This window comes from Leclercia sp., assembly GCF_036780805.1.
In the GTDB taxonomy this organism is placed as follows: domain Bacteria; phylum Pseudomonadota; class Gammaproteobacteria; order Enterobacterales; family Enterobacteriaceae; genus Enterobacter.
This window is the reverse complement of the sequence record NZ_DAIQCE010000004.1, coordinates 1-57460: the sequence shown is the minus strand read 5'-3', so window position 1 is coordinate 57460 and position 57460 is coordinate 1. Positions and strand designations below refer to the sequence as shown.

The 57460-nt window shown below is 55.3% G+C and carries 54 protein-coding genes and 1 pseudogene (1 of these 55 cut by a window edge); 24 read left to right on the top strand and 31 right to left on the bottom strand.

Annotation, left to right across the window (positions count from 1 at the left end; translation table 11 throughout):
* The 4 genes in view from gyrB to dnaA are tightly spaced (at most 28 nt apart) and all read right to left on the bottom strand, a layout consistent with a single transcriptional unit that may run on beyond the window.
* On the bottom strand, window positions 1-17 hold the start of the coding sequence (gene gyrB, locus V7Q49_RS13085; RefSeq protein WP_333852535.1) for a DNA topoisomerase (ATP-hydrolyzing) subunit B. It extends 2398 nt beyond the left edge of the window; 17 of the gene's 2415 nt are visible here — the first part of the coding sequence; it begins with the start codon at window positions 15-17; its stop codon lies beyond the left edge, outside the window.
* Between the two features lie 28 nt (window positions 18-45).
* Window positions 46-1119, bottom strand: a complete 1074-nt coding sequence (gene recF, locus V7Q49_RS13080; RefSeq protein WP_333852533.1) for a DNA replication/repair protein RecF — start codon at window positions 1117-1119, stop codon at window positions 46-48.
* A complete protein-coding gene (dnaN, locus tag V7Q49_RS13075) occupies window positions 1119-2222 on the bottom strand; it encodes a DNA polymerase III subunit beta (protein WP_032615539.1) in 1104 nt (367 codons plus the stop codon). The genes recF and dnaN overlap by 1 nt, the downstream gene beginning before the upstream one ends.
* A 4-nt stretch (window positions 2223-2226) precedes the next feature.
* Window positions 2227-3627 carry a chromosomal replication initiator protein DnaA gene (dnaA, locus tag V7Q49_RS13070; protein WP_333852531.1) on the bottom strand — a complete coding sequence of 467 codons (1401 nt, stop codon included), beginning with the start codon at window positions 3625-3627 and terminating at the stop codon, window positions 2227-2229.
* Between the two features lie 320 nt (window positions 3628-3947).
* Here dnaA and V7Q49_RS23550 point away from each other — a divergent pair.
* From V7Q49_RS23550 to V7Q49_RS13015, 13 genes and pseudogenes are all read left to right on the top strand, one after another.
* A pseudogene (locus V7Q49_RS23550) lies at window positions 3948-3998 on the top strand (hypothetical protein); the annotation flags it as partial.
* Window positions 3999-4228: 230 nt separating this feature from the next.
* Window positions 4229-4369, top strand: a complete 141-nt coding sequence (rpmH, locus tag V7Q49_RS13065; protein ID WP_003849659.1) for a 50S ribosomal protein L34 — start codon at window positions 4229-4231, stop codon at window positions 4367-4369.
* 16 nt (window positions 4370-4385) lie between these two features.
* A complete protein-coding gene (rnpA, locus tag V7Q49_RS13060; protein ID WP_014072458.1) occupies window positions 4386-4745 on the top strand; it encodes a ribonuclease P protein component in 360 nt (119 codons plus the stop codon).
* A complete protein-coding gene (gene yidD, locus V7Q49_RS13055; RefSeq protein ID WP_072036746.1) occupies window positions 4709-4966 on the top strand; it encodes a membrane protein insertion efficiency factor YidD in 258 nt (85 codons plus the stop codon). Before rnpA ends, yidD begins: the two co-directional genes overlap by 37 nt.
* A 2-nt stretch (window positions 4967-4968) precedes the next feature.
* Entirely contained in the window at window positions 4969-6609 is a 1641-nt protein-coding gene (yidC, locus tag V7Q49_RS13050; protein ID WP_333852491.1) for a membrane protein insertase YidC, read from the top strand.
* 103 nt (window positions 6610-6712) lie between these two features.
* Window positions 6713-8077, top strand: coding sequence for a tRNA uridine-5-carboxymethylaminomethyl(34) synthesis GTPase MnmE (gene mnmE, locus V7Q49_RS13045; protein WP_333852489.1), 1365 nt, complete (start codon window positions 6713-6715; stop codon window positions 8075-8077).
* Window positions 8078-8270: 193 nt separating this feature from the next.
* Window positions 8271-8348, top strand: coding sequence for a tryptophanase leader peptide (gene tnaC / locus V7Q49_RS23545; RefSeq protein ID WP_106995624.1), 78 nt, complete (start codon window positions 8271-8273; stop codon window positions 8346-8348).
* A gap of 229 nt (window positions 8349-8577) precedes the next feature.
* Window positions 8578-9993: a tryptophanase gene (gene tnaA, locus V7Q49_RS13040; RefSeq protein ID WP_333852487.1), complete on the top strand. Its 1416-nt coding sequence runs from the start codon at window positions 8578-8580 to the stop codon at window positions 9991-9993.
* An 89-nt stretch (window positions 9994-10082) separates the two neighbouring features.
* On the top strand, window positions 10083-11339 hold the full coding sequence (gene tnaB, locus V7Q49_RS13035) for a low affinity tryptophan permease TnaB (RefSeq protein ID WP_333852485.1): 1257 nt from the start codon (window positions 10083-10085) through the stop codon (window positions 11337-11339).
* 111 nt (window positions 11340-11450) lie between these two features.
* Complete coding sequence (locus V7Q49_RS13030; protein ID WP_333852484.1) at window positions 11451-12626, top strand: MFS transporter; 1176 nt, start codon at window positions 11451-11453, stop codon at window positions 12624-12626.
* A complete protein-coding gene (gene yidZ, locus V7Q49_RS13025; RefSeq protein WP_333852482.1) occupies window positions 12595-13557 on the top strand; it encodes an HTH-type transcriptional regulator YidZ in 963 nt (320 codons plus the stop codon). The genes V7Q49_RS13030 and yidZ overlap by 32 nt, the downstream gene beginning before the upstream one ends.
* Before the next feature lie 143 nt (window positions 13558-13700).
* Window positions 13701-14447: a 4'-phosphopantetheinyl transferase family protein gene (locus tag V7Q49_RS13020; protein WP_333852480.1), complete on the top strand. Its 747-nt coding sequence runs from the start codon at window positions 13701-13703 to the stop codon at window positions 14445-14447.
* A gap of 20 nt (window positions 14448-14467) precedes the next feature.
* Window positions 14468-15034, top strand: a complete 567-nt coding sequence (locus V7Q49_RS13015; protein WP_333852478.1) for an NADPH-dependent FMN reductase — start codon at window positions 14468-14470, stop codon at window positions 15032-15034.
* A 117-nt stretch (window positions 15035-15151) separates the two neighbouring features.
* Here V7Q49_RS13015 and V7Q49_RS13010 read toward each other — a convergent pair whose 3' ends face one another.
* Window positions 15152-16486: an NCS2 family permease gene (locus tag V7Q49_RS13010; RefSeq protein WP_333852477.1), complete on the bottom strand. Its 1335-nt coding sequence runs from the start codon at window positions 16484-16486 to the stop codon at window positions 15152-15154.
* A 168-nt stretch (window positions 16487-16654) separates the two neighbouring features.
* Here V7Q49_RS13010 and yieH point away from each other — a divergent pair, with 168 nt between their 5' ends.
* Window positions 16655-17320 carry a 6-phosphogluconate phosphatase gene (gene yieH / locus V7Q49_RS13005; RefSeq protein WP_333852476.1) on the top strand — a complete coding sequence of 222 codons (666 nt, stop codon included), beginning with the start codon at window positions 16655-16657 and terminating at the stop codon, window positions 17318-17320.
* Between the two features lie 40 nt (window positions 17321-17360).
* On the opposite strand, the gene V7Q49_RS13000 is transcribed toward yieH, so the two are convergent.
* From V7Q49_RS13000 to glmU, 9 genes are all read right to left on the bottom strand, one after another.
* A complete protein-coding gene (locus V7Q49_RS13000; RefSeq protein ID WP_442913066.1) occupies window positions 17361-18530 on the bottom strand; it encodes an alpha/beta hydrolase-fold protein in 1170 nt (389 codons plus the stop codon).
* Window positions 18531-18555: 25 nt separating this feature from the next.
* Entirely contained in the window at window positions 18556-20094 is a 1539-nt protein-coding gene (locus V7Q49_RS12995; protein WP_333852474.1) for a carbohydrate porin, read from the bottom strand.
* A 329-nt stretch (window positions 20095-20423) separates the two neighbouring features.
* Window positions 20424-21149 (bottom strand): phosphate signaling complex protein PhoU, encoded by a 726-nt coding sequence (phoU, locus tag V7Q49_RS12990; protein WP_333852472.1) that lies wholly within the window; start codon window positions 21147-21149, stop codon window positions 20424-20426.
* 14 nt (window positions 21150-21163) lie between these two features.
* Window positions 21164-21937, bottom strand: a complete 774-nt coding sequence (gene pstB / locus V7Q49_RS12985; protein WP_333852470.1) for a phosphate ABC transporter ATP-binding protein PstB — start codon at window positions 21935-21937, stop codon at window positions 21164-21166.
* Window positions 21938-21984: 47 nt separating this feature from the next.
* On the bottom strand, window positions 21985-22875 hold the full coding sequence (gene pstA, locus V7Q49_RS12980) for a phosphate ABC transporter permease PstA (protein ID WP_106995547.1): 891 nt from the start codon (window positions 22873-22875) through the stop codon (window positions 21985-21987).
* Complete coding sequence (gene pstC, locus V7Q49_RS12975) at window positions 22875-23834, bottom strand: phosphate ABC transporter permease PstC (protein WP_333852467.1); 960 nt, start codon at window positions 23832-23834, stop codon at window positions 22875-22877. The genes pstA and pstC overlap by 1 nt, the downstream gene beginning before the upstream one ends.
* 112 nt (window positions 23835-23946) lie before the next feature.
* On the bottom strand, window positions 23947-24987 hold the full coding sequence (pstS, locus tag V7Q49_RS12970) for a phosphate ABC transporter substrate-binding protein PstS (protein WP_333852465.1): 1041 nt from the start codon (window positions 24985-24987) through the stop codon (window positions 23947-23949).
* A 290-nt stretch (window positions 24988-25277) separates the two neighbouring features.
* A complete protein-coding gene (gene glmS / locus V7Q49_RS12965; protein WP_333852463.1) occupies window positions 25278-27107 on the bottom strand; it encodes a glutamine--fructose-6-phosphate transaminase (isomerizing) in 1830 nt (609 codons plus the stop codon).
* Window positions 27108-27261: 154 nt separating this feature from the next.
* Window positions 27262-28629: a bifunctional UDP-N-acetylglucosamine diphosphorylase/glucosamine-1-phosphate N-acetyltransferase GlmU gene (gene glmU, locus V7Q49_RS12960; RefSeq protein ID WP_333852462.1), complete on the bottom strand. Its 1368-nt coding sequence runs from the start codon at window positions 28627-28629 to the stop codon at window positions 27262-27264.
* Between the two features lie 343 nt (window positions 28630-28972).
* Here glmU and V7Q49_RS12955 point away from each other — a divergent pair, with 343 nt between their 5' ends.
* Together V7Q49_RS12955 and V7Q49_RS12950 are read left to right on the top strand one after the other, a co-directional pair.
* Window positions 28973-31066, top strand: coding sequence for a right-handed parallel beta-helix repeat-containing protein (locus V7Q49_RS12955; RefSeq protein ID WP_333852460.1), 2094 nt, complete (start codon window positions 28973-28975; stop codon window positions 31064-31066).
* A gap of 64 nt (window positions 31067-31130) precedes the next feature.
* Window positions 31131-31298 (top strand): hypothetical protein, encoded by a 168-nt coding sequence (locus V7Q49_RS12950; protein WP_333852458.1) that lies wholly within the window; start codon window positions 31131-31133, stop codon window positions 31296-31298.
* A 105-nt stretch (window positions 31299-31403) separates the two neighbouring features.
* Here V7Q49_RS12950 and V7Q49_RS12945 read toward each other — a convergent pair whose 3' ends face one another.
* From V7Q49_RS12945 to asnC, 13 genes are all read right to left on the bottom strand, one after another.
* The gene (locus V7Q49_RS12945; RefSeq protein WP_039032217.1) at window positions 31404-31823 is read right to left on the bottom strand and encodes a F0F1 ATP synthase subunit epsilon; all 420 of its coding nucleotides are present in this window, start codon (window positions 31821-31823) and stop codon (window positions 31404-31406) included.
* 20 nt (window positions 31824-31843) lie between these two features.
* The gene (gene atpD, locus V7Q49_RS12940; RefSeq protein WP_032615506.1) at window positions 31844-33226 is read right to left on the bottom strand and encodes a F0F1 ATP synthase subunit beta; all 1383 of its coding nucleotides are present in this window, start codon (window positions 33224-33226) and stop codon (window positions 31844-31846) included.
* 26 nt (window positions 33227-33252) lie between these two features.
* Entirely contained in the window at window positions 33253-34116 is an 864-nt protein-coding gene (atpG, locus tag V7Q49_RS12935) for a F0F1 ATP synthase subunit gamma (protein WP_307763944.1), read from the bottom strand.
* A gap of 50 nt (window positions 34117-34166) precedes the next feature.
* Window positions 34167-35708, bottom strand: coding sequence for a F0F1 ATP synthase subunit alpha (gene atpA, locus V7Q49_RS12930; RefSeq protein WP_106995538.1), 1542 nt, complete (start codon window positions 35706-35708; stop codon window positions 34167-34169).
* Between the two features lie 12 nt (window positions 35709-35720).
* Window positions 35721-36254 carry a F0F1 ATP synthase subunit delta gene (gene atpH / locus V7Q49_RS12925; protein ID WP_032615500.1) on the bottom strand — a complete coding sequence of 178 codons (534 nt, stop codon included), beginning with the start codon at window positions 36252-36254 and terminating at the stop codon, window positions 35721-35723.
* 14 nt (window positions 36255-36268) lie between these two features.
* Complete coding sequence (atpF, locus tag V7Q49_RS12920) at window positions 36269-36739, bottom strand: F0F1 ATP synthase subunit B (protein WP_032615498.1); 471 nt, start codon at window positions 36737-36739, stop codon at window positions 36269-36271.
* Window positions 36740-36792: 53 nt separating this feature from the next.
* On the bottom strand, window positions 36793-37032 hold the full coding sequence (gene atpE / locus V7Q49_RS12915) for a F0F1 ATP synthase subunit C (RefSeq protein ID WP_000429386.1): 240 nt from the start codon (window positions 37030-37032) through the stop codon (window positions 36793-36795).
* A 49-nt stretch (window positions 37033-37081) separates the two neighbouring features.
* Window positions 37082-37897 carry a F0F1 ATP synthase subunit A gene (atpB, locus tag V7Q49_RS12910; protein WP_333852450.1) on the bottom strand — a complete coding sequence of 272 codons (816 nt, stop codon included), beginning with the start codon at window positions 37895-37897 and terminating at the stop codon, window positions 37082-37084.
* Window positions 37898-37905: 8 nt separating this feature from the next.
* Window positions 37906-38286, bottom strand: coding sequence for a F0F1 ATP synthase subunit I (gene atpI / locus V7Q49_RS12905; protein WP_333852448.1), 381 nt, complete (start codon window positions 38284-38286; stop codon window positions 37906-37908).
* Window positions 38287-38901: 615 nt separating this feature from the next.
* Window positions 38902-39525: a 16S rRNA (guanine(527)-N(7))-methyltransferase RsmG gene (gene rsmG / locus V7Q49_RS12900; protein ID WP_142487637.1), complete on the bottom strand. Its 624-nt coding sequence runs from the start codon at window positions 39523-39525 to the stop codon at window positions 38902-38904.
* A 105-nt stretch (window positions 39526-39630) separates the two neighbouring features.
* Window positions 39631-41520, bottom strand: a complete 1890-nt coding sequence (gene mnmG, locus V7Q49_RS12895) for a tRNA uridine-5-carboxymethylaminomethyl(34) synthesis enzyme MnmG (protein WP_333852446.1) — start codon at window positions 41518-41520, stop codon at window positions 39631-39633.
* 373 nt (window positions 41521-41893) lie between these two features.
* On the bottom strand, window positions 41894-42343 hold the full coding sequence (gene mioC, locus V7Q49_RS12890) for an FMN-binding protein MioC (protein WP_333852444.1): 450 nt from the start codon (window positions 42341-42343) through the stop codon (window positions 41894-41896).
* A gap of 89 nt (window positions 42344-42432) precedes the next feature.
* On the bottom strand, window positions 42433-42891 hold the full coding sequence (gene asnC, locus V7Q49_RS12885) for a transcriptional regulator AsnC (protein WP_023331653.1): 459 nt from the start codon (window positions 42889-42891) through the stop codon (window positions 42433-42435).
* Window positions 42892-43041: 150 nt separating this feature from the next.
* On the opposite strand from asnC, the gene asnA reads away from it, so the two are divergent.
* Entirely contained in the window at window positions 43042-44034 is a 993-nt protein-coding gene (asnA, locus tag V7Q49_RS12880; RefSeq protein ID WP_333852441.1) for an aspartate--ammonia ligase, read from the top strand.
* Here the strand turns inward: asnA and viaA are convergent, their stop codons facing one another.
* Together viaA and ravA are read right to left on the bottom strand one after the other, a co-directional pair.
* Complete coding sequence (viaA, locus tag V7Q49_RS12875) at window positions 44035-45486, bottom strand: ATPase RavA stimulator ViaA (RefSeq protein ID WP_333852440.1); 1452 nt, start codon at window positions 45484-45486, stop codon at window positions 44035-44037.
* Window positions 45480-46976, bottom strand: coding sequence for an ATPase RavA (gene ravA, locus V7Q49_RS12870; protein ID WP_333852438.1), 1497 nt, complete (start codon window positions 46974-46976; stop codon window positions 45480-45482). The genes viaA and ravA overlap by 7 nt, the downstream gene beginning before the upstream one ends.
* Window positions 46977-47198: 222 nt before the next feature.
* On the opposite strand from ravA, the gene kup reads away from it, so the two are divergent.
* The 7 genes from kup (at window position 47199) to rbsR (ending at window position 55136) form a co-directional block, all read left to right on the top strand.
* Window positions 47199-49067, top strand: coding sequence for a low affinity potassium transporter Kup (gene kup / locus V7Q49_RS12865; RefSeq protein ID WP_333852436.1), 1869 nt, complete (start codon window positions 47199-47201; stop codon window positions 49065-49067).
* Window positions 49068-49282: 215 nt separating this feature from the next.
* Window positions 49283-49702: a D-ribose pyranase gene (rbsD, locus tag V7Q49_RS12860; protein ID WP_333852434.1), complete on the top strand. Its 420-nt coding sequence runs from the start codon at window positions 49283-49285 to the stop codon at window positions 49700-49702.
* Window positions 49703-49709: 7 nt separating this feature from the next.
* The gene (gene rbsA, locus V7Q49_RS12855; protein WP_333852432.1) at window positions 49710-51215 is read left to right on the top strand and encodes a ribose ABC transporter ATP-binding protein RbsA; all 1506 of its coding nucleotides are present in this window, start codon (window positions 49710-49712) and stop codon (window positions 51213-51215) included.
* Between the two features lie 4 nt (window positions 51216-51219).
* Window positions 51220-52185: a ribose ABC transporter permease gene (rbsC, locus tag V7Q49_RS12850; protein WP_333852431.1), complete on the top strand. Its 966-nt coding sequence runs from the start codon at window positions 51220-51222 to the stop codon at window positions 52183-52185.
* A 27-nt stretch (window positions 52186-52212) separates the two neighbouring features.
* Entirely contained in the window at window positions 52213-53103 is an 891-nt protein-coding gene (rbsB, locus tag V7Q49_RS12845) for a ribose ABC transporter substrate-binding protein RbsB (RefSeq protein WP_032615470.1), read from the top strand.
* A 107-nt stretch (window positions 53104-53210) separates the two neighbouring features.
* A complete protein-coding gene (gene rbsK / locus V7Q49_RS12840; protein WP_333852860.1) occupies window positions 53211-54140 on the top strand; it encodes a ribokinase in 930 nt (309 codons plus the stop codon).
* A gap of 3 nt (window positions 54141-54143) precedes the next feature.
* Window positions 54144-55136, top strand: a complete 993-nt coding sequence (gene rbsR, locus V7Q49_RS12835) for a ribose operon transcriptional repressor RbsR (RefSeq protein ID WP_333852427.1) — start codon at window positions 54144-54146, stop codon at window positions 55134-55136.
* On the opposite strand, the gene mdtD is transcribed toward rbsR, so the two are convergent.
* On the bottom strand, window positions 55102-56529 hold the full coding sequence (gene mdtD / locus V7Q49_RS12830) for a multidrug transporter subunit MdtD (RefSeq protein WP_333852425.1): 1428 nt from the start codon (window positions 56527-56529) through the stop codon (window positions 55102-55104). The two genes, rbsR and mdtD, sit on opposite strands and share 35 nt — an antisense overlap.
* Before the next feature lie 21 nt (window positions 56530-56550).
* Window positions 56551-57243, bottom strand: coding sequence for a FadR/GntR family transcriptional regulator (locus V7Q49_RS12825; RefSeq protein WP_333852423.1), 693 nt, complete (start codon window positions 57241-57243; stop codon window positions 56551-56553).
* Window positions 57244-57460: the final 217 nt, after the last annotated feature.

Below are 57460 nucleotides of genomic sequence, written 5' to 3'. Positions count from 1 at the left end.
TCATAAGAATTCGACATCAACGTTTCTCGCTCATTTATTCTTGGGTTAATCCGTTATTTTACCCTTTTCCACGGTGAACATCTTCGAATTTTTGTCCGACATGTCCATTACGTGTTCAGCGCTGATGGCGCTGACGAAAACCTGCGACTGCGTGGCTTTTAAGCGGCTGGCAAGCAGCCCGCGCCGCGCGTCGTCAAGTTCCGAGGCAAAATCATCAATCAGGTACAGGCAGCGTCGCCCGCTTTCACGGGTTAAGAACTCGCCCTGCGCCAGGCGCAGGGCGCACATCAGGAGTTTGAGCTGCCCGCGTGACAAAGTATCTTCCACCGGCGCACCGTCGGCACGAATGCGGAAATCCGCCTTGTGCGGGCCGTGCGCGGTGTAGGTCAGCATGCGATCGCGCTCGAAGCTTCGCTCCAGCACCTCGGCATAGTCGGTCTCTTTCTCCCAGCCGCGCTGGAAGGAGAAGCTTAACGAAAACTCGGGTAAAAACTGTTGGCAGGTATCCGCCATGTCCTGGGCGATACCGGCGCTGTACTCGGCGCGCCAGCGGCTGATCTGCTCCGCCAGCGGGATCAGCTCTTTGTCCCACGCCCGCAGTTGGGCGTAGCGGGTCACCTGGCGCAGCGCGGCATTGCGCTGCTTGAGCAGCCGTTTAAGGTTGCTCCAGGCGGTAAAGAAGCCCGCTTCGTTATGGAAGCATCCCCAGTCGAGGAAGGCTCTTCTGTATTTGGGGCCGCCGTTGAGTAAAGTAAACCCCTCGGGGGTGATCAGCTGCATCGGCATCAGCAGCGCCAGCTCGGCGACTTTGTGCCCGTCGGTGCCGTCGATGCGCACCTTGCTGTCGCCCTGCTTGTCTTTGGTCAGGCCGATGGCGGTTTCATGATCCGCACCTTGCAAACGCCCATGCAGGATAAACGACTCCTGCTCGTGGCGAATAACACGGCCAATCTGCAAACTGCGAAACGCCCGGCCATGACCGAGCGTATAGATGGCTTCCAGCACGCTGGTTTTGCCACTGCCGTTGGCGCCAACCAGGAAATTAAAGCCGGGGGATAAAGCAAGATCCGCGCTTTCGATATTGCGAAAGTCGCGGATCAACAGGCGGGTGAGCGACATTACAGTCTCATTGGCATGACAACATAGGCTGCCGACTGTGATGCGGCATCTTCAATCTGTACGCTCGACACGGAGTCCGTCAGCAGAATACGCACGTTTTCGCACTTCAGCGCATTCAGCACATCCAGCACGTAACTGACGTTAAAGCCGATCTCCATTTCGGTGCCCGCCGCATAGGTGACATCGAGGATCTCTTCGGCCTCTTCCTGCTCCGGGTTGTTCGCCGTAATTTTCAGCTGGTTTTCGCTGACATACAGACGCACGCCGCGGAACTTCTCGTTAGAGAGGATCGCCGCACGGGCAAAAGCCTGCTTGAGGATATCGCAGCCCGCTTCCAGCGTTTTGTCTGGGTTCTTCGGCAATACGCGGCGATAGTCCGGGAAACGACCATCCACCAGCTTGGAGGTGAAGATGAAGTCACCCACGTGGGCGCGGATGTTGTTGCTGCCAATCTGCACGCGCAGCGGGGTTTCGCCGCCGTCGAGCATACGCATCAGCTCAATGACGCCTTTACGCGGTACGATCACCGAATGGTTCGGCAGGCTCACGCCAATCGGCATGGAGCAGACCGCCAGGCGGTGGCCGTCGGTGGCCACGGTACGCAGCTCTTCACCTTCGGTTTCGAACAGCATGCCGTTCAGGTAGTAACGAACGTCCTGATGCGCCATCGAGAACTGGGTGGCTTCAATCAGGCGCTTCATGGTTGCCTGCGGCAGGGTGAATTCAACTTCGCTCTGCCAGTCATCGAGGTTCGGGAAGTCGATAGCCGGGAGCGTGGAGAGCGAGAAACGGCTGCGGCCGGAGCGCACCAGCATGCGGTCGCCCTCCAGCTGCACGGCAATCTCCGCCCCTTCAGGCAGGCCACGGCAGATATCAAAGAACTTACGCGCCGGAACGGTGGTTGCGCCCGCTTCGTGAGGCTGAGAAAGCGTCACGCGTGCGACCATTTCCATCTCGAGATCGGTGCCGGTCAAAGACAGCGTGCCGTCTGCGACCTGCAGCAGCAGGTTACCGAGAATAGGCAGCGTCGGGCGGCCGCCTAAGGGGCCACTCACCTGTTGCAGCGGTTTTAATAAGTGTTCACGTTCAACGGTAAATTTCATAGCGTCACGAAGATAATGTTCTGATTAAATTGGAGAAGTCTTCTTTTATGTCGTGGCTTTCTTCACGCAGCTGCTCAATCTTACGACAGGCGTGCAGCACGGTAGTATGGTCACGGCCACCAAATGCATCGCCGATCTCCGGCAGGCTGTGGTTGGTCAGTTCCTTTGCCAGCGCCATCGCCATCTGACGCGGTCTCGCTACCGAGCGGGAACGACGTTTGGACAGCAGGTCCGCCACTTTAATTTTGTAGTACTCCGCCACCGTCTTCTGAATATTGTCGATGGTGACCAGTTTTTCCTGCAGCGCCAGCAGATCGCGCAGCGCTTCACGCACGAAATCGATGGTGATCGCCCGTCCGGTGAAGTTGGCGTTAGCGATCACGCGGTTCAGTGCGCCTTCCAGCTCACGAACGTTGGAACGCAGGCGTTTGGCAATAAAGAACGCCACCTCGCCCGGCAGACGAATGTCGTTCTCGTCGGCCTTTTTCATCAGGATCGCCACGCGGGTTTCCAGCTCTGGCGGTTCGATCGCCACGGTCAGGCCCCAGCCGAAGCGGGATTTCAGACGATCCTCGACCCCGTTGATCTCTTTCGGATAGCGATCCGACGTCAAAATGATCTGCTGATTGCCTTCCAGCAGGGCATTAAAGGTGTGGAAAAACTCTTCCTGGGATCGTTCTTTATTGGCAAAGAATTGAATGTCATCGATCAGCAGCGCATCAACGGAGCGGTAGTAGCGTTTAAACTCTTCGATCGCGTTGTTTTGCAGGGCTTTAACCATGTCCTGAACGAAGCGCTCGGAGTGCATATACACGACTTTGGCATTCGGCTTGCGTGCCATGATGCCATTGCCGACCGCATGCAGCAGGTGCGTTTTACCCAGACCGGTGCCGCCATAAAGGAACAGCGGGTTATAGGCGCCACCCGGGTTATCCGCGACCTGACGGGCCGCCGCGCGCGCCAGCTGGTTCGATTTACCTTCGACGAAGTTATCAAAGGTGTGTTTGACGTTAACGTTAGAGCGGTAGGTCGGCTCTGCCGGAGCCGGGACGTTATCCCAGCCTGAGCGCGGCGCAGGGGCGACGCGCGGCATATGAACCTGCGCGGTTTGCGCGGGTGCAGCGGCGACGTTAACGGTCTCTTTAAGGGTTTGGGTGACCGGCTTTGTGCCCACTTCGAAACGCAGCTGTGGCGCATCGGCACCGCAAAATTCGTTTAGCAGTCCATTGATGTTATTGAGGTATTTGTCCCTGACCCAATCGAGCACAAAACGGTTTGGCGCATACAAAGCCAGCGTGTTATCGCTCAGTTCCGCCTGCAACGGGCGGATCCACATACTGAATTCTGTGGCTGGTAACTCATCCTGCAATCGGGCAAGACACTGCTGCCAAAGCGAAAGTGACACGGCGGACTCCACTCGAACATAAAAAGAAAGCTATTGAATAGTCATGATTGTAGACACACGTCGAAAAGACCCGGCGTTTAAGGGGGACGTGCGAACCGCTCTTTGCGGTTTTTGTCCGACCAGGATCCTGGGATCCGATCGGGACCGCGGATCATAGCCTAAACTGAGCCAGAGATCTTCTGTTTCTCACAGTTTCTTCCCGTTTTATCCACAGGAGGATCGAAACGGGGTAAGTGTAAACGATCCTGACGGCGCGCCCCCACGATTTAGGCCGCATATTGGAAAAATTAATGAGTAAAGACGTTTTTTTGCTGAAATGATCTAACGAAGATCCTGGACGATCCTTGCGATTTGCCCTAGAGCCCGTATAATTCCCCACCCGTCGCGTGGGACTTGAACACCTGCGTCTGACGCTGCTCAATTTGCACGCTAAAAACGTGCGGAAAGACGCGGGAAATAAGGAAAGAGAATTGACTCTGGAGTGTACAATTATTACAATCCGGCCTCTTTAATCACCCATGGCTTCGGCGTCCATTGTTCGTTATTCGTTCGGACACCATAAAAAGTCATTGAATTTATTCAAGTTTAGGTAGAAATCGCCATGAAACGCACTTTTCAACCGTCTGTACTGAAGCGCAACCGTTCTCACGGCTTCCGTGCTCGTATGGCTACTAAAAATGGTCGTCAGGTTCTGGCACGTCGTCGTGCTAAAGGCCGTTCACGTCTGACCGTTTCCAAGTAATTAAGCTAACCCCTGCGTGGTTAAGCTAGCATTTCCCAGGGAGTTACGTTTGTTAACTCCCACTCATTTCACTTTCGTCTTCCAGCAGCCACAACGGGCTGGCACGCCGCAAATCACCATCCTCGGCCGCCAAAATTCGCTGGGGCATCCCCGTATCGGTCTCACTGTCGCCAAGAAAAATGTTAAGCGTGCGCATGAACGCAATCGGATTAAACGTCTGACGCGTGAAAGCTTCCGTTTACGTCAACATGAACTGCCTTCAATGGATTTCGTGGTGGTGGCTAAAAAAGGGGTTGCCGACCTCGATAACCGTGCTCTCTCGGAAGCGTTGGAAAAATTATGGCGCCGCCACTGTCGCCTGGCTCACGGGTCCTGATCGGCCTTATCCGGGTCTATCAACGCCTGATTAGTCCGCTACTCGGGCCACACTGCCGTTTCAGACCGACCTGTTCGCAATACGGAATTGAGGCATTGCGCAGGTTTGGTGTGATAAAAGGCAGTTGGTTGACGGTGAAACGCGTATTAAAATGCCACCCTTTACACCCAGGTGGAGACGATCCCGTCCCCCCAGGACCTTTTGATACCAGAGAACACTAACGATGGATTCGCAACGCAATCTTCTTATCATCGCTTTGTTGTTCGTGTCTTTCATGATCTTCCAGGCTTGGGAGCAGGATAAAAATCCTCAACCTCAGCAGCAGGTCACGCAGACAACGACCACCGCAGCGGGTAGCGCCGCCGACCAGGGCGTACCGGCCAGTGGCCAGGGTAAACTGATTACGGTTAAGACCGATGTGCTTGAGCTGACTATCAACACCCGTGGTGGTGATGTTGAGCAGGCGCAACTGGTAACTTACCCGAAAGAGCTCGGTTCTAACGAGCCGTTCCAGTTACTGGAAACCACGCCGCAGTTTATCTATCAGGCACAGAGCGGCCTGACCGGTCGTGATGGCCCGGATAACCCGGCTAATGGCGCACGTCCACTGTATAACGTCGATAAAGATGCGTTTGTACTGGCTGATGGCCAGAACGAAATCGCGATCCCGATGACTTACACCGATGCAGCGGGCAACACCTTCACCAAAACCTTCACCCTGAAACGCGGTGAATTTGCGGTGAACGTGGGCTATAACGTGCAGAACACCGGCGCGAAACCGCTGGAGCTCTCCACCTTTGGCCAGCTGAAGCAAACTATCAATCTGCCGACGCACCGTGACACCGGAAGCAACAACTTCGCGTTGCATACCTTCCGTGGCGCAGCGTACTCCACGCCAGATACCAAGTACGAGAAATACAAATTCGACACCATCGCCGACAACGAAAACCTGAACGTCAGCTCGAAAGGCGGTTGGGTGGCGATGCTGCAACAGTATTTCGCGACCGCATGGGTGCCTAATAACGCCGGTTCCAATAACTTCTACACGGCAAACCTGAACGGCGTTGCCGCTATCGGCTATAAGTCTGAGCCGGTTCTGGTTCAACCGGGTCAAACCGGTACGCTGGGCAGCACCCTGTGGGTTGGCCCGGAAATCCAGGACAAAATGGCTGCCGTCGCACCGCACCTGGATCTGACCGTAGACTACGGTTGGTTGTGGTTCATCTCTCAGCCGCTGTTCAAACTGCTGAAGTTCATCCACAGCTTCCTGGGTAACTGGGGCTTCTCCATCATCGTTATCACCTTTATCGTTCGTGGCATCATGTACCCGCTGACCAAAGCGCAGTACACCTCCATGGCGAAGATGCGTATGCTGCAGCCGAAGATTGCGGCGATGCGTGAGCGTCTGGGCGATGACAAACAGCGTCAGAGCCAGGAGATGATGGCCCTGTATAAAGCCGAGAAAGTGAACCCACTGGGTGGCTGCTTCCCGCTGCTGATCCAGATGCCAATCTTCCTTGCGCTGTACTACATGCTGATGGGCTCCGTTGAGCTGCGCCATGCGCCGTTCGCTCTGTGGATCCATGACCTGTCCGCACAGGACCCGTACTACATCCTGCCGATCCTGATGGGCGTGACGATGTTCTTCATCCAGAAGATGTCGCCAACCACCGTGACCGACCCGATGCAGCAGAAGATCATGACCTTTATGCCGGTCATCTTCACCGTGTTCTTCCTGTGGTTCCCGTCAGGTCTGGTGCTGTACTATATCGTCAGCAACCTCGTAACCATCCTTCAGCAGCAGCTGATCTACCGTGGTCTGGAAAAACGTGGCCTGCATAGCCGCGAGAAGAAAAATTCCTGATTCTGAGTAGGCCGGGTAAGCGAAGCGCCACCCGGCAAATGGAACATAAATTAAAGGGCGGTCTATGGACCGCCTTTTTTATTGTATTAAGAAGAGACAAACCATGAGCCAGAACGACACTATCGTCGCCCAGGCAACCCCACCGGGACGCGGTGGTGTGGGCATTCTGCGTATCTCCGGCCTGAAGGCGCGCGAGGTAGCTGAAGCGGTGCTGGGTAAACTGCCAAAGCCGCGCTACGCCGACTATCTGCCGTTTAAAGATAAAGACGGCACGGCGCTGGACCAGGGCATCGCGCTGTGGTTCCCGGGCCCGAACTCCTTTACCGGTGAAGACGTGCTCGAACTGCAGGGCCACGGCGGGCCGGTGATCCTCGACCTGCTGCTGAAACGCATTCTGACCCTGCCGGGCCTGCGCATTGCCAGGCCGGGTGAGTTCTCCGAACGTGCCTTCCTCAACGATAAGCTGGATCTGGCCCAGGCCGAGGCGATTGCCGATCTGATCGATGCCAGCTCCGAACAGGCCGCACGCTCGGCCCTCAACTCGCTGCAGGGGGCCTTCTCTGCCCGCGTAAACCACCTCGTGGAAGCACTTACTCACCTGCGGATCTACGTGGAAGCGGCCATTGATTTCCCGGATGAGGAGATTGATTTCCTCTCCGATGGCAAAATCGAAGCCCAGCTTAACGGCGTGATGGCCGATCTCGACGCGGTGCGCGCCGAAGCGCGTCAGGGTAGCCTGCTGCGCGAAGGGATGAAGGTGGTGATTGCCGGACGTCCGAACGCCGGGAAATCGAGCCTGCTGAACGCCCTGGCGGGCCGTGAAGCGGCGATTGTCACCGACATAGCCGGTACCACCCGCGACGTGCTGCGGGAGCATATTCATATCGACGGTATGCCGCTGCATATCATCGACACCGCCGGCCTGCGCGACGCCAGCGACGAAGTGGAGCGCATCGGTATCGAGCGCGCCTGGCAGGAGATCGAGCAGGCTGACCGGGTGCTGTTTATGGTCGATGGTACCACCACCGCAGCGATCGACCCGGCGGAGATCTGGCCGGACTTTATCGCCCGTCTGCCGGCGAAACTGCCGATCACCGTGGTGCGTAACAAAGCCGACGTCACCGGTGAAAGCCTGGGGTTGAGCGATGTGAATGGTCACTCACTGATCCGCCTGTCGGCGCGTACCGGCGAGGGCGTGGATGCGCTGCGCAACCATCTGAAGCAGAGCATGGGCTTTGATACGAGTATGGAGGGAGGCTTCCTTGCCCGTCGTCGCCATCTGCAGGCGCTGGAACAGGCGGCCATGCATCTGGATCAGGGCAAAGCGCAGCTGCTGGGTGCCTGGGCCGGAGAACTGCTGGCGGAAGAGCTGCGTCTGGCGCAGCAGGCGTTAAGCGAGATCACCGGGGAGTTTACCTCTGATGACCTGCTGGGGCGCATCTTCTCGAGCTTCTGCATCGGAAAATAAACCCGTTTCAGCCCTGTGCTAAAAGCCGCATAACATCCCTGTTATTGCGGCTTTTTCGTTTTCTATATTCCGTAAATAAATACCAAATATGCGTGTTATATTCTCTGTGATTACAATCACAATTAATATCTCTGCACATAGACAAATATTCTCATTCGAATAGTGTAGTAGCGTGGCTAATGAGGATAAATCAATGACGATTATCTTAAATACATATCTCACTTCTAAGTGGTTCAATATTGACAATCAAATTGTCAATCACCATCCGTAACCTCCCTTCGTCTCTCTTTCTCTATGCAACCTGAATAGATTAACACTCTATTTATCCGGTATGCCTGAAATCATTGCGCCCATAAAGCGGCAATCGTGCCTCTGCACGCCTCTGTCGGTGGAATATATTATCCCGACTGCGTAGCAATATGGCGGAATCAGGTATGCCTGAATTAATGGTTATTAAAAATAGCCAACCGCACCGCTGCGATAAAAACAGGAATTATATAATGGAAAACTTCAAACATTTACCAGAGCCATTTCGCATCAGAGTTATTGAGCCGGTTAAGCGCACCACAAGGGAGCATCGCGACAACGCGATCGTTAAATCGGGGATGAACCCTTTCCTGCTGGATAGCGAAGACGTATTTATTGATTTACTGACCGACAGCGGCACCGGCGCGGTTACGCAAAACATGCAGGCCGCCATGCTGCGCGGTGACGAAGCCTATAGCGGAAGCCGCAGTTATTACGCGCTGTCCGATGCCGTTAAGAGCATTTTCGGTTACCAGTACACTATCCCAACCCATCAGGGGCGCGGCGCTGAGCAGATTTATATCCCGGTGCTTATTAAAAAGCGCGAGCAGGAGAAAGGCTTAGATCGCACGAAAATGGTCGCCTTTTCTAACTACTTTTTTGATACCACCCAGGGGCATAGCCAGATCAATGGCTGTACCGTGCGCAACGTCTATATCAAGGAAGCTTTTGATACCGGCATCCGCTACGATTTTAAAGGCAACTTTGACCTGCAGGGACTGGAAAACGGCATCGAGGAAGTGGGGCCGAACAACGTCCCTTATATCGTTGCCACCATCACCAGCAACTCCGCCGGTGGACAGCCGGTGTCGCTGGCGAACCTGAAGGCGATGTACGCGATTGCCAGAAAATACGACATCCCGGTGGTCATGGACTCCGCGCGCTTCGCAGAAAACGCTTACTTTATTCAAAAACGTGAAGCGGAATATAAAGACTGGACGATCGCGGAAATTACCCGCGAAACGTACAAGTACGCGGATATGCTGGCCATGTCGGCTAAAAAAGATGCCATGGTGCCCATGGGCGGCCTGCTGTGCATTAAGAATGACGACTATTTCGACGTCTATACCGAGTGCAGAACGTTGTGCGTCGTTCAGGAAGGCTTCCCGACCTACGGCGGCCTGGAAGGCGGTGCCATGGAGCGTCTGGCTGTTGGCCTGCATGACGGTATGGGCCAGGACTGGCTGGCATACCGTATTAATCAGGTGCAGTACCTGGTCGACGGTCTGGAAGCCATCGGCGTGGTGTGCCAGCAGGCGGGCGGCCATGCTGCCTTTGTGGATGCCGGTAAGCTCTTACCGCATATTCCCGCAGAACAGTTCCCGGCGCAGGCGCTGGCCTGTGAACTCTATAAAGTGGCAGGTATTCGCGCAGTGGAAATTGGTTCGTTCTTATTGGGCCGCGATCCGAAAACCGGTAAGCAGTTACCCTGCCCGGCAGAGCTGCTGCGTTTAACCATTCCGCGTGCCACCTATACGCAATCGCATATGGATTTCATCGTCGAAGCCTTTAAGCACGTTAAAGAAAATGCGATGAACATTAAAGGGTTAACTTTCACCTACGAACCTAAAGTATTACGTCACTTCACCGCCAAACTGAAAGAAGTTTAACCTTCTGTCCCCGGGTGGCTAAATAACGTTAGCCACCCGCAAAATAAATAATTCAACAACGTCAGGCTTGCCACATTGATGGGGGCACCATGGATAACGCATTAGAATTAGAGACTAAACACTCCTCGGTCTGGGGTGTCATGGTTATAGCAGGTACCGTTATTGGCGGGGGGATGTTTGCTTTACCCGTGGATCTGGCAGGGGCATGGTTTTTTTGGGGCGCGTTTATATTAATTATTGCCTGGTTCTCAATGCTTCACTCCGGGCTGTTATTGTTAGAAGCAAATTTAAATTATCCCGTCGGCTCAAGTTTTAATACGATTACAAAAGATCTGATTGGCAATAAGTGGAATATCGTTAGCGGCTTCACGGTTGCCTTTGTGCTTTATATCCTGACGTATGCCTATATCTCCGCTAACGGCGCCATCATCAGTGAAACCATCGCCATGAATCAGGGGACGCATGTTAATCCCCGGATAGTGGGTGTCTGTACGGCGCTCTTCGTGGCGGGCGTTTTGTGGTTTAGTTCGCTGGCGGCCAGCCGCATTACCTCGTTGTTTTTAGGTATTAAGATCATCGCCTTTATCGTGGTGTTTGGCTCTTTCTTCTTTCAGGTCGATTATTCAATCTTAAGAGACATCAACGTTACATCGACCAGCAATACCACCTACTTCCCCTATATCTTTATGGCCCTGCCCGTCTGCCTGGCGTCGTTCGGTTTTCATGGCAACATTCCCAGCCTGATCATCTGCTACGGTAAGCGCAAAGATAAACTGATCAAAAGCATTGTCTATGGCTCGCTGCTGGCCCTTTTTATCTATCTGTTCTGGCTCTATTGCACCATGGGAAACATTACCCGCGACAGTTTCAGTGAGATCATCTCGTCCGGGGGTAATGTCGATTCGCTGGTGAAATCCTTCCTCGGCACCCGGCAGCATGGGGTCATCGAATTTTGCTTACTGGTTTTCTCCAATTTAGCGGTGGCCAGCTCGTTCTTTGGGGTGACATTAGGTCTGTTCGATTATCTTGCCGACCTCTTTAAGCTCGACAATTCACCGTCCGGTCGTCTGAAAACGATTATGCTGACCTTCCTGCCGCCCACCCTGCTCTACCTGATCTTCCCGAACGGGTTTATCTACGGCATTGGCGGGGCGGGATTGTGCGCAACCATATGGGCGGTGATTGTCCCGGCAATCCTCGCGCTGAAAGCGAGACAGAAATTCCCGAATAAAACCTTCACCGTCTGGGGCGGTAGGGTGGTCCCCTCGCTGGTGATCCTGTTTGGGGTCGTGGTCATCGTTTGCTGGTTCGGGAATACCTTCCATTTCTTACCGCGCTTTGGCTAAATCCGCTCATTAAAAGGTGATTTCCTCTGAGGAAATCACCTTTGTCCAAATGGCAACTCGCCACGCTCTCTTTCTCCCCCTATGCTTCTTGCCTGACTTTATGGGGGTGTTATGGCTCGTTTTCTGTTTTGTAGTTTTGCGCTGGTGCTGCTTTATCCATCGGGCATTGATATGTATCTGGTGGGGTTGCCGCACATCGCCCGCGATCTGGGTGCCAGCGAAGCGCAGCTGCATATCGCGTTTTCGGCCTACCTCGCGGGAATGGCATCGTCAATGGTGTTTGCCGGGAAGATTGCCGATAAAGCCGGGCGGCAACCGGTCGCCATTACCGGGGCGGTGATTTTTGCCCTGGCCTCCGTGCTGTGTTCACTGGCCCAGGAGAGTTCGCTGTTCCTGACCGGACGCTTTATCCAGGGCGTCGGCGCAGGCGGCTGCTACGTGGTGGCCTTTGCCATTTTGCGCGATACCTTAAGCACCCAGCGTCGTGCCAAAGTGCTCTCCATGATGAACGGCATCACCTGTATTATCCCGGTGCTGGCGCCGGTGGTGGGTTATCTGATTATGCTGCATTTCCCGTGGCAGAGCCTGTTCTGGACGATGGCAGCGATGGGGATGCTGGTCTTTATCCTGTCGATCGCGGTCCTGAAAGAGACCCATCCCGGGGCGCAAAACCGCCGGCATACCGCATCCATCCCGCCGGACGAGAAGCTGCTCAACCGCTTCTTCATCAGCCGCCTGCTGGTCACCACCCTGAGCGTGGCGGTGATCCTTACCTATGTAAACGTTTCCCCGGTGTTGCTGATGGAAGTGATGGGCTTCGATCGCGGGGAATATTCTATGGTGATGGCCTCAACCGCGCTGGTCAGTATGGCGGTTTCGTTCTCGACGCCGTTTGCGCTGAACCTCTTCCGCCAGCGCACCTTGATGCTGACGTCCCAGGCGCTGTTTCTGGCTGCGGGCGTGATTCTGGCGACCGCCAGTTCCCATGCCCTGATGCTGACGGGCATTACGTTGATTTGCGCCGGGTTCTCGGTGGGCTTTGGCGTGGCGATGAGCCAGGCTCTCGGTCCGTTCTCACTGCGCGCAGGCGTAGCCAGCTCGGTGCTGGGCATCGCTCAGGTCTGTGGTTCGTCGCTATGGATTTGGCTGGCTGCCGTCATCGGTCTGAATGCACTGAATATGCTGATCGGGGTGCTGATTGGCTGTAGCATACTGTGCATTATCTTACTTATGGTTATCCGGCCCGCAGCGCATCATGAAGAAGCCCCTCAGCAATCTCGATCTTAACCTGTTGCTGTGCCTGCAGCTTTTGCTGCAGGAACGCAGCGTCACCAAAGCCGCGAAACGGATGAACGTCACCCCGTCCGCGGTGAGTAAGTCGCTGGCGAAACTGCGCGACTGGTTTGACGATCCGCTGTTTGTGAAGACCCCGCTGGGGCTGCTGCCGACGCCGCTGACAACCAGTCTGGAGCAGGATCTGGCCGACTGGATGCAGATTGGCAACCAGATACTCGATAAATTCCACCATGACTCCCCCGGCGGCCTGACGTTTGAGCTGGCGGCGGAAACGCCGCTGATGCTGATCCGCTTTAACGCCCTGCTGGAACAGGTAAACCAGCGTTACCCGCAGGCCACGGTGAAGATGCGTCACTGGGATTATGATTCGCTGGACGCCATTACCCGCGGGGAGGTCGAGCTTGGCTTTACCGGGCGCGAAACGCATCCCCGCTCCCGGGAATTGTTAAAGCTGATGCCGTGGTTTATCGACTACGAAATTCTGTTCAGCGACCGCCCGTGCGTCTATCTGCGGGAAGATCATCCCGCGCTGCAGGAGGAGTGGAACCTCGAGACCTTTTTGCGCTACCCGCATATCAGCATCTTCTGGGAGCGCAGCGACACCTGGGCGCTGGATGACGTGCTGACTGAGATGGGGCTGAGGCGCAATATCGCCATGAGCCTGCCAGGCTTTGAGCAGTCGATGTTTATGGCGGCGCAGCCGGGCCATAACTACATTGCCACCGCCCCGCACTACTGCCATCACTATAATCAGCTCCACCAGCGGAAGCTGATCACCCTGCCGATCCCCATTGATGAGGCCCAGGCCCAGAAGCTCACCGTGCCCTTCACCCTGATCTGGCATAAGCGTAACAGCCACAACCCCAAAATCCTCTGGCTGCGAGAGACCATCAAGGCGTTGTACGGCCCGCCGCTGCGCTAGCAACCCTTTTTCCGCCTAAAAAAATGTAAAGTTCCGCCGCAAAACTTCCCTTACCTCCATTTAGCCATTAAAACAGTAAGCGAGTTAAGCGATAATCATGTAACCGTTTAACCTGACGACTAACCATTATCATGGAGTGAAAAATGGCTACGCATTTTGCAAGAGGGACGCTAACCGAGGGGCAGCTGGCTTCAACCAGACTCTCATCCTCCTGTTATAACGAAGCATGGAAGCACCCTGAACACCGCCGTACACGGTTCCTGGCATCCCGGGCGCTACTGGCTGAACTCTTGTTTATGCTTTACGGCACCAGCGAGCTGCCGGAAGTGATAACCGAACCTGAGGGTCGTCCTGTGTTTGCCGATCCGGAGCTGCCGCGTTTTTCCATTGCCTACGCCGGCAATATCGTGGGCCTGGCGCTGACCACAGAAGGCGATTGCGGTCTGGATATGGAGCTGCAGCGGGCACCTCGCAGCCCGGATGGATCGCACGCCCATGATACCTACCCGCTCTCCAGCAACGAGAACCTGTGGGTGCGTAACCAGAACGACCCACAGGAAGCCAGAGCGCAGCTGATTACCCTGCGTCAGAGCATCCGTAAGCTTTCAGGCGACGCCAGCGACTGCGCCAGCCTGCTGCAACTGTTACCGGGTTCCGGCCGCCTGCGGGCCACGAGAGCCGCACAGGTAGAAGCCTTAAGCGACGCCGAAGATGTCCTGATCTGGTCTATCGCCGTTACCCCGGCCATTGAACGGCTAAAAATTTGGGAGTTCGACAGCCGCCTCGGATGGCACAGCCTGCCGGACGTCCCCGCCCGCGCGAACGAGCCGGCCGCACGCCTGATGCGTCTGACCAGTTTACCGGCAGAAAAAGCGATTATCCTCACCTGACCTTTCAAGAAGGAGTTGTGATGTCTGATACGTTAAAGGTTGTTACGTTACTGGGAAGCCTGCGCAAGGGTTCATTCAACGGAATGGTTGCCCGCACGCTGCCGAAGCTGGCACCCGAGGGCATGGAGATTACCGCCCTGCCATCGATTGGCGATATTCCGCTGTACGACGCAGATGTGCAGCAGGAAGAGGGGTTCCCGGCTACTGTAGAAGCGCTGGCAGCACAGATCCGCGAAGCGGACGGCGTGGTGATTGTCACCCCGGAGTATAACTATTCCGTGCCGGGTGGCCTGAAGAACGCGATTGACTGGCTCTCTCGCCTGCCGGAACAGCCGCTGGCGGGTAAACCGGTGCTGATCCAGACCAGTTCCATGGGCGCGATTGGCGGCGCGCGCTGTCAGTATCATCTGCGCCAGATCCTGGTGTTCCTGGATGCGATGGTGTTGAACAAGCCAGAATTTATGGGCGGTGTGATTCAGAACAAGGTCGACCCGCAGGCGGGTGAAGTGATTGACCAGAGCACCCTGGACCATCTGACCGGTCAGCTGAGCGCGTTTGGGAAGTATATTCAGCGGGTTAAAGCGTAACAGGAGTGCGGGATGGTGCGGGATGGTGCGGCCTGATGCCCTCACCCCGGCCCTCTCCCACAGGGAGAGGGAGAACATACTAAAAACGGCAACCCTTGGGTTGCCGTTTTGCTTTTATCAGGCATCAATAAACGCAATCTTCAGCACGAACAGCAGCGCAACAACCATTACGCACGGGCTGATTTCACGCCAGCGTCCGGTGCCCGCCTTCATCACGCAGTAAGAGATAAAGCCCAGCGCAATCCCTTCGGTGATGGAGAAGCTGAACGGCATCATCACCGCGGTAATAAAGGCCGGAACCGCTTCAGTCAGGTCATCCCACTTCACGCGCGACAGGCTGGAGGTCATCAGCACCCCCACGTAGATCAGCGCGCCAGCGGCGGCGTACGGCGGCACCATGCCCGCCAGCGGTGAAAGGAAGATCACCAGCAGGAACAGCAGGCCAACCACGACCGCAGTCAGACCGGTACGACCACCCACGGACACCCCGGAAGAGGATTCGATGTAGGCGGTGACGGACGAGGTCCCAATCAGGGAACCGGTCACGGAAGAGATACTGTCCACGAACAGCGCCTGCTTCATGCGCGGGAATTTGCCCTTCTCATCCGCCAGACCGGCTTTGTCGGTCACGCCAATCAGCGTCCCGGAGGAGTCAAACAGGTTAACCAGCATGAAGGAGAAGATCACCCCGGCCAGACCCAGGTTCAGCGAGCCCGCCAGATCGACGTGGCCAATCACGGTGGTCACGCTCGGCGGCGCGGAGACGATGCCGCTGTAGTGCACATCGCCCAGCATCCAGCCCAGCAGGGTGGTGACGATAATAGAGACCAGCACCGCCGCATGAATATTGCGTGAGGCGAGGATCGCGATAATAAAGAAGCCCAGCACGCCCAGCAGCACGCTGTGGGAGGTCAGTTTACCGATGCTGACCAGGGTTTCCGGGTTCGCCACGATCACACCGGCGTTTTTCAGCCCCATCATGCCGATGAACAGACCAATACCGCTGGTGATGCCCACACGCAGGCTGACCGGGATATTGGCAATCATCCAGTAACGCACGCGGAAGATGGTCAGGATCAGCAGACCAACGGCGCCCCAGAAGATAGCGCCCATGCCCACCTGCCACGGCAGGCCCATCGCCTGAACCACCACGAAGGCGAAGAAGGCGTTCAGACCCATCGCGGGTGCCAGAGCAACCGGCAGGTTAGCGAACAGCCCCATCAGGATGCTGCCGAAGGCGGCGATCAGACAGGTGGTCACGAAGACGGCGCTGGTATCCATGCCAGCAACGCCCAGAATTTGTGGGTTCACGAAAACGATATAGACCATCGTCAGGAAGGTAGTGAAACCGGCGATCACTTCGGTGCGTGCCGTCGTGCCGTGCTCGCGCAGTTTAAACACGCGCTCAAGCAAACCCGCGCCAGAAGACTGGGTAGTGTGTTGTTGACTCATCATCTATTTCCGAACAAGGAGGGAAAATTCGTCGCTATCCTATACCAAAATGCGACAATAGGGGCGGTTGAGAGGCACTTTTTTTCATTGAATTTGCTTATACGGCAACGATTGCGTCTCAATGTTATGCGCTACGTAAACGTTAAACTTGTTAAGAAAGGGAAATGCATGTCTCAGATTGATGCAGTATTTTTCGACTGCGACGGTACACTGGTCGACAGTGAGGTCATCTGTTCCCGGGCGTATGTCACCATGTTCCAGGAATTTGGTATCACGCTCGATCTCGAAGAGACGTTCAAACGCTTTAAGGGCGTGAAGCTCTACGAAATCATCGACATCATTAACGCCGAACACGGCGTCAGTCTCGCGAAAGCGGATCTGGAGCCTGTTTACCGCGCCGAGGTCGCACGCCTCTTCGACTCAGAACTGGAAGCCATCCATGGTGCCAGCGCCCTGCTGGATGCGATGGCGGTGCCGATGTGCGTGGTCTCTAACGGCCCGGTGAGCAAAATGCAGCACTCCCTTGGCAAGCTGCAGATGCTGCACCATTTCCCGGAAAAACTGTTTAGCGGCTACGATATCCAGCGCTGGAAACCCGATCCGGCCATGATGTTCCACGCGGCAAAAGCGATGAACGTCAACGTGGAGAATTGCATCCTGGTGGATGACTCCAGCGCAGGCGCGCAGGCGGGGATCGCCGCGGGCATGGAGGTGTTCTACTTCTGTGCCGATCCGCACAACCCGCCGCTCGACCATCCGAAGGTGACGACCTTTACCGATCTGGCCCAGCTGCCGGAACTGTGGCAGGCGCGCGGCTGGCACCTTACCCGCTAAAACCGATCGGCCGTAAAGCGTGTCGCTTTACGGCTTTTTGCTATTTAAACAGCTTCTGGACGAACGCCGCATAGGCAGGTCGCCAGACATCCATCTCATGGTTCAGACCCGGATATTCGTGATACTCGAAGATGATCTGGCGTTTCTCAAGCTCCTGTTTCAACCCGGCGATATCCTTGCCCGTTACCCCATCTTTCTCGCCTACCACGACGGTAAAATTGCGTAGCTGCTTATTGATGGCCTGGGGATCGTTCAGCCGCGCGCTGACGCCAGCATCCGGTACCGTAGTGGTGGTCACGCCGCTAAAGGTGGCCAACCAGCCAAAGCGTTCAAGATGATTCATCCCGGAGACCAGCGCCTGATAGCCGCCCTGGGATAAGCCTGCCAGCGCGCGCCCTTCGGCATCGTCACGCACGTTAAACCGCTGGCTTATCAGCGGAATGATATCGTTCATCAGCTCCCGATCGGCAGCCTGAGCATTTAACGGGTAGAAAGCTTTCCGGCGCTCGTTCGGCACGAAGGTTTCAGGAACGATGCCCGCGGCATCGGTTTCGGTATCCGGCACCACCACCAGCATCGGCGCAATCTTTCCGGCCGCGAGCAGGTTATCCATGATCTGCGCGATACGCCCCTGATCGATAGCCGAACGGCCCGTATCACCAAAACCATGATAGAAGTAGAGCACCGGCAGCGGTTTTCCCTGCCCGTTATAGCCCGGCGGCGTCCAGACGAACAGCTGACGCTCCGACTTCAGCGCTGCCGAATGATAGGTCAGGGTAATAAGATCGCCGTGCGGGACCGGTTTAACATCCAGAATACTGCCCGGTACCAGCACCATGCTGGTGTTCACCTGGCGCTGCGGCTTGGTCATCGCCGTGCCGGTATCAATGCTGCGCACACCGTCAACGCTGAAGAAATACTCGTACAGATTGGGCTGCATCACCGGCCCTCGCCAGCTCCAGAGCCCCGAGGCGTCTTTGGTCATCGGATGGATGTTTTCCGGGGTCGGGATCCCCACCACCACCGAGACGCTTTTCGCCGCCGGCGCGAAGTAGCGCCAGGTCACCGACTTGTCGGCATTCACCTTGGTAACATACTGGCTCAGCGGGTGAGCGGGATCCGGAGCGGCGGGGAGACCTGCCGCAAACGCCGATGACCCAAGAGAGAAACAGAGCGTAATAATGGATAAAGCTGTTTTCATTCGTTTCATTAATAGTTTCCTTGATACGATCCGGTTACCACCAGATTTCAGCCTGCGCGCCAATAGCAAACTGATCCTTTTTTTGGTCTTCGAAGGTGAAATTATCTAATTCCGTCTCTTCCGCTTTAATGTACGTTCCATAAAAACGCAATTCCGGGCGGGAGGTCAACATACTGGTATTCACTTTGAAAGTATGGAACAGCGTGGTTTTATAGCCTGACTCATAATATTTGTTGCCAGTCAGATCGGTATTTTGCTGTTTGAAATAACCCAGCTCGACGCCGGTCTGATTATATTGATCCCAGATATAGGCCGGGCGTACAACGGCGCGAATGGACTCGAAATCGGAATGGGCGCCGGTTTCATAGCTGTAAACGTCATTCCCGAAGGAGTAGACCAGCGCACTGGCCATGATCACATCATCCCGCAGATACATCTCTCCCTGCGAGGTCACACGCACCGCCGTTCCGTTGGTATGATCGCCATAATATCTGCCGTTAGAGGTGGTAAAGGGGCTTGAGCCAGCATAGCGCGAGAAGCTGCTGGCAATGGAGTTATTCGCCAGCAGGACGGAAAACTCATTGAAACCGCCGGTATCCAGTTTTTGCGTTAAGGTGGTGCCGACCATCCATGTGTCTTTCCACGGATAATAGCCGTTATTGTCCTGATTAGACTTCTCGCTGGCGCTTTGATTGGCCGCGACGTAGCGCCCGCTGACCATCAGCGAGGCTTTATCCCACAGCGGCAACGCTTTATAACGCAGGTCGATGGTGTTGGTATTCAGCTGCTGCTTGTTTTTAAGCTGACGGTCATAGTCGTCCACGTCTTCACGCACCAGCGCAATATCCACCTTGCCGGGCCCTACTTTCCAGTTTTCCAGCCCGACACCCGCCGCGGCATCCGTTCGTTGCGTTTTCCAGTCCAGCATCTGGATTTCGATCTTCGGCGCGCCGTGCTTCCCGACCCAGAAATCCGCCTCCGGGGCGAACGGCAGGAAGCCCTGGGTGGTCACGTACATATCGGAGAACTGCAAATAGTTCTCCCCGCCCGCGTTATCGCCAAACCAGCCGGTGGAGTACTGCTGGCCCACGTTGCCATCCAGCATCACAATGGCATCGACACGTTTGTTGCCTTCGTTATAGACCCGCTGCTTAAGCTGCAAATCGAACCAGCCAGAGTATTCGTTGCCGAATCGCCCCAGGGAGCCAATGGCCCAGGATTTTGGCGAACCATGGGATGCGGTGCCCCAGCCGGAGCGGAAATAGCCGTTATAGCTAAAGCCGATTTCATCCTTCACGAATTTACTGAAGTCTTTCATGGTGACGGAGGAATAAATATCCCCGGTGTGGGTATCCCCCGTTTTGACCAGTACGGCGTCGGGTTTTTTTGCCGGGCTGGCGGCCTGCGTGTTAACGATCTCCTTATTTTTATACTGCTGAAGCTCTGCCTGGGTCTCTTTTAACGCTTTTTCCAGTAACTCGAGGCGCTGCTCCACCGTTAACGATGCCGCCCCGGCCTGAGCGAGGGGAGTCATCATTAAAATGGCCGAGGTAATAAGGGTTCTCCTGAACATAATATTAATCCCTTTTAATTTAGCGTTGAAAATAAAAAAAACCTGAAAGCGACTTATCTCCTTAAAGAGATATTCACTTTCAGGTTTTGCCCGCGAAATAGCGGTAACAATCCAGTTTTTCTTAATAACGTTATTAGCGCATTAACGTATTTCTGTGGCTCGCGTTAATATCGGGATGTTTTAGGGGAGAAGAGAAAAGAAAACAACCGGGAAAAGAGTGAAATGTGACTGACGGCAATATTATTGCGTGGAGAAAAAAAGAGTTATTCACAAGGTAAATATTTTGATATTTAAATATAACGCCAGCTTAGCTGGCGTTACGGGAGGTATTACTCTTTCGGATCTTTTCCGGCGAGCATTTTGTCCAGCTCATCCCCGCCTACGTGACGGAAATCCTGGCCCTTCACGAAGTAGAAGATGTATTCGCAAATGTTCTGGCAACGGTCACCGATACGCTCGATAGAGCGGGCGCAGAACAGGGCGGTCAGGACGCTTGGGATAGTACGCGTGTCTTCCATCATGTAGGTCATCAGCTGACGCACAATGCCTTCATACTCCTGGTCGACCTTTTTGTCTTCACGGTAAATACGCACCGCTTCATCCAGATCCATACGCGCAAAGGCATCCAGCACGTCGTGCAGCATCTGCACGGTGTGGCGACCCAGCGACTCCAGGCTCACCAGCAGCGGCTGATGCTGGTGGGAAAATTTCTCCAGCGCGGTGCGGCAGATTTTGTCCGCCACGTCGCCAATACGTTCCAGCTCGGCGATGGTTTTGATGATCGCCATCACCAGACGCAGGTCGCTCGCCGTCGGCTGACGCTTGGCGATGATGCGCACGCAGGCTTCGTCGATCGCCACTTCCATCATGTTGACGTGTTTGTCGCCTTCCACCACGCGCTTCGCCAGCTCGCTGTCCTGGTTGTGCATGGCGGTGATGGCGTCAGAAAGCTGCTGCTCGACCATTCCGCCCATGGTCATCACCTGGGTGCGGATGCTTTCCAGCTCGGCGTTGAACTGGCCGGAAATGTGTTTATTAAGATTGAGATTATCCATTGCGCACTCCTGAATCAGCCGTAGCGTCCGGTGATGTAGTCTTCTGTTTGTTTCTTCGCGGGCCTCGTGAACAGCGCGTCCGTATCGCTGAACTCAATCAACTCGCCCAGGTACATAAACGCCGTGTGGTCAGAACAACGCGCAGCCTGCTGCATGTTGTGGGTCACGATCACCACGGTGTAATCCTGCTTTAACTCGGTGATCAGCTCTTCGATACGGCCGGTAGAGATCGGATCCAGCGCTGAGCACGGCTCGTCCAGCAGTAACACTTCCGGGCGAATGGCGATACCACGCGCAATGCACAGACGCTGCTGCTGGCCACCGGAGAGAGAGTATCCGCTCTGGTGAAGTTTATCTTTGGTTTCGTTCCATAATGCGGCCTTGGTCAAGGCCCACTGCACGCGCTCGTCCATATCGGCGCGGGAGAGCTTCTCAAACAGGCGCACGCCAAAGGCAATGTTGTCATAAATAGACATCGGGAACGGCGTCGGTTTCTGGAACACCATGCCCACTTTCGCGCGCAGCAGGGCGATATCCTGGGTATTGGTCAGAATATTGTCGCCGTCCAGCAGGATCTCGCCTTCGGCGCGCTGCTCCGGATAGAGCGAATACATTTTGTTAAAGGTACGCAGCAGCGTGGATTTCCCACAGCCAGACGGACCGATGAATGCCGTGACCTGGTTCTTGGCAATATCCAGGTTGATGTTTTTCAGGGCATGGAACTTGCCGTAGTAGAAGTTCAGATCACGAACCGAAAGAATACCCGGGGCAGTATCGACCATACTCATTGACTCATTTCCTCATCCGGCGCCGCTGAGTGCCACGCCGTTAATAATTAACCGTGTTTCTTCTTCGCGAAGATAACGCGCGCCAGAATGTTCAGTAACAGTACGCACAGGGTAATAATCAGTACCCCGGCCCAGGCCAGTGACTGCCATTCGGCAAACGGGCTCATCGCAAATTTAAAGATGGTGACCGGCAGGTTGGCGATCGGCTGCATCATGTCCGTGCTCCAGAACTGGTTGGAAAGCGCGGTAAAGAGCAGCGGTGCGGTTTCACCGGCAATACGGGCCACGGCCAGCAGTACGCCGGTCAGGATCCCGGAGATAGACGCCTTCAGGGTGATGGCAGAGATCATCTTCCACTTCGGCGTGCCCAGCGCGTAGGCCGCTTCACGCAGGCTGTCCGGCACCAGTTTCAGCATGTTCTCGGTAGTACGGATGACGATAGGTACCTGCAGCAGCGCCAGCGCAATCACCCCAGCCCAGCCGGAGAAGTGCTCCATCTGCGCCACCACGATGGTATAGACGAACAGGCCGACCACAATCGACGGGGCAGAGAGCAGAATATCGTTGATGAAGCGGATCACTTCCGCAATCCAGGATTTACGGCCGTACTCCGCCAGATAGATCCCCGCCATGATGCCGAGCGGCGTACCGAACACGGTCGCCCACAGGATCAACAGGCCGCTGCCCGCCAGGGCGTTTGCCAGACCACCGCCTGCGGTATTGGGGGGTGGAGTCATTTCAGTGAACAGCGCCAGCGACATGCCGTCGATACCGCGCGTGACCGTGGAGAACAGGATCCAGATCAGCCAGAACAGGCCAAAGGCCATCGTCGCCATCGAGAGCGTCAACGCGAGGCGGTTCTTCATGCGGCGTTTCGCCTGCATTTTGCGGCGTGATTCCGCCAGCTCCACGGTGTTTTGCATTTCGAGCGTTGCCATTAGCGTGCCCCCTCATTTTTCGCCAGGCGCATGATCATCACTTTAGAGATCGCCAGAACGATGAAGGTGATAACAAACAGAATTAAGCCCAGTTCCATCAGCGCGGCAACGTGCAGGCCCGATTCCGCTTCGGCGAATTCGTTAGCCAGCGCCGAGGTGATGCTATTGCCCGGCATATAGAGCGAGGCGCTGTCGAGCTGGTAGGTATTACCGATGATAAAGGTCACGGCCATGGTTTCACCCAGCGCGCGGCCCAGACCCAGCATGACGCCGCCAATTACCCCATTTTTGGTGAACGGCAGAACGATACGCCAGATAACTTCCCAGGTGGTGCAGCCGATGCCGTAGGCCGACTCTTTCATCATCACCGGGGTCTGTTCGAAGACATCGCGCATTACCGCTGCGATGTACGGAATAATCATGATGGCGAGGATCACGCCTGCGGCCAGGATCCCGATACCGAATGCCGGACCGGAGAAGAGGGCGCCCACAAACGGGATGGCGGAGAGGACGTTGCCCACCGGCTCCTGGAAGTATGTCGCGAACAGCGGGGCAAAGATAAACAGGCCCCACATGCCGTACACGATACTTGGAATTGCCGCCAGCAGCTCGATGGCGATACCCAGCGGACGCTTCAGCCAGTTCGGCGCCAGTTCCGTCAGGAACAGGGCGATACCGAAGCTCACCGGCACGGCAATCAGCAGGGCGATAAATGAGGTCACCAGCGTGCCGTAGATCGGCACCAGCGCACCGTAAATATCGTTCGGCGCATCCCACTCTTTGGTCCACAGGAAGGAGAAACCAAATTTCTGGATGCTCGGCCAGGAGGAGAAAATCAGAGACACGATGATGCCGCCCAGCAGCAATAGCACAATCAGCGCAGCCAGTTTTACCAGCGCGCTGAAAATCATGTCACCTTTTTTACCCGGAGGGTTAAATGCAGGCTTGGTTGCAGCCATAAATTACTCTTCTGTTTGAGACGTCTTACGAATATGCCCGGTGGCGCTGACGCTTACCGGGCCTGGCGGGTTAGCGTTATTGCCACCCGCCATCTTCGTCAAAAATATCCTGTTAGTACAGCGCTTTACCGCTGCTGTCTTTCACGTTGGTTTTCCATGCAGCACGAATCTGCTCAACCACGCTGTCCGGCAGGCTGGCGTAATCCAGGTCGTTCGCCTGTTTGTTGCCGTTTTTGTATGCCCAGTCGAAGAACTTCAGCACTTCAGTACCCTGCTCAGGTTTCTTCTGCTCTTTGTGCACCAGGATGAAGGTGGTGGAGGTGATTGGCCACGCGCCTTCGCCTTTCTGGTTAGTCAGGTCCTGAGCGAAAGATTTGCTCCAGTCAGCACCTTTAGCCGCGTTAGCAAAGTTCTCTTCGGTCGGGCTTACTGGTTTACCGTCAGCTGAGACCAGCTTGGTGTACGCCAGGTTGTTCTGCTTAGCGTAAGCGTATTCTACGTAGCCGATTGAGCCAGGCAGACGCTGTACGAAAGCGGCGATACCGTCGTTACCTTTACCGCCCAGGCCGGTTGGCCAGTTCACGGTAGAGCCGGAACCGACTTTGGATTTCCACTCTTCGTTCACTTTCGCCAGGTAGCTGGTGAAGACGAAGGAGGTACCGGAACCGTCAGCACGACGAACCACAGCGATGTTCTGCGCAGGCAGCTTAACGCCCGGGTTCAGTTTGGTGATGGCTTCGTCATCCCATTTTTTGATCTTGCCGAGATAGATATCACCCAGGGTTTTGCCGTCCAGCACCAGCTCGCCGGACTTCAGACCAGGGATATTCACGGCCAGCACAACACCACCGATAACGGTCGGGAACTGGAACAGGCCTTCCTGCGTCAGTTTTTCATCCGACAGCGGAGCATCAGATGCGCCGAAATCAACGGTATTCGCGGTAATTTGTTTAACGCCACCGGAGGAGCCGATACCCTGGTAGTTCACCTTGTTACCAGTTTCTTTCTGGTAGGTATCAGCCCATTTGGCATACACCGGCGCAGGGAAGGTTGCACCAGCGCCAGTCAGGCTTGCCTCTGCAAATACAGAGAACGCGCTCATCGATAAGGTCGCGGCGACAACAGTTGCGACAGTGGTACGCATAACTTTCATAATGTCTCCTGCAAGATTTTCGTAAATCGTTGTTTAGTGGCTACGATGAGCAAAATAGGACAAACAGGTGACAGATAAATGTACGAATTATGACAGTTTTATGACAGCGAGAATTTAGCTTTAGGGAAGTTAAAATAAAGATTATATATCAGCAGGTTGGATATCATTATGACGCTAAGATTTCAGAAAAATTTTCTTTCTGTGACACTGAAAAAGTTAGTTGAAGATGACAGTTTGTCATTAAAAAACGCGGGAAAAAAAGCTCCACCCGAAGGTGGAGCCTGAGGGGATTATTCTACGGTAACGGACTTCGCCAGGTTACGCGGCTGGTCAACGTCGGTGCCTTTAATCAGCGCGACGTGATACGCCAGCAGCTGCAGCGGTACGGTATAGAAGATTGGCGCAATCACCTCTTCCACATGCGGCATCTCGATGATGTGCATGTTGTCGCTGCTGACGAAACCGGCATCTTTATCGGCGAAGACAAACAGGACACCGCCACGGGCGCGGACTTCTTCGATGTTGGATTTCAGTTTTTCCAGCAGTTCGTTGTTAGGCGCCACCACGATCACCGGCATATCCGCATCGATCAGCGCCAGCGGGCCGTGTTTCAGCTCGCCTGCGGCGTAGGCTTCCGCGTGGATGTAGGAGATCTCTTTCAGCTTCAGAGCGCCTTCCAGCGCGATCGGGTACTGATCGCCACGACCGAGGAACAGGGCGTGATGCTTGTCGGAGAAGGATTCCGCCAGCGCTTCAATGCGTTTGTCCTGCGAGAGCATCTGCTCAATACGGCTCGGCAGCGCCTGCAGGCCATGAACGATGTCATGCTCAACAGAGGCATCCTGGCCTTTCAGACGAGCCAGTTTCGCCACCAGCATCAGCAGAACCGTCAGCTGGGTGGTGAACGCTTTGGTGGAGGCCACGCCGATTTCAGTGCCGGCTTTGGTCATCAGCGCCAGATCGGATTCACGCACCAGCGAGGAGCCCGGCACGTTACAGATCGCCAGCGAACCGAGATAACCCAGCTCTTTGGACAGACGCAGCGCCGCCAGGGTGTCGGCGGTTTCGCCGGACTGCGATAGGGTGATCATCAGGCTGTTACGGCGCACCGCTGATTTGCGATAGCGGAATTCAGAGGCGATTTCCACGTCGCACGGCACGCCTGCCAGGGATTCAAACCAGTAGCGGGAGACCATACCGGAGTTGTAGGAGGTACCGCAGGCCACGATCTGAATATGCTCGACGTTAGCCAGCATCTCGTTGGCGTTGGCGCCCAGCTCGCTCAGATCCACCTCACCGTGGCTGATGCGCCCGGTCAGGGTGTTTTTGATGGCGTTTGGCTGCTCGTAGATCTCTTTCTGCATGTAGTGACGGTAAGCACCTTTGTCACCCGCGTCGTACTGCAGGCTGGATTCGATATCCTGACGCTTCACCGGCGCACCCGATTTATCAAACAGCGTCACGTCACGACGGGTCACTTCGGCAATGTCACCCTCTTCCATGAAGATAAAGCGACGGGTTACCGGCAGCAGCGCCAGCTGATCGGAGGCGATAAAGTTTTCACCCATCCCCAGACCAATCACCATCGGGCTGCCCGAGCGAGCGGCCAGCAGGGTGGACGGGTCGCGGCTGTCCATGATCACGGTGCCGTAGGCGCCGCGCAGCTGTGGGATGGCACGCAGTACGGCTTCACGCAGCGTACCGCCCTGCTTCAGCTCCCAGTGAACCAGGTGGGCGATCACCTCGGTGTCGGTTTCAGACACGAAGGTATAGCCGCGCTCGGTGAGTATTTCGCGCAGCGGCTCGTGGTTTTCGATGATGCCGTTATGCACCACCACAATGTGTTCAGAGACATGCGGGTGCGCGTTGCCTTCAGAAGGTTCACCGTGGGTCGCCCAACGGGTATGGGCAATGCCTGTACCGCCGTGCAGCGGGGTTTCTTCCGCGGCCTGTGACAGCATGTTTACTTTACCGAGGCGGCGCAGACGGGTCATGTGCCCTTCTGCATCGACCACTGCCAGACCGGCAGAGTCGTAACCACGGTATTCCAGACGACGTAACCCTTCGAGAAGGATTTCAGCAATATCACGCTGCGCGACTGCGCCAACAATTCCACACATAGTTTTAGATTCCGAATAGAGGCTTTCGCCTGCGTTGTCGCTGACCTGTATGTGCCCTTTTCGGGCGCCCCGAGCCTTGTAGAGAGTGGGGTTATTTTTATGGGTACTGCTTATGGGAGGGGGATTATTTTATCCCCTCATCCCGAAAATGCTTTTACTTCTTCACCGGGCGTTTCCAGCCCTGCTTGTGAACCTGTGGCACGCGGCTGATGACCAGCTCGTTTTCCGCCACATCGCGCGTCACCGTAGTACCTGCGGCAATGGTGACGCCTTTGCCGATGGTCACGGGGGCCACCAGCTGCGAATCGGAACCGACAAACACGTCGTCGCCAATAATAGTTTTAAACTTGTTCGCGCCATCGTAGTTACAGGTGATGGTCCCGGCGCCGATATTCACGTTGTCGCCAATCTCCGCATCGCCCAGATAGGTCAGATGCCCTGCTTTCGAGCCCTTGCCCAGACGCGCTTTTTTCATTTCGACGAAGTTGCCGACGTGAGCGCCTTCCAGCAGCTCTGCGCCCGGGCGCAGACGGGCGAACGGCCCGATGGTGCAGGCGGCTTCCAGGTGGGCATCTTCCACCACGCTGTAGGGGCTGATTTCGCAGTCGTCACCAATCACGCTGTTTTTGATCACGCAGCCGGTGCCAATTTTGACGCGATTACCCAGCGTTACGTTGCCTTCCAGAATAACGTTAGTATCGATCTCGACATCGCGCCCGTGTTTGAGGACCCCACGCAGATCGAAACGCGACGGATCGCGCAACATTACGCCCGCCAGCAGCAGTTTTTCTGCCTGCTCGGACTGATAAATACGCTCAAGACGGGAGAGCTGCAGGCGGTTATTTACGCCGTCCGTTTCGCTGATGCGCGCCGGATGAACGGCCGCAATCTCACGCCCTTCCTGATACGCCATCGCGATAATATCGGTGATGTAAAACTCGCCCTGCGCGTTGTTGTTGTTCAGCTGCGACAGCCAGCGTTTCATGTCTGCGCCATTGGCGATCAGAATCCCGGTGTTGATTTCCTGGATTTCACGCTGTGCATCGGTGGCGTCTTTGTGCTCGACAATGCCCGTCACCTTGCCGTTTTCACGGGTGATACGGCCATAACCGGACGGATCGTCCAGCTTAACGGTCAGCAGGCCAATGCCGCCCTGCGGTTTCGCGGCACGCAGGCGCACCAGCGTTTCCACGGAGATCAGCGGCACGTCGCCGTAAAGCATCAGAATATCTTCGTCGTCAGAGAAGAACGGGGCAGCCTGCTGCATGGCGTGGCCGGTACCCAGCTGTTCTGCCTGCAATACCCAGTTGAGCTTGTCATCACGCAGCGTCTGCTTCAGCAGATCGCCACCGTGGCCATAGACAAGGTGAACCTGGTTCGCGCCCATTTCATTAGCGGCATCAATGACATGCTGCACCATCGCTTTCCCTGCCAGAGTATGCAGCACTTTTGGAAGATCGGAATACATGCGGGTGCCTTTGCCTGCGGCAAGAATGACCACGCTCATTGCATTGTTCAACATACACGTCCTGACTGTAATTTGAGTGAAAAGTAAAACCCTTTGGCGTTGAAAATTCTACATATTTTGCGCCATAAAATGCAGAGGTGGTAAAACGCACAACCTCGCGAGTTTCGGGCTGTTTAAAGGTTCTTTTTACATCAGAGTAAAGGACTTTGCCTATGGAATATAGCGTCCTTTGGAGAAGTCTCCAGCCCGCACAACATGTTAGCTATTTTTTCGCTTCATGAATAAAGCCTTCCATAACCAAAACGCTGTTTTAATTATCGAAATATGTGACCTACAAAAAAGAAACGCTGTTTTATTCTGATGATAATGGCGCTCAATTATTACTCAGGAGAATAAGATGAAGTCTAAAATACCTCTGGCCCTGATGATGTGTAGCGCTTTTTCCGCAACGGCCGCCGAACAGCCCCATATCTGGAAAGCCATTGCGTTTGGGCAATCCACGGACGTGAATTTTTCATCCAACGTGCTGCCCGAAAAAATTGGCGTCAATGATGTCACCATCGACGGGAAAAAGCTTACGCCGCAGGAGAGTGCCGGGCTGTCAAAAGCAATCACGGTGGAGAGCCGCGGCGGCAAAATAGCCAACTCCCACGACGGATTAACCTTTTTCTATACCGAGCTGCCGGCGAGCGAGAATTTTGTCCTGCAGGCCAACATCCGGGTGGATCAGTTTGGACCGGAGAATGGCGCAAAGCCCGCCGCGCAGGAAGGGGCCGGGCTGCTGGTGCGGGATGTCCTCGGCAATCCGCGTCAGCAGCCGCTAAAAACCGGTTATGAGGAGTTCCCCGCGGCGTCGAATCAGGTGATGAACGCCATCATGACCCAGGATAAAAAAGATCATCAGCGGGTGAAAATGCAGGCCATCACCCGGGAGGGGATCACCCAGCCGTGGGGTAATGCCGGGGCAGCCATTAAAAAACAGAGTTACAAAGAAGAGGTGGACCTGAGCCAGACCCCGGAATTTCGTCTCAAGCTACAGCGCACGGATGATGGGTTTATTACCGCGTGGGCCCCGGTGGACAGCGACAGCTGGGTAAGCAAGAGCGTGCCGCGCGCGGACCTGATTTCGGTGCAAAATCCGGATCGCTATTACGTCGGCTTCTTTGCCTCGCGGAATGCCAGAATCACGGTGACCAACGCCTCGCTGACCACGACTCCCGCCCATACCGTCACTTCGACGCCGTGGCAGGCAGAGCCGCTGCCGCTGGTGGTGCAGCTGGCTTCCGGGAACATCAGCGCTTCCGGGGATTACCTGTTGCAGGCGCGCGCCAATGAAGACGGGGTATTCAGCGTCCGGCAAAACGAAGTGGTGATCGGTAATGAGAAAACGGTAAAAGCGGGAGAGATGTACACCCTGCCCACCCGTCTTGAACAGACCAGCACCTTTACGGTGGCCTTTACCCCGTCTCAGGGCGAGCAGGTAAACCAGCAACTCACCGTCGAACGCGTCGCCGACAGGGATACGGCGCTGATGTATGCCGCCCCAGACGGTAAAGCAGAGGCGAAAGGCACAGCCGATGCGCCGCTGGATCTCACCACCGCCATCGCGCTGCTGGCCCCCGGCGGTAAGCTGGTGCTGAAAAGCGGCGATTATCCGCGCAGCGAGATCCCGCTCACGGCCAGCGGCAGTAGCGACAAGCTCAAAACGCTGCAGGCTGAGGGTAAAGTGGTGATCCGCGGTCTGCTGCTGGACGCCAGCTACTGGCATATCCAGGGGATCGACGTTACGGAGAAAAGCCTGCGCGTGCAGGGCAGCCATAACCTGATCGAGGGCGTCACCGCGTACCGCAATGACGACACGGGGATCCAGATCTCCTCCCCGGAGAAAATTGGCCGGCCGTTATGGGCGAGCTATAACCGGGTGGTGGATTCCGAATCGTATGCCAATGAGGATCCCGGCAAGATTAATGCCGATGGCTTCGCGGTGAAGATGCGGGTAGGCGATGGCAACCGGCTGGAGCATTGCTATGCCCACGACAATATTGATGACGGCTTCGACCTGTTCAATAAGATTGAAGATGGCGCAAACGGCGTGGTGGTAATCGAGAACTCGGTTGCCAGCAACAATACCAGTAACGGCTTTAAGCTCGGCGGAGAAGGGCAACCTGTGGCGCACCAGATCCGCAACAGCAAAGCCACCGGTAATCATCTGGACGGTTTCACCGATAACTTCAACCCGGGCAAGCTGGTGGTGGAGAACAACATCGCGGTGGATAACCAGCGCTTTAACTACATCTTCCGCCCGAGCCCGTACGGCGACGTCACAACCCAGGGGACCTTTACCGGCAACCTGTCGATTCGTAATCAGCCGGGTGAGTATGATGATGCGGTGGTGGGGACCATTGATAACACGAACTATTTTATGGTGAAGGGTAAAAGCGTGAACGTGGACGGGAAGGAGTTAGACAAAACGCAGGTGCAGACCCAATAACCAGAGCGGCGCTTCGCTTATCACACTACGGTAAGCGTGGCGCCACCCGGCACATCAGCACTTAGTGGTTGAACGTACCGAAAGAAACGCTCATGTTGCTGAAGAGGGCGATGATTTTGTTGATGAGTTTCATGATGGCATCCTGATATTGTTTGAGTTCAGTTTTGTGACATTCATCACAAAACAAAGTCTACTCCTGACCATTTCGCCGATCAATCTTTTTGTGATCTAAATCAAAAAATAATAAAACTCCGTTTTAGTTTCATATTTACTGAAACGGTTCCATAAAAAAAGCCAGCCTGGAGACCAGACTGGCTTTCGTACTTTCAAGCCGGTGTTACATCGCTTTTTTGGTCAACTCGATAACGCGCAGTTTCGCGATCGCTTTGGCCAGCTCAGCAGAAGCCTGAGCGTAATCCACGTCGCCATGAGAGCTCTTAATGTGCTCTTCTGCTTTACGCTTCGATTCCAGAGCTCGCGCTTCGTCGAGATCCTGGCCACGAATTGCGGTATCAGCCAGTACGGTCACGCTGCCAGGTTGCACTTCAATAATGCCACCAGACAGGTAGATAAACTCTTCATGACCGAACTGTTTAACGATGCGGATCATACCAGGCTTAATGGCGGTGAGCAGCGGGGCGTGTCCCGGGAAGATACCCAGTTCACCTTCGCTACCCGTTACCTGGATTTTCTCGACCAGACCAGAGAACATTTGTTGCTCTGCGCTGACGACGTCCAGGTGGTAAGTCATTGCCATATCACCCTCCGATTAAGGCGTTAAAGTTTTTTGGCTTTTTCCACGGCTTCGTCGATGGAACCCACCATATAGAACGCCTGCTCCGGCAGGTGATCGTATTCGCCTTCCATGATGCCTTTAAAGCCACGGATGGTGTCTTTCAGCGCAACGTATTTGCCCGGGGAACCGGTAAATACTTCTGCAACGAAGAACGGCTGGGACAGGAAGCGCTGGATCTTACGTGCGCGTGCTACCACCAGTTTGTCTTCTTCAGACAGTTCATCCATACCCAGGATGGCGATGATGTCTTTCAGTTCCTGATAACGCTGCAGCAGGGACTGTACGCCACGCGCGGTGTCGTAGTGTTCCTGACCAACAACCAGTGGATCCAGCTGACGGCTGGTGGAGTCCAGCGGGTCAACGGCCGGGTAGATACCCAGAGACGCGATCTGACGGCTCAGTACCACGGTTGCATCTAAGTGAGCAAAGGTGGTGGCTGGTGATGGGTCAGTCAAGTCATCCGCAGGTACGTATACCGCCTGAACGGAGGTGATAGAACCGGTTTTGGTAGAGGTGATACGTTCCTGCAGAACACCCATCTCTTCCGCCAGGGTCGGCTGGTAGCCTACCGCTGATGGCATACGACCCAGCAGTGCGGATACTTCCGTACCAGCCAGGGTGTAACGGTAGATGTTGTCAACGAACAGCAGTACGTCACGACCTTCGTCACGGAACTTCTCAGCCATAGTCAGGCCGGTCAGCGCAACGCGCAGACGGTTTCCTGGTGGCTCGTTCATCTGGCCGTAAACCAGGGATACTTTGTCCAGAACGTTGGAGTCGGTCATCTCGTGGTAGAAGTCGTTACCCTCACGAGTACGCTCACCCACGCCTGCAAACACGGAGTAACCGGAGTGCTCGATCGCGATGTTACGGATCAGCTCCATCATGTTTACGGTTTTACCTACACCCGCACCGCCGAACAGACCGACTTTACCGCCCTTCGCGAACGGACACATCAGGTCGATAACTTTGATGCCGGTTTCCAGCAGTTCCTGAGAGCTGGACAGCTCTTCGTAGGAAGGTGCTGAACGGTGAATAGCCCAACGCTCTTCTTCGCCGATGTCGCCTTTCATGTCGATCGGCTGACCCAGGACGTTCATGATACGGCCCAGGGTTGCTTTACCTACTGGTACTTCGATTGGGTGTTCGAGGTCTTTAACTTCCAGACCACGACGCAGACCGTCGGAAGAACCCATGGCGATGGTACGCACGATACCGCCGCCGAGCTGCTGCTGAACTTCCAGCACCAGGCTCTCATTACCATTCTGAACCTCAAGAGCATCGTACACGCGCGGTACGGCATCCTGAGGGAACTCGACGTCAACCACGGCGCCGATTACCTGGACAATTTTTCCAGTAGCCATCTTGAATCCTCTACGAATTAACCTGGTTATACCGCGGATGCACCACCGACGATCTCGGTGAGTTCCTGAGTAATGCTGGCCTGACGAGCTTTGTTGTATACCAACTGCAGCTCTTTAATCAGGCTGCCGCCATTGTCGGTCGCGGCTTTCATCGCCACCATACGTGCGGCCTGCTCGCTGGCCAGGTTTTCTACCACGCCCTGATAAACCTGAGATTCAACATAACGACGCAGCAGGGTATCCAGCAGCGGTTTTGGATCGGGTTCATACAGGTAATCCCAGGATTTATGCTTCAACTCTGGCTCGTCTGATGCCGGTAACGGCAGCAGCTGAGTAAGGGTCGGAACCTGAGACATGGTGTTAATAAATTTGTTGCTGACAACATACAGCCTGTCCAGACGGCCTTCATCATAGGCCTGCAACATCACTTTTACCGGGCCGATCAGTTCGGACAGGGACGGGTTATCACCCATACCGGTCACCTGGGCGACAATATTGCCGCCTACGGAATTGAAGAAAGAGACGCCCTTGGAGCCGATCATCGCGATATCGCTCTGAACGCCTTTATCGGACCATGCTTTCATATCCGCCAGCAGTTTTTTGAACAGGTTAATGTTCAAGCCACCACACAAACCACGGTCGGTCGACACCACCAGGTAGCCCACGCGCTTAACGTCGCGTTCTTCCAGGTAAGGGTGCTTATATTCCAGATTACCGCTCGCAAGGTGACCAATCACTTTGCGCATGGTATCTGCATAAGGACGGCTGGCCGCCATACGCTCCTGCGATTTACGCATTTTGGAAGCGGCGACCATCTCCATCGCTTTAGTGATCTTTTGCGTGTTCTGGACGCTTGCGATCTTACTACGTATCTCTTTTGCGCCGGCCATGAGCTTCTCCTCAATGCCTTGCGGTCTGCCCTAAGACAGACCGCCAGACTTTACCAGGACTGGGTTGCTTTGAAGGAATCGAGCAGGCTCTTCAGCTTGCCTTCGATTTCGTCGTTATAGCCACCGGACTGGTTAATCTCTTGCATCAGCGGAGCATGGTCACGGTCAGCGAAAGCCAACAGAGCGGCTTCGAAGCTACCGATTTTCGCCAGTTCTACATCCCCCAGATAACCACGTTCTGCTGCGAACAGTACCAGGCCCTGCTGTGCAACTGACATCGGGGCATACTGTTTCTGTTTCAGCAGTTCGGTCACTTTCTGACCGTGGTCAAGCTGTTTACGGGTTGCATCGTCAAGGTCAGATGCAAACTGGGAGAACGCTGCAAGTTCACGATACTGTGCCAGCGCGGTACGGATACCACCGGACAGTTTTTTGATGATCTTGGTCTGCGCTGCGCCACCAACACGGGATACGGAGATACCCGGGTTAACTGCCGGACGAATACCGGAGTTAAACAGGTTGGTTTCCAGGAAGATCTGACCATCGGTAATGGAGATTACGTTGGTCGGAACGAACGCAGAAACGTCACCCGCCTGGGTTTCGATGATCGGCAGTGCGGTCAGAGAGCCGGTCTGGCCTTTCACTTCACCTTTAGTGAAGTTCTCAACGTATTCCGCGTTAACGCGAGATGCACGCTCCAGCAGACGGGAGTGCAGATAGAATACGTCGCCCGGGAATGCTTCACGTCCTGGTGGACGACGGAGCAGCAGGGAAACCTGACGGTATGCAACGGCCTGTTTGGACAGGTCATCATAAACGATCAGCGCATCTTCACCGCGGTCACGGAAGTATTCGCCCATTGCGCAACCGGCATACGGCGCCAGGTATTGCAGTGCAGCAGATTCAGAAGCGGTAGCCACCACAACGATGGTGTTAGCCAGCGCGCCGTGCTCTTCCAGTTTACGAACCACGTTAGAAATGGTGGACGCTTTCTGGCCGATAGCCACGTACACGCATTTGATGCCGGAATCGCGCTGGTTGATGATCGCATCGATTGCCATCGCGGTTTTACCGGTCTGACGGTCACCGATGATCAGCTCACGCTGGCCACGGCCGATTGGGATCATGGCGTCAACGGATTTATAACCGGTCTGCACCGGCTGGTCGACGGACTGACGGTCGATTACGCCCGGTGCGATAACTTCGATTGGCGAGAAGCCATCGTTATCAACCGGACCTTTACCGTCGATTGGCGCACCCAGGGTGTTCACCACGCGACCCAGCAGGCCGCGGCCAACTGGAACTTCAAGAATACGGCCAGTACACTTAACCTTCATGCCTTCGGCAAGGTCAGCGTAAGGACCCATCACAACTGCACCTACGGAGTCGCGCTCCAGGTTCAGTGCGATAGCGTAACGGTTACCCGGCAGGGAGATCATTTCACCCTGCATACAATCGGCCAGGCCGTGGATGCGGATAACACCGTCGCTTACAGAAACAATAGTACCTTCGTTGTGAGCTTCACTCACAACACTGAACTGAGCAATGCGCTGCTTGATCAGTTCGCTGATTTCGGTGGAATTCAGTTGCATGCTCCAGTCCCCTTAAGACTGCAAGACGTCTGCAAGGCGCTCAAGACGGCCGCGTACGCTGCCATCAATGACCATATCACCCGCACGGATGATTACGCCCGCCATTACAGACTTATCGATATTGCAATTCAGCTTCACTTTGCGTGACAGACGTTTTTCCATCGCGGCGGTGATTTTCGCAAGCTGTTCGTTACTCAGCTCAGTCGCAGAAGTTACGTGAACTTCAACGGTGGCTTCACTGAGGGCACGCAGGTGCTCGAACTGCTCAAGAACATCCGGGAGCGCTTTCAGACGACCATTTTCTGCCATTACCCGAATCAGGTTCTGACCGTTGGTGTCCAGCTGCTCACCGCAAATGGCGATGAACGAACTGGCGAGGGTTTCCGGTGCCAGTGCACCTGAAAGCATCTCAGCCATGTGTTCGTTTTTCGTTACCTCAGCGGCAAACGCCAGCATGTTCTGCCAGCGATCGACATTTTGGTGTTCGATAGCAAAGTCAAAAGCTGCTTTGGCGTAGGGGCGAGCTACCGTAACAAATTCAGACATCAGCCCCTCCCTCCTTACAGTTCAGCGACAAGTTTGTCCACGATGTCGCTGTTAGCAGCTTCATCCACGGAACGTTCGATGATCTTCTCGGCGCCAGCAACAGCCAGAATCGCGACCTGCTTACGCAGCTCTTCGCGAGCACGTTTACGCTCGGCATCAATTTCTGCCTGCGCTTGCGTCACGATTTTAGTACGTTCCTGTTCTGCTTCAGCTTTCGCTTCGTCCAGGATCTGAGAACGACGTTTGTTCGCCTGCTCGATGATTACCTGGGCTTCCGCTTTCGCTTTTTTCAGCTGGTCGGTCGCGTTGGCCTGTGCAAGGTCCAAATCTTTCTTAGCGCGTTCTGCAGAAGCCAGGCCGTCAGAGATTTCTTTCTGACGTTTTTCGATGGCTGCCATTAATGGCGGCCATACATACTTCATGCAGAACCAGACAAAGATAACAAACGCGATGGCCTGGCCGAGGATTGTTGCGTTCATGTTCACAGCACAATACCTCTTTAAATTTACAACTGTGGCTTAGGGTTTAAATCTACTTACTACGCGACAGCAAACATCACGTACAGACCCAGACCTACAGCGATCATCGGGATAGCATCCACCAGACCCATAACGATAAAGAACTGAGTACGCAGCAGAGGAATCAGATCCGGTTGACGCGCTGCGCCTTCCAGGAATTTGCCCCCGAGGATGCCGATACCGATCGCAGCACCGATAGCCGCCAGACCCATCATCACAGCGGCAGCCATGTACAGCAGATCCATATTCAGGTTTTCCATGACAGTCTCCAGTTTGTTTCAGTTAAAACGTAGTAGTGTTGGTAAAGAATCAGTGCTCTTCAGACGCCATCGACAGATAGACGATCGTCAGAACCATGAAGATAAAGGCTTGCAGCGTAATGATCAGGATGTGGAAAATGGCCCAAGGCACATTCAGAATCCACTGTGACCACCACGGCAGAAGACCCGCGATCAGAATGAAAATCAGCTCACCCGCATACATGTTGCCGAACAGTCGCAGACCGAGAGAAATCGGTTTGGACAGCAGGCTAACGCCTTCCAGGATCAGGTTGACCGGAATAAACGCCCAGTGGTTGAACGGCTGCAAGGTAAGCTCTTTCACGAAGCCGCCTACGCCTTTCATTTTGATGCTGTAGAAAAGAATCAGGATGAATACGCCCAGTGCCATGGACAGGGTGATGTTCACGTCAGCAGACGGCACCACACGCAGGGCAGGCAGACCGAAGATATGCTCGCCGATGAACGGCAGCAGGTCGATAGGCAGCAGGTCCATCAGGTTCATCAGGAAGACCCACACAAAGACGGTCAGCGCCAGCGGTGCAATCACCTTGCTCTTGCCGTGGTACATGTCTTTGACGCTGCCATGGACGAAGCCAATGATCATTTCGATGAAGGTCTGGAATTTCCCTGGAACGCCGCTGGTCGCACGTTTCGCAACGCCGCGGAAAATGGCCAGGAACAACAGACCCAGTGCCACCGAGAAGAACATGGAGTCGATATTGATCGTCCAGAAGGTGGCTGGGGGGTTATGCGGATCCACCAGCGAGAATGTACGCAGGTCCAACTGAAGGTTGTTCAGATGGTGACCTATGTAATCCTGCGGCGTCATATTTTCTGAAGCCATGATGCCTTTTACCCTTTGTTATTGATTACAGCTGGCGCCAGAACTTGTACCACCAGCACCAAAACCCACGTCACTATCAGCGGCAAAAATACCACTTTAAAAACCGCCAGCGCCATCACCAGAAGGGCAAAGGTCAGCAACACCTTACACACTTCGCCCAGAGCGAAGGACCAGGCCATGCGGCCTTTGGCAGGTGTATGCGCCTGATGACGCCAGGCAAAAATCATAAACAACATATTCGGCACAACGACTGCCAAACCTCCGCTTACCGCAGAGATGCCCCAGAAGGGGTCTTTGAGGCAGAACAGCAATCCACTTGCTATCACCGCCAGAAACTGAATGAACAGAAGCTTACGAGCAACGTTTCGACTCAAGAGCGACACAGACATCACGTTTTTACTCCTGCTCCCTTCGAGGTATGCCGCGTGTCGTATAAAACGTCCTTTAGGGCTCAGAGTCAAGCAGCAAAAAGCGGTCAAATTATACGGTGCGTCCCCGTGATTTCAAACAATAAGTAGCGAAAAGGTGAATAAATGTTTAAATATTTTTCCCCAGCGCTATTTCTTAACTTTTCCACAAACTGTGAATGGCGCGTCAAAACTGCAAACTGCGCGGAAACGTTGGCGACAAAGCGTGCACGAGATCACAAAATACACATTTACGATAAGGTCGAATAAATTAAATCAGTAAATCGTTATATTTCATCTTTCTGATATTAAAGGGTAATTTCAGCAACTATTTTCAAAACAGCCCTGTATACAACGGAAACCTTTTATTGACATTTATAATAAATATTTAACATTACAATCTGGTTACTCTTTCCTACTTTTAGCAAGCTGATATTTTCAGTGTTTATTATAATGTGGGTTAACTACACACTTACGTTAACCCAAAGAAAAGCCTTAGTAAAAAAGCGGTTAAATTAAGCCTGTCTATTTCTTAAGCATTAGATTGTTTTTTAACATACTAAGAACAGCACAAATTCCACATTTTTTATTATTTTTTTAAAAATTGTTTGGCTTAACGATGACCAGATGGCGTTCACCTTCCAGCTGTGGAACACGCAATTTAATGGCAGACTCCAGCTCAAACCCGGCAGGCAGCTGAGCGATTTCGTCTTCCGGCAGGATACCTTTCAGGGCATAGAAACGCCCGTTCTGCGCCGGCAGATGCTTACACCAGTCAATCATGTCATTGAGCGAGGCAAACGCCCGGCTGATCACGCCATCAAATGGCGGCTCGGCGGGAAACTCCTCTACCCTACTCTGCACCGGATGAATATTTTCCAGCTTCAGCTCATGTTGAACCTGACGGAGGAAGCGCACGCGCTTGCCCAGGCTGTCGAGCAGCGTGAACTGGCACTCAGGACGCACGATAGAGAGCGGAATACCCGGCAGGCCAGGGCCAGTGCCGACATCGATAAAACGTTCACCCTGGAGGTGAGGCGCCACGACGATGCTGTCGAGGATGTGACGTACCAGCATCTCATTCGGGTCGCGCACCGAGGTGAGGTTATAGGCCTTGTTCCATTTGTGCAGCATATCGACATACCCCACCAGCTGATTTTTCTGGTGATCGGTGAGCGAAATACCGGCTTGATCCAGCAGACGAGTGAGTTTGTTGAGCACGGTGAATACCTGTTGAGATGCGTTGTGGCAGGTTGCGCTACGCTTACCCGCCCTACGGAGTTCTGTAGGCCCGGTAAGCGCAGTATCACCGGGCAGTTCTTACGATTACGCGCTGCGGCGCAGCATACCCTGTTTTTTCAGCCACACCAGCAGAATGGAGATGGCCGCAGGGGTGACGCCGGAAATACGCGATGCCTGGCCGATGGATGACGGCTTATGGTCATTCAGCTTGGCGATCACCTCGTTGGAGAGGCCGTTAACCTGGCGGTAATCCAGCGTGGCCGGGAGGATCGTACTCTCGTTGCGCTGCTGTTTCTCGATCTCATCCTGCTGACGGGCGATGTAGCCTTCGTATTTCACCTGGATTTCGACCTGCTCGGCGGCCTGCACGTCTTCCAGGCCTGGCGCGAACGGCGTCATCTGGATCAGTTGGTCGTAGGTCATCTCCGGACGACGGAGCAGATCTTCCCCGCTGGCTTCACGCGACAGCGGCGCAGACAGGTGAGCATTCACTTCGTCTACAGACTCGGCGGTTGGGTTGACCCAGGTGGACTTCAGGCGCTGACGTTCGCGCTCGATGTTCTCCAGCTTCTCGTTGAAACGCGCCCAGCGCGCATCATCCACCAGACCCAGCTCACGACCGATTTCGGTCAGGCGCAGATCGGCGTTGTCTTCACGCAGCATCAGACGATATTCCGCACGGGAGGTAAACATGCGGTACGGCTCTTTGGTCCCCAGGGTGCAGAGGTCATCCACCAGCACGCCAAGGTAAGCCTGAGAACGGCCCGGCGCCCAGCCCTCTTTCTCGGCCGAGAAGCGCGCGGCATTCAGACCGGCCAGCAGACCCTGCGCGGCAGCTTCTTCGTAACCGGTGGTGCCGTTGATTTGGCCCGCGAAGAACAGCCCCTGGATAAATTTGCTCTCCAGGGTCGGCTTCAGGTCACGCGGATCGAAGAAGTCATACTCGATGGCATAGCCCGGACGGACGATCTTCGCATTCTCCATCCCCTGCATCGAACGGACGATCTGCATCTGTACGTCGAAAGGCAGGCTGGTGGAGATACCGTTCGGGTAGATCTCGTTGGAGGTCAGCCCTTCCGGCTCGAGGAAGATCTGGTGCTGGTTACGATCGGCAAAGCGCATCACCTTGTCTTCGATCGACGGGCAGTAGCGTGGGCCGATCCCTTCGATCACTCCGGCATACATCGGGCTGCGATCGAGGTTATTGCGGATCACGTCATGGGTTTTCTCGTTGGTGTGCGTGACATAGCACGGCACCTGGCGCGGATGTTGATCCACGTTGCCCATGAACGAGAAGACCGGCATTGGGTTGTCGCCGTGCTGTTGTGCCAGCACGCTGAAATCGATAGTACGGGCGTCAATACGCGGCGGCGTGCCGGTTTTCAGGCGGCTGACGCGCAGCGGCAGCTCGCGCAGACGGCGCGACAGCGGAATGGACGGCGGATCGCCAGCACGGCCACCGCTGTAGTTATCCAGTCCGATATGAATTTTGCCATCGAGGAACGTCCCGACGGTCAGCACAACGGCTTTGGCACGGAACTTCAGACCCATCTGGGTCACGGCGCCGACGACACGATCGTTTTCGACGATCAGATCTTCAACCGCCTGCTGGAAGATCATCAGGTTTGGCTGATTCTCCAGTGCGGTACGTACCGCCTGACGATAGAGCACGCGGTCAGCCTGTGCACGGGTGGCACGAACGGCAGGGCCTTTGCTTGCGTTTAGTATCCTAAACTGGATGCCGGCATGATCGATCGCGGTGGCCATCAGGCCGCCAAGTGCATCCACTTCTTTTACCAGGTGTCCTTTCCCAATGCCGCCAATCGCCGGATTACAGGACATCTGTCCTAGCGTGTCGATATTGTGTGTCAAAAGCAGGGTCTGTTGACCCATTCGCGCCGCGGCCATTGCGGCCTCGGTGCCTGCATGACCCCCGCCAATGATGATGACGTCAAAAGGATCCTGATAAAACATGGTGGTCTGCCTCGCGTAAAGCGGTAAGAAAATGGATTGAAGCCCGGGCCGTGGATTCTACTCAACTTTAGTCGATCGAGAAAGCACTGGGATCCTGGCTATTAAAAAGAAGATCTTTTTATTTAGAGATCTGTTTTATTGTGATCTCTTATTAGGATCGCGGGTTTCTGTGGATAAGCCGGATCTCCCGAAGAAGATCATGCGTTTAGAGAGGATCGTTTGCTGTGAATGATCGGTGATCCTGCGACGTATAAGCTGGGATCAGATCGGCTAGTTATACACAGCACAAAAAGTCATCACGAGTTGTTCTTGGGATAACTACCGGTTGATCCAAGCTTTTAACCAGAGTTACCCACATCTGATCGCACGATCTTTAATCGTTTTTGAGTAAATTTTTCCATTCAGCCAGCCAAAGTTCCGCTGGATCTTCAGGAATATCGTGATCGAGGATGTTGATCTTCAGCGTTTCGCCGATCTGTTGTGCCCCACAGGACTTCAGTTCGGTCTCAACTTTCTCAACGGCGCCGCAAAAAGTGTCATATTCCCGGCTGCCGATGCCGATCGCCCCAAACCGGACGTTCGCCAGGTCGGGCTGCTGCTCTTTTAACTCTTCATATAAAGGAAGAAGGTTATCCGGAAGATCGCCCGCACCATGGGTGGAGGTGATCAACAGCCAGATCCCGTCGATCGGCAGATCTTCTAATAACGGCCCGTGCAGCGTTTCAGTGGAAAAACCCGCGTCTTCCAGCTTTTCAGCCAGGTGTTCCGCGACATATTCAGCCCCGCCAAGGGTGCTGCCGCTGATAAGAGTAATATCTGCCATGGATCGCTCGCTCATCTAAAGAGGGATCATTGTACGCTGTGAGCGAGCTGGGATCTACCTGTGGAAAATGTGGGTATGAATTTGCCCGATCAGGGGCGGATGGTACGCATGATCGGGTTCTGCAGGGAGATCAATGTCTCGGTGGACTGAATTTCATCGATTGTTTGGATCTTGTTGATAAGTACCTGCTGCAGGGCGTCGATCGATCGGCACATAACCTTGATAAAGATGCTGTAGTGGCCGGTGGTGTAGTAGGCCTCGGTCACCTCATCCAGCGCGTTCAGCCTGGCCAGCGCCGAAGGATAATCTTTGGCGCTCTTCAAAATGATGCCGATAAAGCAGCAGACGTCGTACCCCAGCTGTTTTGGGCTGACGTCGATATGCGCCCCGGTGATGATCCCCGCCTGCTTCATCTTCTCTACACGTACATGAATGGTGCCCGGACTCACGCCAAACTGTTTGGCCAGTTCGGCATAGGCAGTACGGGCATTAGCCATCAGGGCCTCAAGGATGCCGCGGTCCAGATTGTCGATCTGATAATTTTCCATAGCTTTTTCTTATGAAGATTAATGAATCACTCTATTTTAGCGGGTAATTTTAGCGAATCAAAAGTGATAGCGGAGTTTTATTGTTGGATTATTGAAAGAGCTTCTTTTTTGTTGCTTAATCAATGCCAACAGGACGCAGGAGTATAAATAATGAAAACCGCTTACATCGCACAACAACGCCAGATCAGTTTCGTTAAATCCCATTTTTCCCGCCAGCTGGAAGAGAAGCTCGGTCTTATTGAAGTTCAGGCACCGATCTTAAGCCGTGTGGGCGACGGGACGCAGGACAACCTGTCTGGTTGCGAAAAAGCGGTTCAGGTGAAAGTAAAAACACTGCCAGACGCCCAGTTCGAAGTGGTTCATTCCCTGGCGAAGTGGAAGCGTCAAACCCTGGGACAACACGACTTCAGCGCGGGCGAAGGGCTTTACACGCACATGAAAGCTCTTCGCCCCGATGAAGACCGCCTTACTGCCGTTCACTCTGTTTACGTTGACCAGTGGGACTGGGAACGCGTGATGGGTGATGGCGAACGTCATACCCGTACGCTGAAAGCGACGGTAGAAGCCATTTATGCCGGGATCAAAGAAACCGAAGCGGCGGTCAGCAAAGAGTTTGGTCTGACCCCGTTCCTGCCGGAGACGATCCAGTTTGTTCACAGCCAGGATCTGCTGACCCGCTTCCCGGATCTGGATGCCAAAGGCCGTGAGCGTGCGATCGCTAAAGAGCTGGGTGCCGTCTTCCTGATTGGGATCGGCGGTAAGCTGTCTCATGGTCAACGCCACGACGTTCGTGCGCCGGATTATGATGACTGGAGCAGCGAAGGCGAGAGCGGCCTCGCGGGCCTGAACGGCGATATCCTGGTGTGGAACCCGGTGCTGGAAGATGCGTTTGAACTCTCTTCCATGGGGATCCGCGTCGATGCCGAAGCGCTGCAGCGTCAGCTGGCAATCACCGGTGATGAAGATCGTCTCAAGCTGGAGTGGCACCAGGCGCTGCTGCGCGGTGAGATGCCGCAGACCATCGGCGGCGGCATTGGTCAGTCTCGTCTGACCATGTTACTGCTGCAACTCTCCCACATCGGGCAGGTTCAGTGTGGCGTATGGCCACAGCAGGTTCGTGAAAGTGTGGATGCGCTGCTGTAATTAGCGTTTCCAGCGCCGTAACAGGCGGCTACGCAACCCGGTATCAAAGCGCCAGATATGATCGAAGATGCGCATGATGCCGGGTTTTCCATGAGTGGACATCGCCACCGCGTGAAAACGATGCTGATGCTCCCGCTGCAACACCTTCACCTTACTCACCACCTCATCCGGCAGCCGCTGGGCAATAAAATCCGAGATCACCACCGCGTCGGCGTCATACCACTCTCCGCCCTGCATCCGCTCGATTATGGCGCGAAAACAGCTGGCGAGATCGGTCCCGCCGCGAAAGCGCTGGCTTAAGAAGCGGATCGCCTGTTCCAGGCCGTGCTGGCCCGACAGCTCGTAGCCCACCACCTCGCTGGAAAACAGCATGATAAAGCAGCGCCGTCTGTCGGCCATCGCCACGCGCATCAGCGCCAGGCAAAAGGCTTTGGCGCACTGCTCGTTAAAGCCGCCCATTGAACCGGAAGTGTCCACGCAGACGATAAACGGCCCGCGGGGCTGTTCGTCGAAATCCTGATGCACGGCCGGACGCTGGCTGACCTTCTCCCGCCAGGCATCGCCGTGCAGCCGGTAGGTCAGGAGCTGCTTCTCCACCAGCCGACGGTAAAATTCATACTCCAGCTCGGTGATACCCAGGGTGGCCAGCTCGGGCGGCAGCAGACGCAGGATGTCATCGCTCTGCTGCAGGCCGTCCACCTGCTCCGGCACCGTCGCCGGTTCGCGCACCAGGGTGCGGAAGGTTTCCAGCGGGGCATCCTTTTTTGGCACCGACTTTGCCTCCCGGGAACGGCCCAGCTGTTCCGCCAGCTGCATCAGCTCCGGCTGCTGCGCCAGAAAATCGCCATAGCGGACGATAAGCTGATAGTCCCCGCGCTTGAGCTGACCGGCGCTCATATCCCACAGGCGACCGGCGGCGTTTTCATTTTCCACTAGCACCGGCTCCAGCGCTCCGGCTAAGGTCATGCGCTCCTGCACTTCGCTGAGCAGCTGTTCGCGCTCCTCTTCCAATAGCTGCTGATTCAGGGAGGTGGCCTGCACCACCAGGCTCAACCGCCAGCGCTGTAAAAACAGGGTATGCAGAGCGGGCGTAAAGGTGGCGTTATCCACCACCAGCTGCCGGGCCTGGCTGGCGTAGGGGGAGTGAACCCTGTCCAGCAGGGTGAGAATCTGCGGCAGCTGGACGATCAGCTGGGGCGTGGAGAGCAGCTGGCTCTGCTGATAGCACATCACCTCTTCGGTGAGCTCTGGCGGGACGCGGGTATCTTTCAGCCTTTTACGTAAATTTTCCCGCCAGCGCGGGAGATCGTCGGTGATAGCCGTTTTCAGCCGGGGGAATTTTTCGAAAAAGATTGCCAGCTGCGGGGAGGCCAGCAGGGTCAGGATGATCTCTTCGATCATGCCCTCCTCACCGACGGCGAGCATGATGTTGAGCGTATCCAGCGTCAGCATTGACGCGCCTGTTTGATCTGCGCGCTCACATCCTGCAGGCTCGATTCAATCCGCCCCAGCCAGTCGCTGTGGATAAACAGGCATTTTTGCTGCTCGCTGAAGCGGGTGTGTTGCAGATGCCACTGATTATCCAGCGCTTCCAACTGCTGTTTGATCTCTTCCGGGACGCTGTCAGAGGCGGTGCCGGGCAGCGCAAGGCGCGATCCCTGCAGGCTGACGTCGCGGATCACCAGATGCAGGCTGCCGTCCACCTCCATATTGAGCAGCTGGGCAAAGCCGATGCCGTTGAGTTTGCCGCGGATCTCGCCGCCTTTGGTCAGCCACAGCGACAGGGCTTCGCGCTCAATGGTGATGTGAATGACCTGCATATCATGGAGCTTAAGCGGCTGCTGGAGGAGCAGCGTCAGGGTCGTCTCGCCCAGTTCGGCCGGTAATTCATAGTGCGGGCGCCGGGCAAACATGCCGCTCTGACGGCTGACGCGCAGCGCGGTTTTATCGCTTTGCTGCTGCTGAAGCTGAAGGCGGCGCTGGGTGATAGCCCCGAGCTGGTTCAGCATCTCCTGCTGTCCCCAGGCGTGCCCGGTCATCAATATTTCCAGCTGCTGCTGCATCAGGTTCATACCGTTGGCATCATGCCACAGGCAATCTTTGAGCAGGATCAGATCGATAGGGGCAACCGCATCGCGGCCACTGAACAGGGCGCTGGCCTGAAGCAGACGAATGGCTTTCTTCCAGCGACGATCGGAGACGTAAGGCGCCCCCGGCAGGGCATCCAGCTGCTGGCGCAGCATAAAGACCAGGTCAAACACCGCATCCGGCAGTTTGATTTTGCCAATGTCCTGCTGCCACTGCTGGTACTCCTCGTCCGTCACCTGCAATGCGGCAGGCACCGGGTTATCGTTTTCATCCTGCTGGCTAATCAGCAGCGAGCGGAAGTTCGCTTTGTCCTGCACCTTGTCGAGCCACAGGCGGATCAGCATGCGGTCATATAAGGCTTCGAGGCTGCTGTCGGCTTCCGGCAGTTCGTTGGAGGCTGCCACCAGCAGGCGCATCGGGATTTTCCCCTCATACGCCCCATTGCGGAACCGGCGTTCGTTGATGGCGGTGAGCAGGGTATTAAGTATCGCCGGGCCGGCTTTCCAGATTTCATCGAGGAAAACGATCTCCGCTTCCGGGAGATAGCCCGTCGTCAAACGCTCATAGCGTCCTTCATCTTTAAGCGCCTGGATGGAGAGCGGGCCAAACACCTCTTCCGGTGTGGAAAAGCGGGTCATCAGATACTCAAAGGCTCTGGCGTGCTGAAACGCGAATTTCAGGCGGCGGGCAATCAGGCTTTTTGCGATGCCGGGCGGCCCCAGCAGAAAGACGCTTTCGCCGCTCAGTGCCGCCAGTAAACAGAGGCGGATGGCGTGGCTACGTTCAAAAAGCCCTTTTTCCAGCGCGCCGCTGAGACGGGAAATTCTTTCTGCTAATAAATGAGTGTGAGCCATAATTGTTTTGCATCCTTTCGCCGTAAACCCGGCTAATTGAAGCGAGTATAGACGTTTCGTTCGGGGCTGGTAATAGACTGAACTACGGTGCTATTTTCTTTGCGCTATGTTAATGACGGCGCATTTAGGGGTACGATTCTACGATTAATCGTGCATACTGTGCGCTTTTTGTGGGCCAAGGGACTAAGCACACATTTGTTATATAAACGAAAAGACTAGTCTATGAGCACTGATAATAAGCAATCATTACCCGCTATAACGCTCGCGGCGATCGGGGTTGTCTACGGTGATATCGGCACCAGCCCGCTTTATACGCTTCGTGAATGTTTGTCCGGGCAGTTTGGTTTTGGCGTGGAACGCGACGCTGTTTTTGGTTTTTTGTCTCTCATCTTTTGGCTCCTGATCCTGGTAGTCTCCGTTAAATATCTCTCCTTTGTCATGCGCGCGGATAACGCCGGTGAAGGGGGGATCCTGACTCTGATGTCGCTGGCCGGGCGCAATACCTCGCCCAAAATGACCTCCTTCCTGGTAATTATCGGGCTGATTGGCGGCAGCTTCTTCTATGGCGAAGTGGTGATCACGCCGGCTATCTCCGTGCTGTCGGCAATCGAAGGGCTGGAGATTATTGCGCCGCAGCTCGATGAGTGGGTGGTTCCGCTGGCCATTATTGTGCTGACCCTGCTGTTTGTGATTCAGAAACACGGTACCGGGCTGGTGGGGAAACTCTTCGCGCCGATTATGCTGGCCTGGTTCCTGATCCTGGCAGTGCTGGGGTTACGCAGCATTATTGCTAACCCGGACGTGCTGCATGCGCTGAACCCGATGTGGGCAGTGCACTTCTTTCTCGAATACAAAACCGTGTCGTTTATTGCGCTGGGTGCGGTGGTGCTGTCCATCACCGGGGTCGAGGCGCTGTATGCCGATATGGGGCACTTCGGCAAACTGCCTATTCGCGTGGCATGGTTTATCGTGGTGCTGCCGTCGCTGGTGCTGAACTACTTCGGTCAGGGCGCGCTGCTGCTCAAACATCCGGAAGCAATTAAAAACCCGTTCTTCCTGCTGGCGCCGGACTGGGCGCTGGTGCCGATGCTGATCCTCGCGACCCTGGCGACCGTGATTGCCTCCCAGGCGGTAATTTCCGGCGTCTTCTCCCTGACCCGTCAGGCGGTGCGTCTGGGTTATCTCTCCCCGATGCGCATCATCCATACGTCGGAGATGGAGTCGGGCCAGATCTACATCCCGTTCATTAACTGGTTGCTCTATTTCGCGGTGGTGATTGTTATCATCAGCTTCGAGCACTCCAGTAACCTGGCGGCCGCCTACGGTATTGCCGTCACCGGGACGATGGTCCTGACCTCAATCCTCTCCACCACGGTGGCGTACCGGAACTGGCACTGGAATAAATTCCTCGTGGGGATGATTCTGGTCGGCTTCCTCTGTATTGACGTCCCGCTGTTCTCGGCCAACCTCGACAAGATTGTCTCCGGCGGCTGGCTGCCGTTGACGCTGGGGATGGTGATGTTCCTGGTGATGACGACCTGGAAGAGCGAGCGTTTCCGCCTGCTGCGCCGGATGCACGAACACGGCAACTCTCTGGAGGCGATGATCGTCTCGCTGGAGAAATCCCCGCCGGTGCGCGTGCCGGGCACCGCGGTCTATATGTCGCGTGCGCTGAACGTGATTCCGTTTGCCCTGATGCACAACCTCAAACACAACAAGGTGCTGCATGAGCGGGTGATCCTGCTGACGCTGCGTACCGAAGATGCGCCGTATGTGCATAACGTCCGCCGCGTACAGATTGAGCAGCTGTCGCCCACCTTCTGGCGCGTGGTGGCGAGCTACGGCTGGCGCGAAACGCCGAACGTGGAAGAGGTGTTCCACCGTTGCGGTCTGGAAGGCCTGAGCTGCCGGATGATGGAGACTTCGTTCTTTATGTCGCACGAGTCGCTGATCATCGGCAAACGTCCTTGGTACCTGCGCCTGCGCGGCAAGCTCTACCTTATCCTCCAGCGTAACGCCCTGCGTGCGCCAGACCAGTTCGAGATCCCGCCTAACCGCGTAATTGAGTTAGGGACCCAGGTCGAGATTTAACGTGTGCCCGGCGGCGCTTCGCTTGCACGGGCCTACGGTTTTGTAGGCCGGGTAAGCGTAGCGCCACCCGGCAATTCCCCTCTGAAATCCTTCCCGCATTTCACTTAGCGAAACGTTTCGACGACGATCACAAATCTGCAACGGCATGGTGGTTTTCTGCGCATCGGTAAGATTAAACTGACGCCAGCGAAACGTTTCGCTAGTGGAGCAAGAATATGAAGAAAGGCACGGTACTCAACTCTGAAGTCTCATCGGTCATCTCCCGTCTTGGGCATACCGATACGCTGGTGGTGTGTGATGCGGGTTTACCCATTCCCCACAGCACAACGCGTATTGATCTGGCGTTAACGCAGGGCGTACCCTCGTTTATGCAGGTGCTGGACGTGGTGACAACCGAGATGCAGGTTGAGGAAGCCATTCTCGCAACGGAAATCCAACAACATAATCCGCAGCTCCACGAAACGTTGCTTGGCCATATCAAGCAACTGCAACAACACCAGGGAAACACCATAAAAATAAGTTATATAACGCACGAGCAGTTCAAGAAAAAGACCGCTGACAGCCAGGCGGTTATCCGCAGCGGGGAGTGTTCCCCGTATGCGAATATCATTCTCTGTGCTGGCGTCACCTTCTGAGGCCATCATGGACGCATTACTGCAACTGAAAGGGATCGATAAGTCGTTCCCGGGTGTTAAAGCCCTCTCCGGTGCCGCACTGAATGTCTATGCCGGGCGTGTAATGGCGCTGGTGGGTGAAAACGGCGCGGGCAAATCCACAATGATGAAAGTGCTGACCGGCATCTATCAACGCGACGCCGGTTCGCTGCTGTGGCTGGGCAAAGAGACCACCTTCAACGGCCCGAAATCCTCCCAGGAAGCCGGGATCGGCATCATCCACCAGGAGCTGAACCTGATCCCGCAGCTGTCCATTGCGGAGAACATCTTCCTCGGTCGCGAGTTCGTTAACCGATTTGGCAAAATCGACTGGAAACAGATGTACGCCGAAGCCGACAAGCTGCTGGCGAAGCTGAATCTGCGCTTCAAAAGCGATCGGCTGGTGGGCGAACTCTCCATCGGCGATCAGCAGATGGTGGAGATCGCGAAGGTCCTGAGCTTCGAATCCAGGGTTATCGTGATGGATGAGCCAACCGACGCCCTCACCGATACCGAAACCGACTCCCTGTTCCGCGTGATCCGCGAGCTGAAAGCGCAGGGGCGCGGCATCGTCTATATCTCCCACCGCATGAAAGAGATCTTCGAGATCTGCGATGACGTGACCGTCTTCCGCGACGGGCAGTTTATTGCCGAGCGTGAAGTGGTGACCCTCACCGAAGACACGCTGATTGAGATGATGGTGGGACGTAAGCTGGAAGACCAGTATCCGCGTATCGATAAGGCCCCGGGCGCTATCCGCCTGAAGGTCGATAATCTGTGCGGCCCTGGGGTGCATGACGTCAGCTTTACCCTGCGCCAGGGGGAGATCCTCGGCGTGGCCGGGCTGATGGGTGCCGGACGTACCGAGCTAATGAAAGTGCTGTACGGTGCGCTGCCGCGATCCAGCGGATACGTCACCCTCGACGGTCATGAAGTGGTGACTCGCTCGCCGCAGGATGGCCTGGCGAACGGTATCGTCTATATCTCTGAAGACCGCAAACGCGACGGCTTAGTGCTCGGCATGTCGGTAAAAGAGAACATGTCCCTGACCGCGCTGCGCTACTTCAGCCATAGCGGCGGTACGCTGAAACATAAAGACGAGCAGCAGGCCGTCAGCGATTTTATCCGCCTCTTCAACGTCAAAACCCCGTCGATGGAACAGGCCATCGGGCTGCTCTCCGGCGGTAACCAGCAGAAAGTGGCGATTGCCCGCGGCCTGATGACCCGTCCGAAAGTGCTGATCCTCGATGAGCCTACCCGCGGCGTGGACGTTGGCGCGAAGAAAGAGATTTATCAGCTCATCAACCAGTTTAAGGCTGACGGGCTGAGCATCATTCTGGTCTCTTCCGAGATGCCAGAGGTATTAGGCATGAGCGATCGCATTATCGTCATGCATGAAGGGCATCTCGGCGGTGAATTCAGTCGCGAGCAGGCCACCCAGGAAATTCTGATGGCTGCCGCTGTGGGCAAGCTTAATCGCGTGGATCAGGAGTAAGAAGATGACTACCCAGGCTATTTCTGGACGCCGTTATTTCACTAAGGCATGGCTGCTGGAACAAAAATCGCTGATTGCCCTGCTGGTGCTGATCGCGATTGTCTCCACCATGAGCCCGAACTTTTTTACCGTTAATAACCTGTTCAACATTCTTCAGCAGACTTCCGTAAACGCCATTATGGCGGTGGGGATGACGCTGGTGATTTTGACGTCGGGTATCGACCTGTCCGTCGGTTCCCTGCTGGCGCTCACCGGCGCAGTTGCCGCTTCAATTGTAGGGATTGAAGTCAACGCGCTGGTGGCCGTAGCAGCTGCGCTGGCGCTGGGGGCCGCAATTGGGGCTGTCACCGGGATGATTGTGGCGAAAGGCCGCGTGCAGGCGTTTATCGCCACCCTGGTGATGATGCTGCTGCTGCGCGGTGTGACCATGGTCTACACCAACGGCAGCCCGGTTAACACCGGCTTTACCGATAACGCCGATCTGTTTGGCTGGTTCGGTATTGGCCGCCCGCTGGGTATCCCGACGCCGGTCTGGATCATGGGCCTGGTGTTCCTCGCGGCGTGGTACATGCTGCATCACACTCGCCTCGGTCGTTATATCTATGCGCTGGGCGGTAACGAAGCGGCGACGCGTCTGTCCGGCATCAGCGTCAATAAAGTCAAAATTATCGTTTACTCCCTGTGCGGCCTGCTGGCCTCGCTGGCGGGCATTATCGAGGTGGCGCGTCTCTCCTCTGCCCAGCCAACGGCGGGTACCGGTTATGAGCTGGACGCCATCGCTGCGGTGGTGCTCGGCGGCACCAGCCTGGCAGGGGGTAAAGGTCGTATCGTAGGGACGCTGATCGGTGCGCTGATCCTCGGCTTCCTGAATAATGGTTTGAATTTGTTAGGTGTTTCTTCCTATTACCAGATGATCGTCAAAGCAGTAGTGATTTTGCTGGCGGTACTGGTAGACAACAAAAAACAGTAACTGACGACACTACAGGACATCTTTGATATGAACATGAAAAAACTGGCTACCCTGGTTTCTGCTGTCGCGCTGAGCGCAACTGTGAGTGCAAACGCCATGGCGAAAGATACCATCGCGCTGGTGGTTTCTACCCTGAACAACCCGTTCTTCGTCTCGCTGAAGGATGGCGCACAGAAAGAAGCCGACAAACTGGGCTACAACCTGGTGATCCTGGACTCCCAGAACAACCCGGCGAAAGAGCTGGCTAACGTGCAGGACTTAACCGTTCGCGGCACCAAAATTCTGCTGATCAACCCGACCGATTCCGATGCGGTAGGTAACGCCGTCAAGATGGCAAACCAGGCTAACATCCCGGTGATCACCCTGGACCGTCAGGCGTCTAAAGGCGAAGTGGTCAGCCACATTGCCTCTGATAACGTGCTGGGCGGCAAAATCGCCGGTGACTACATCGCTAAGAAAGCGGGTGAAGGCGCCAAGGTTATCGAACTGCAGGGCATCGCCGGGACTTCCGCAGCGCGTGAGCGTGGCGAAGGCTTCCAGCAGGCCGTTGCTGCCCACAAATTCAACGTGCTGGCCAGCCAGCCGGCAGATTTCGACCGTACTAAGGGCCTGAACGTCATGCAGAACCTGCTGACCGCTCATCCGGACGTTAAAGCGGTGTTCGCACAGAACGACGAAATGGCGCTGGGCGCGCTGCGTGCCCTGCAAACCGCAGGCAAATCTGATGTGATGGTTGTCGGATTTGACGGCACGCCTGATGGTGAAAAAGCGGTAAACGATGGCAAACTGGCTGCGACCATTGCCCAGCTGCCAGAGCAGATCGGCGCGACCGGTGTGCAGACTGCTGACAAAGTGCTGAAGGGCGAGAAAGTTCAGGCTAAATACCCTGTTGACCTGAAACTGGTCATCAAGCAGTAATATGCGATTCAGGCAGCTCCCGGCTGCCTGAAGGACAACATATAAAGAAAAGAGTGGCATACGCCACCGGGCCCGCCCGGTGGCACTCTCTGATGGACACTTCAATGATGAAAACCGCAGGTAAGCTCGTCGTCCTTGGCAGTATTAATGCCGATCACATTCTCAACCTTGATGCTTTCCCGACGCCGGGCGAGACCGTAACGGGTAATCGCTATCAGGTCGCCTTTGGCGGCAAGGGCGCAAACCAGGCGGTCGCCGCCGGACGCAGCGGCGCCAACATCGCCTTTATTGCCTGTACTGGCGATGACGATACCGGTGAACGCGTGCGCGCGCAGCTGGCAAGCGACAACATCGATATTGCGCCAGTCAGCGTGGTGGAAGGCGAATCAACCGGCGTGGCGCTGATTTTTGTCAACGCGGAAGGTGAGAATGTCATCGGTATTCATGCGGGTGCGAATGCGGCGCTGACGCCGGAACGCGTGGCGGCGCAACAGGCGCGTATCGCCGATGCCGACGCCCTGCTGATGCAGCTGGAATCGCCGGTAGAAAGCGTGCTGGCGGCTGCGCAAATTGCCCATGAAAATCATACCACTGTCGTACTTAATCCCGCGCCCGCCCGTGTATTATCAGACGAGCTGCTGGCGCTGGTGGATATCATCACCCCTAACGAAACCGAAGCCGAAAAGCTGACGGGCATTCGCGTCGAAAACGATGACGATGCGGCGCGCGCGGCGCAAGCCCTGCACCAGAAGGGCATCAGTACGGTTATCATTACCCTTGGCAGCCGCGGCGTCTGGGCCAGCGTCGAGGGAGAAGGCCGTCGCGTTCCCGGCTTTAAGGTGAAAGCGGTCGATACCATCGCGGCGGGTGATACCTTTAATGGTGCGCTGGTCACGGCGCTGCTGGAGGGTGAGCCACTGGATACCGCGATCCGTTTTGCCCATGCGGCGGCGGCGATTGCGGTAACGCGTCCAGGCGCACAGCCTTCTGTACCATGGCGCAATGAGATCGATGAATTTTTAAGTCAGCAGAGGTAGCGTTTGGCCACAATGAAAGATGTCGCTCGCGTGGCGGGCGTCTCTACGTCGACGGTCTCCCATGTCATTAATAACGATCGCTTCGTCAGCGAGGCGATCCGTGAGAAGGTCGAAGCCGCAGTAAAATCCCTCAATTATGCGCCTTCCGCCCTGGCGCGCAGTCTGAAGCTTAACCAGACCCGCACCATTGGCATGCTCATCACCGCCAGTACCAACCCCTTTTACTCTGAGCTGGTACGCGGCGTGGAGCGCAGCTGCTTCGAGCGCGGCTACAGCCTTGTACTCTGTAATACCGAAGGCGACGAGCAGCGCATGAACCGTAATCTGGAGACGCTGATGCAAAAGCGCGTCGACGGGTTATTACTGCTGTGTACCGAAACGCATCAACCCTCCCCGGAGATTATGCAGCGCTATCCTTCCGTTCCCACGGTGATGATGGACTGGGCCCCGTTCGACGGTACCAGCGATCTGATTCAGGATAACTCGCTGCTGGGCGGGGACATGGCGACACAGCACCTGATTGATAAAGGCCACACCCGTATCGCCTGCATTACCGGTCCGCTGGATAAAACCCCTGCCCGCCTGCGGCTGGAGGGCTTTCTGGTTGCTATGGATCGCGCCGGTCTGCCTGTGCCTGACGGCTATCAAATTACCGGCGACTTTGAATTCAGCGGCGGGTTTGAGGCGATGCAGTCGCTACTGGCGCAGAAAGATCGCCCGCAGGCGGTCTTTATCGGTAACGATGCGATGGCCGTGGGGGCTTATCAGGCGCTCTACCAGGCGGGACTGCGTGTCCCGGACGATATCGCCGTGGTGGGGTATGACGATATCGAACTGGCGCAGTATATGACGCCGCCGCTCACCACCATTCATCAGCCAAAGGATGAACTGGGCGAGCTGGCGATTGACGTGCTGATCCATCGAATCGCCCAGCCCGGACTGCAACAACAGCGGCTGCAGCTTACTCCTGTTCTGATGGAACGCGGGTCGGTTTAGGTTTGTGCCGTTCTTTAATGAGGTTACGACCGTCTTTCGGTTTTAACAGCATAAAGACCAGCGCAGAGACCACCGTCAGCACGCCCATGGTAATAAAGGTGGAGTGGAACTGTTCGACAGTGTTGTTGCTGTCGAACCCTTCGTAAAAACGCAGCACCGCCGCACTGACCGCTACGCCCAGACTGATCGACAGCTGCTGCGTCACCGCCAGCATGCTGTTGCCGCCGCTGGCATTCTCATCGCTGAGATCGGCAAGGGTAATGGTGTTCATCGAGGTGAACTGGATGGACATCGCCATACCCAGCACAAACAGCGGCAGGATCAGCATCCACACCGGCAATTCTGCCGACTGCAGTGAAAATTGCGCAATCATCACGCCGATAAACACCGTCACTCCGACCAGCGTCCGGCGGTATCCCAGCCGGCGCAACAGCTGAGTCACACCGGATTTAGCCAGAATCGACCCCACCGCCGTGGGCGCCATCATGCAGCCTGCAATCAGCGCCGGATAACCAAACCCGACCTGCAGCATCAGCGGCATCAGGAAGGGAACACAGCCGGTGCCCAGTCGTGAAGCGATGTTTCCGGCAATGCCTACCGAGAAGGTGCGCGTGTTAAACAGCGAGAGCGAAATCAGCGGCGTAGGATGGCGACGCGCATGACGTATATAAAGAAGGAAAAGAAGAATGCCGCTGAAGATGATGGAGACGGCCAGCCAGGTCGCTACTACTTTCTCACCGAACAGCTCCATGCCGCTGGAAAACAGTGCCAGGCTCAGACCAAACAGGAAGAACCCGCCCATATCGAATTTGCGCCGCGGGGTGGTGAAGTTCGGCATAAATTTGCGGGCATAGAAAATACCGGCGATCCCAATCGGAATATTAATGAGGAATATCCAGTGCCAGCTGGCCCAGGTGACCAGCACGCCCCCCAGTACCGGCCCAAGGATCGGCCCGACCAGGCCTGGCATGGTGACAAAATTAAGGACCGGCAACAGTTCGCTACGCGGGTAGGCCCTTAATAGCGCTAGACGTGCGACCGGCATCATCATCGCGCCGCCAATGCCCTGAATGACCCGGAACACAACCAGTTCACCCAGCGAGCTGGAGAGTGCGCAGGCCAGTGAACCCAGGGTAAAGAGCGTCACCGCCAGCATAAAGACGCGCCGCGTGCCGAAGCGATCGGCCAGCCAGCCGCTCACCGGGATCAGCATCGCAACGGTCAGGGTATAGCTGATGATGGCTGACTGCATCGCCAGCGGAGATCGGTTAAGGCTTTCAGCAATCGCCGGAAGCGCAGTGTTGAGGATGGTGGCGTCCAGCGCCTGCATAAAGAAAGCCATTGCCGCGATCCATGGCAAACCCGCCATGCTGCGTGCTTTTTTTACTGTCATTCGAATTCCTGTTTTTTGTTGCTACCGTACCGGCGTGGTAAGCAGTGCCTGGCTGGCCGTCATGGCGCGCAGCCCATCGCTATCCTGAATGGCATTAACGATAGCCTGGTGTAAATCCAGCTTCACCACCTCGTCCTGAGTAATAGACGTAAAGTAGGTGTGATAGACCGAGTGAAAGAGTGAGGCAAAAGAGGTCAGGAATGGATTACCGCTCATCTCATAGATATGCTCGTGCCAGGCCATATCCACTTCTATCCAGCGTTCCCGGTTGAAGTGCTTTTTCAGATATACCATCTCATCCATCAGGGTATTTAACCGCGCTTTTTGCTCTGCCGTGCCGATCGTGGCGGCCAGCAGGCAGGCCTGCGGCTCCAGGCTACTGCGCATGACCAGGAAATGGTCGATGACCTGATGAAAGTTCTCTTCCGTCATCCACCAGGAGAGCAGCTCCTGATCGAGGAAGTTCCAGTTGCTCTGAGGCATTACGCGCGTACCGATGCGCGGGCGGGGAAGTACCATCCCTTTCGCGGTTAAGGTTTTCACGGCTTCACGCACGGCGGTTCGGCTCACGCCAAACTGCTCACCCAGTTCCAGTTCGCCCGGCAAGATACTCCCTGGCAGATATTCACCCGCCAGGATCCGCTGTGCCAGTTTTTCTGCCAGCACATAGGAGAGGTTTTTTTGTGCCGCCAGCTGTTGCGCGCTCAAAGGCATAACGCATATTCCTTGATTCTTAATGCTAGTAAGTATGCCATCTGCAGGATAGTTGTGGTTGGTAAAACGACAATTAGCGCAATTTCTGGCTTAAAGACGGGTCTTTTGGTGAAAAAAAGCACGGTTGATTAGTTTTTTTAAATTTACTCTTGTCACCGCGGAAGAACTCCCTATAATGCGCCTCCACTGACACGGAACAACGGATTACAAACCGCCG

Excerpts from the sequence above, each read along its gene's own strand:
- V7Q49_RS13000 (WP_442913066.1), bottom strand. The coding sequence starts at position 18,530 with ATGAAACGAATGAAAACAGCTTTATCCATTATTACGCTCTGTTTCTCT.
- tnaA (WP_333852487.1), top strand. The coding sequence starts at position 8,578 with ATGGAAAACTTCAAACATTTACCAGAGCCATTTCGCATCAGAGTTATT.
- atpH (WP_032615500.1), bottom strand. The coding sequence starts at position 36,254 with ATGTCTGAATTTGTTACGGTAGCTCGCCCCTACGCCAAAGCAGCTTTT.
- yieH (WP_333852476.1), top strand. The coding sequence starts at position 16,655 with ATGTCTCAGATTGATGCAGTATTTTTCGACTGCGACGGTACACTGGTC.
- V7Q49_RS13015 (WP_333852478.1), top strand. The coding sequence starts at position 14,468 with ATGTCTGATACGTTAAAGGTTGTTACGTTACTGGGAAGCCTGCGCAAG.
- V7Q49_RS12825 (WP_333852423.1), bottom strand. The coding sequence starts at position 57,243 with ATGCCTTTGAGCGCGCAACAGCTGGCGGCACAAAAAAACCTCTCCTAT.
- atpA (WP_106995538.1), bottom strand. The coding sequence starts at position 35,708 with ATGCAACTGAATTCCACCGAAATCAGCGAACTGATCAAGCAGCGCATT.
- V7Q49_RS13020 (WP_333852480.1), top strand. The coding sequence starts at position 13,701 with ATGGCTACGCATTTTGCAAGAGGGACGCTAACCGAGGGGCAGCTGGCT.
- glmU (WP_333852462.1), bottom strand. The coding sequence starts at position 28,629 with ATGTTGAACAATGCAATGAGCGTGGTCATTCTTGCCGCAGGCAAAGGC.
- atpI (WP_333852448.1), bottom strand. The coding sequence starts at position 38,286 with ATGTCTGTGTCGCTCTTGAGTCGAAACGTTGCTCGTAAGCTTCTGTTC.
- atpG (WP_307763944.1), bottom strand. The coding sequence starts at position 34,116 with ATGGCCGGCGCAAAAGAGATACGTAGTAAGATCGCAAGCGTCCAGAAC.
- tnaB (WP_333852485.1), top strand. The coding sequence starts at position 10,083 with ATGGATAACGCATTAGAATTAGAGACTAAACACTCCTCGGTCTGGGGT.
- pstA (WP_106995547.1), bottom strand. The coding sequence starts at position 22,875 with ATGGCAACGCTCGAAATGCAAAACACCGTGGAGCTGGCGGAATCACGC.
- V7Q49_RS12945 (WP_039032217.1), bottom strand. The coding sequence starts at position 31,823 with ATGGCAATGACTTACCACCTGGACGTCGTCAGCGCAGAGCAACAAATG.
- rbsK (WP_333852860.1), top strand. The coding sequence starts at position 53,211 with ATGAAAACCGCAGGTAAGCTCGTCGTCCTTGGCAGTATTAATGCCGAT.
- mdtD (WP_333852425.1), bottom strand. The coding sequence starts at position 56,529 with ATGACAGTAAAAAAAGCACGCAGCATGGCGGGTTTGCCATGGATCGCG.
- glmS (WP_333852463.1), bottom strand. The coding sequence starts at position 27,107 with ATGTGTGGAATTGTTGGCGCAGTCGCGCAGCGTGATATTGCTGAAATC.
- pstC (WP_333852467.1), bottom strand. The coding sequence starts at position 23,834 with ATGGCTGCAACCAAGCCTGCATTTAACCCTCCGGGTAAAAAAGGTGAC.
- rpmH (WP_003849659.1), top strand. The coding sequence starts at position 4,229 with ATGAAACGCACTTTTCAACCGTCTGTACTGAAGCGCAACCGTTCTCAC.
- pstS (WP_333852465.1), bottom strand. The coding sequence starts at position 24,987 with ATGAAAGTTATGCGTACCACTGTCGCAACTGTTGTCGCCGCGACCTTA.
- rbsB (WP_032615470.1), top strand. The coding sequence starts at position 52,213 with ATGAACATGAAAAAACTGGCTACCCTGGTTTCTGCTGTCGCGCTGAGC.
- V7Q49_RS12995 (WP_333852474.1), bottom strand. The coding sequence starts at position 20,094 with ATGTTCAGGAGAACCCTTATTACCTCGGCCATTTTAATGATGACTCCC.
- phoU (WP_333852472.1), bottom strand. The coding sequence starts at position 21,149 with ATGGATAATCTCAATCTTAATAAACACATTTCCGGCCAGTTCAACGCC.
- mnmE (WP_333852489.1), top strand. The coding sequence starts at position 6,713 with ATGAGCCAGAACGACACTATCGTCGCCCAGGCAACCCCACCGGGACGC.
- kup (WP_333852436.1), top strand. The coding sequence starts at position 47,199 with ATGAGCACTGATAATAAGCAATCATTACCCGCTATAACGCTCGCGGCG.
- rbsD (WP_333852434.1), top strand. The coding sequence starts at position 49,283 with ATGAAGAAAGGCACGGTACTCAACTCTGAAGTCTCATCGGTCATCTCC.
- V7Q49_RS13010 (WP_333852477.1), bottom strand. The coding sequence starts at position 16,486 with ATGAGTCAACAACACACTACCCAGTCTTCTGGCGCGGGTTTGCTTGAG.
- atpE (WP_000429386.1), bottom strand. The coding sequence starts at position 37,032 with ATGGAAAACCTGAATATGGATCTGCTGTACATGGCTGCCGCTGTGATG.
- recF (WP_333852533.1), bottom strand. The coding sequence starts at position 1,119 with ATGTCGCTCACCCGCCTGTTGATCCGCGACTTTCGCAATATCGAAAGC.
- atpD (WP_032615506.1), bottom strand. The coding sequence starts at position 33,226 with ATGGCTACTGGAAAAATTGTCCAGGTAATCGGCGCCGTGGTTGACGTC.
- V7Q49_RS12955 (WP_333852460.1), top strand. The coding sequence starts at position 28,973 with ATGAAGTCTAAAATACCTCTGGCCCTGATGATGTGTAGCGCTTTTTCC.
- mnmG (WP_333852446.1), bottom strand. The coding sequence starts at position 41,520 with ATGTTTTATCAGGATCCTTTTGACGTCATCATCATTGGCGGGGGTCAT.
- ravA (WP_333852438.1), bottom strand. The coding sequence starts at position 46,976 with ATGGCTCACACTCATTTATTAGCAGAAAGAATTTCCCGTCTCAGCGGC.
- dnaN (WP_032615539.1), bottom strand. The coding sequence starts at position 2,222 with ATGAAATTTACCGTTGAACGTGAACACTTATTAAAACCGCTGCAACAG.
- mioC (WP_333852444.1), bottom strand. The coding sequence starts at position 42,343 with ATGGCAGATATTACTCTTATCAGCGGCAGCACCCTTGGCGGGGCTGAA.
- V7Q49_RS13030 (WP_333852484.1), top strand. The coding sequence starts at position 11,451 with ATGGCTCGTTTTCTGTTTTGTAGTTTTGCGCTGGTGCTGCTTTATCCA.
- rbsA (WP_333852432.1), top strand. The coding sequence starts at position 49,710 with ATGGACGCATTACTGCAACTGAAAGGGATCGATAAGTCGTTCCCGGGT.
- rbsC (WP_333852431.1), top strand. The coding sequence starts at position 51,220 with ATGACTACCCAGGCTATTTCTGGACGCCGTTATTTCACTAAGGCATGG.
- yidC (WP_333852491.1), top strand. The coding sequence starts at position 4,969 with ATGGATTCGCAACGCAATCTTCTTATCATCGCTTTGTTGTTCGTGTCT.
- atpB (WP_333852450.1), bottom strand. The coding sequence starts at position 37,897 with ATGGCTTCAGAAAATATGACGCCGCAGGATTACATAGGTCACCATCTG.
- pstB (WP_333852470.1), bottom strand. The coding sequence starts at position 21,937 with ATGAGTATGGTCGATACTGCCCCGGGTATTCTTTCGGTTCGTGATCTG.
- yidZ (WP_333852482.1), top strand. The coding sequence starts at position 12,595 with ATGAAGAAGCCCCTCAGCAATCTCGATCTTAACCTGTTGCTGTGCCTG.
- yidD (WP_072036746.1), top strand. The coding sequence starts at position 4,709 with ATGGCGCCGCCACTGTCGCCTGGCTCACGGGTCCTGATCGGCCTTATC.
- viaA (WP_333852440.1), bottom strand. The coding sequence starts at position 45,486 with ATGCTGACGCTGGATACGCTCAACATCATGCTCGCCGTCGGTGAGGAG.
- asnA (WP_333852441.1), top strand. The coding sequence starts at position 43,042 with ATGAAAACCGCTTACATCGCACAACAACGCCAGATCAGTTTCGTTAAA.
- tnaC (WP_106995624.1), top strand. The coding sequence starts at position 8,271 with ATGACGATTATCTTAAATACATATCTCACTTCTAAGTGGTTCAATATT.
- asnC (WP_023331653.1), bottom strand. The coding sequence starts at position 42,891 with ATGGAAAATTATCAGATCGACAATCTGGACCGCGGCATCCTTGAGGCC.